The following is a 55,374-nucleotide window of genomic DNA, read 5'->3' as shown; positions in this document are numbered from 1 at the left end:
TATGCCCGGGCCATGCGCATCACCCTGCATGGCCCGGTGGGCCTGCTGGCGCTGTCCAGCGCCACCATCGACGATGGCCTGGAGGCGGCGCGCCGTTACCTGGGCTTGCGCGCCCCCTTTCTGGTGGTGGAGCGGGAACCCCTGGGCGACGGGCGCCAGGCGCTGTGTTTGCGCACAGATTTCGGCCCGGGACCGGTGCGCAGCTTCGTGATCGAGGCAATGGTGATCGGCTTCGTGCATATGCTTGAGCAACTGATGGAGGCGCCGCCGGAGGGGGCGGAAGTGCATTTCCAGGGGCCGCCGCCGGCCCATGGAGAGGCGCTGCGCAAGGCGGTGTCGGTGCCGGTGCGCTATGACCAGCCCCGCGATGCCCTGATTCTGTCCGCCGGGTTGCTGGCGGCCCGGCCGCGGCTGGCGGACCCCCAATCGGAAGCGCTGGCCCGGGAACAATGCGAGCTGGAATTCCGGCGCTGGCGGGCCAATCAGGAAGGCCCGCTGCCGGAGCGGGTGCGCGCCGCGTTGCGCGATGGGGAAGGCGCGCCGCCGGATCTGGCCGAGATGGCCGAGCGGTTGGCGGTGTCGGCCCGGACCCTGAAGCGGCATCTGCAGCAGGCCGGGCTCACCTACCGGGAACTTCAGGACGAAGTCCGCTACCGGCGGGCGCGCAAGTTGCTGAGCGACGGCACCCTAAGCATCAGTGAGGTGGCCTACGCCCTGGGCTATAACGATGTGGCCAACTTTTCCCGCGCCTTCAAGCGCTGGAGCGGCCGCACCCCCGGGGCCTACCGGGGCGGCGGCCCCGGCCAGGCCGGTTAGTGGGGGCTCAGGAGTTCATGCCTTTCAGCTTGCTCTGGATGTCCTGCCGGCGGCCCTGGTCGGCCAGCGGCCGTTGCGGGCGCGGCGGCGCCTGCAGGGCCTTGGTGAAGTAACGGCGGGCGCCGTCCTGATCACCCTGGTCGAGCAGGAAGTCGGCGTAGAAATAATTGCTGTCGATGCCGTTCGGGTTGATCTCCAGGGCGCGGGTCAGCAGTTCCCGGGCCTTGTCGTCATCGCCGAAACCGATCGGCCAGCCGGGCACCTGATAGTACAGGCTGCCCAGGGAGGTGAGCGCGGAGCCGTCCAGGCTGCGTTCATCCTGGGCCAGGGCCTGCTCGAAATCCTGGCGCGCTTTTTTCACCAGTGACAGGGCACCCAGCCCGCCCTTGGCGCCGGCCCAGGTGCTGAGCACGATGCCGTCCCAGATTTTTGCTTCCGGGCGCTCCGGGTGGGCGGCGGCGAACCGCTGGCTGCGGTCGCGCAGCGCCTCGAAGGCGTCGGCCTTCTGGTCGTCGGCGGTCTGATACTGAATCTCCGCCCAACGGGTCTGGATCGCCAGCAGCTCGTCGTCGAAGGCATCGGCCCGGGCCACCCAGGGCAGGGCCACCAGCATCACCGCCAGCAGGCGGGGCAGAACGAAACCAAAGAAGTGTTTCACGATGAAGCTCCTTGTTTAAGAAAGCGTTGAATCACGGGCAGTTGTTTACGCAGGGCCTTGTCCACCAGACGCGGCAGCAGGGCGTTGAGGCGCACGAACAGTTTTTCCGGCCAGCCCAGGAAGGTGTTGGCGGGGCGGCCGTCCAGGGCGCGCACGATGCGGCGCGCCACCGCCTCCGGGGCATCCATGCGGTTGCCCAGGGTGCGGTTCATGGCTTCCACCTGGTGGCCGTTCATGGCGGTGCGGGTGGCCCGGGGCGCCACGTAGCGCACCCGGATACGGGTGTCCGCCAGTTCCCGGCGCAGGGCTTCGGTGAAGCCGCGCAATCCGAACTTGCTGGCGCAGTAGGCGGTGTAGCCGGGGTAGCCGATGCTGCCGAAGGTGGAGCCCACGAACAGCAGGGTGCCGGTGCCCCGGCGGCGCATGCCCGGCAGCAGCTCGCGGCTGAGCACCAGGGCGCTGCGCAGGTTCACGTCCAGGGTTTCGGTGAGCGAGGCGTCGTCGTTGCCCTCCGCGTCCACGAAATGGTTCACCCCGGCGCAGTGGATCAGCCCATCCGGCAGGCCCAGCTCCGCCACCAGGTCGGTGACCCGGGCGCCCAGGTCCGGGGCGGTCAGGTCCAGCCGCACCGGCACCACCCGTTGGTGTTCGAACGGGGCGCGCCCGTGCCGTGACGCCACCAGCACCCGGTCACCCCGGTCCAGCAGCGCGCGCAGCACCTCGGCGCCGATCCCGCCGCTGGCGCCCAGCAGCAACCAGCTACGCTCAGGCGACCCGCTCATGGGCACCTCCCCGTTGCTCACCGGCGGCGGCCACCGGCACGGCGTGCAGCATGTCGCCGTAGAGCCGGTAGATCACCTTGCTGGCATGGATCACCGCCTGGCGGTCGTCGTGGTCCTCGATGCGATTGATCAGGCCGGTAAAGAACTGATAGTGGTCCTGGTCCAGGGCGCCGTGGGAATACAGGTAGCTGAACGCCTTCTTGGGCAGATGCAGGGTGTTCTGGACCTGCTCGGCCAGGGGCGTGGCCAGGGCGATGCTGGTGCCTTCCAGCACGTGCACCATGCCGAAGAACGACACCGGGTTGCCACGGGCGATGGCGTCGTACAGCCAGGCCACCATCATCTCGATGGGCAGGTCCGGCTGGCCATGGCGCACCGCGTCCACGTCCGCGCCCAGGGCCTCCAGGTCATTGAGAATCCACTCCTGGTGGCCGTACTCGTCGCGGATGTATTCCACCAGCGCCTCGCGCATCCACTCCAGCCGTGCCGGCAGGCGGGCGCCACAGGCCATCATCAACGGCACCGTGTGTTTTACGTGGTGGTAGGCCTGGCTGAGGAAATAGCGATAGCTCTCCAGGTTGAAGCGGCCTTCGGGAATCGCCGCCAGGACCGGGGCGCGCAGCAGGTGGGCGCGGGCCTGTTCGGTTTGCTGCTGCAGAGTGTCATGAAACATGGGATACCTCGGTGTGTTCGTCTTCAACGGAAATAAAAGAGGAGTCGGGATAGCGCTGGGCGATGGCGTCACGGCGGGGCCGGCCATTGGCGGTGGCCAGGCCGTTGTTCACCGTGAACGGGGCCTCGGCGATGGCGATCCGGGTGACCCGGGCATAGTCCGGCAGGCCTTCATTGACCCGGGCGATCTGCGCGCGCAGCTGGTGCGGGTCGGCGCCGGGCAGCGGCACCACCACCGCCCGCAGGCTGGCCTCGCCATCGCCCTGCACCACCAGGCCGTGCACCGTGGTGCAGACCTGAAACGCGGTCTCCACCCATTCCGGGCTCACATTGCGGCCGAAGGCGGTGATCAGCAGGTTCTTGCGGCGGCCGTGCACATACAGGAAACCGTCCGCGTCCAGGCGCCCCAGATCACCGGTGGGCCATTCGTCGCCGGCGGGCTGGTCCAGGTAGCCCTGCATCACCGCGTCGCGGACATGGATCTCGCCGTGCTCGTCCACCCGCACCCGGGCGTGGGGCAGCACCCGGCCGACGCTGCCGGGGCGGTCGGCGCCGGGCACGTTGAGCGCCACCACCGAGCCGCATTCGGACAGGCCATAACCCTCGAACACCGGTAAGCCGAGATGCCGGGCGGCGGTCAGCAGGCCCGGGTCCACCTTGCCGCCACCCACCGCGATAAAGCGCAGCGACGGCGGCGGCGCCACGCCCTGGCCGGCCATCATGGTCAGCACCCGCAACAGCTCCGGCACCAGGATCACGCTGTGCGGCCGCCATTGCTGCAGAGCGGCGGCGAAGGCGGCCGGGTCGAGCCGGGCGCTGCCGTTAAAGCCCAGGCTGGCCAGGTCCGGCAACATCACCCGGGCGCCCAGCCACAGCGGCACATACACGCCGGCCACGTTTTCCAGCAGGGTGGCCAGCGGCAGCACGCACAGATGGCGGGCGCCGGCGTGGGGCGCCAGGGCATCGGCCAGGGCGATCACCGTGCGGCGCAGGTGGTCGTCGTCCAGGCACACCCCTTTGGGCGTGCCGGTGCTGCCGGAGGTAAAGGTGATCTTGGCCGGCCCGCCGCTGGACGCCGGCGCCACGCCGGTGGCGGTCAACTGGTCGCCATCGGTGTCATAGCGATGATCCAGGCGCGCCTCGTGCATCAGATGGCGGCGTTGCTCGTCGCTGAAGAACGGCGGCACCGGCACCACCGGAATGCGCAGCTGCTGGGCGGCCAGATCGGCCACCACCCAGGCCGGGCTGTTGCCCCCGGCCAGGGCCAGGCGGCGCACGCCGGCGGCGCGCAGGCGCTCGGCCTGGCGGGCCACGCGCAGGTGCAGGGCGGAGTAGGTGATTTCCCCGTGGGCGTCTTCCAGGGCCACCGCGCGGGGCTGGTGGCGGGCGTGGGCGGCCAGGCGATCAAGCAACCACGTCATGACGCACCTCCGGATCGCCATAGCCGGGGGCCGGATGCAGCCAGCCGGCGCGGCTCAGGGTGTGGTGGCCGGGCGGCACATAGCCGGCCATGACGCGGGGATCGTGGCGATAGTAATCGCCCCAACGGGCGGCGTCGGTGCGCAGCCGTGCCGGGTCCGCCGGGGCCAGGCAAACCGGCGCCAGCCCCAGGCGCGCGAACATATTGCGCACCTGAAGGGTGGCGGTGAAGGCGATCCAGTCCACCCCCAGCGACGGCAGCAGGGCGGTAAGGGCGATGAACAGCAGCCGGCCCGCGCCGGACCCGTCGGCGGCCAGGCTGGCCACTTCCAGCAGGCGGTGGCGGGCCACCGGCGTGCCGGCCAGGGCCGACACCGCCTGTTCCAGCGGCGCATCCAGATACTGCTCCAGAAACAGCCGGTGGCCGGCGGCTGGGGTCAGGGCGGCTACCGCCCGGGGCTGGCCGAACGGATCGTTCAGCGCCATCAGGGTGGGGGCGGTAATGCGCGGGCGGGCCCCGTAGCTGGCACGGTAGCGCTGGCGCGCGAAGGCGGCGGCGTCGTGGTAGCCGGGCTCGCCGGGGCGGCAAAGTCGGGCCTCCAGCGGCACCCCCTTGAGCATCAGGGGGCGGCGCAGGCAAACAGGGTCGAAAACGGTTGGCGTCATGGCGGACTCCCGGTTCTGAGAGTCCCATTCGGCACCGCCAAGCTTAATGCTCTCTTAAAGGAAAAAAAGGCGGAAATAAAACCGCCAGACGCGCCTCGTATTAATAAACAAAATCATTTCTAATTAGAGAAAATCGTCAAGGGAACGTCATGAGCAATAGCAATAACCCGCTGGACCCGTACCAGCCCCCGCAGGCGGAAATCGCGCCGCCACCGTCTTCTCCCGCGCCGCTTTTTTATCTGGTCTCGCCGGCGAAATTCTCGCTGCTGTTCTGGAGCACCATGGGGATCTACGACGTGTATTGGCAATATAAAAACTGGGCGCTGTACCGCGAGGCGCGGGGCGGCGGCGGTTTGCCGGTGCTGCGCGCGGTGTTCAGTATTTTTTTCGCGCCGTCCTTGTTTCATCGCATCGACAGGGAGGCGCGGGCGGCGGGTGTGCCCGGTGGTTTCCAGCCATCGCTGCTGGCGGTGGTGTACGTGCTGTGCACCCTGTTTTCCAGCGTGGGCAGCAATCTGATGGATCAACCGGGCCTGCCGGGCCTGCTGCTGTGGCTGGGGAGTCTGGTGATGCTGCTGCCGATATGGTGGGCGTTGGGGCGGTGCCAGCAACGGGTCAACGCCACCCTCGGTGACCAGGATGGTGTCGCCAATAGCCGCATTACCTGGGCGAACGGGATTTGGATCGGGTTGGGCGGGCTACTGTGGCTGAGTACCCTGTGGAGCCTGGCGACGTGGGCGCGGGTGCTGTTCATGCAATGACCGGACAAGGCGCGGGGCCTTGTCCGGTGGGGCGGTGTGATATGGAGACTCGGGATCAGAACTTGTAGCCGAGGCCGACCATGTACACCCAGGGGTCCACGTCCACGTTCACCTTGGTTTCGCTGATGCTCAGGGCGGTGGGGCCCTTCACGGTGGCGTCGGTTTCAATGTCCATGTACCAGACCGAGGCGTTCACCAGCAGCTTGTCGGTGAGCATGTAGTCCACCCCGGCTTCCAGGGCCAGGCCCCAGGAGTCGTCCAGCTCCAGATCGCTGAAGCCCTGCGCCTTGCGGGTGGCGGTCAGGTCTTCCTCGAAGAAGGTGGTGTAGTTGATGCCGGCGCCCACATAGGGCTGTACGGCGGACGACGGGTCCATCGGGTAGTACTGCAGCAGCACGGTGGGCGGCAGATGCTTGATGTCGGCCAGCTTGCCGTCCAGGCCGGCGCCCAGACCCTTGACGCCAACCTCGTGTTGGAACGGGGTGGCACCCACCAGTTCCACGCCCAGCTGGTTGGACAGCATGTAGGTGAAGGTCAGGCCGAGCTGGGTGTCGCTGTCCAGGGTGGCACTGGTGCCGGGGGCGGCGGTGCCGTTGAATTTCAGATTGCCGCTGTCCTCGTGCGGATCAACGGTGGCGGCGCCCGCACGCACGATGAAAGAACCGGCTTCGTGTGCCTGGGCCGCGCCGGCGATTGCCAGAACGGAGCCGGCCATTGCCATGGTTACCGCTTTGCCCAGAGTGTGCCGTGAGAATGCCATCTTGCTGTCCCCTTTGTGGTCCTGATGTATTCCTGATTGCGATGGGGATAGCGTGCCAGTGGCACCGGCGAAAAGAATTGCCCTGGGTCAAGGCCGTGGCCATAAACGAAAAAAGGCCGGGTGCAAACCCGGCCTTGCTTCGGTCCAAGGGCGCCGATCAGCGCTTTTCGTAGGCTTCCACGGACTTGACGATTTCCTGCTTGGCGGAGGCGGCGTCTTTCCAGCCGTCGACCTTCACCCACTTGCCTTCTTCCAGATCCTTGTAGTGCTCGAAGAAGTGTTTGATCTGGGCGAGCAACTGCTTGGGCAGGTCGGTGACTTCCTGGACGTCGTCGTAGAGCTTGCTCAGCTTGGTGTGCGGCACCGCCACCACCTTGGTGTCCTTGCCGGCTTCGTCGGTCATGTCGAGCATGCCCACCGGGCGGCAACGGATCACGGAGCCGGGCACCACCGGATGGGGGGTGACCACCAGCACGTCCATGGGATCGCCGTCTTCGGACAGGGTGTTGGGGATGTAGCCGTAGTTGGCCGGGTAGAACATCGGCGTGGACATGAAGCGGTCAACGAAGATGGCGTTGCTTTCCTTGTCGATCTCATACTTGATGGGATCGGCGTTGGCCGGAATCTCGATGGCCACGTAGATGTCTTCGGGAACGTCTTTTCCGGCGGGTACCTTTGCAAAATCCATGGTCTGTCCTTCAGCGTATGGGTCAGCGGGCAGGGGACCGCGGCGGTGCCCCGTTGAATGGGCGCGGATTATAGCAATGGCGCGGCCCGCGTGGCTAATCGGCGATCCCCGGCTGGCACGAAAGTGGCAGGGACCCGTGAGAAGACGGCGCCGGGCCGGTACAATCCCGGCTTTGATGTGTACGTGAACCGCGCCACCGAGGAGTCGCCGCCCATGCCCGTCCATGAAATCACCCACCCCCTGGTCAAGCACAAGCTGGGCATCCTGCGCCAGCAGAGCCTGAGCACCCGCAGTTTCCGCCAGGTGACCGCCGAGCTGGCGGCCCTGCTGACCTACGAAGCGACCAGCGACCTGACCCTGGAAGACTACCAGGTGCAGACCTGGGCGGGCCCGGCCCCGGCCCAGCGCATCAAGGGCAAGAAGGTCACGGTGGTACCGATTCTGCGCGCCGGCATCGGCATGCTGGACGGCGTGCTGGAGCTGATTCCCAGTGCCCGGGTCAGCGTGGTGGGCGTGTACCGCAACGAGGAAACCCTGCAGCCGGTGGCCTACTTCGAGAAGCTGGCCCACGGGCTGGACGAGCGGCTGGCCCTGGTGGTGGACCCGATGCTGGCCACCGGCGGCTCCATGCTGGCCACCATCGAGATGCTGAAAAAAGCGGGCTGTAAGCAAATTCGCGCACTGGTGCTGGTGGCCGCGCCGGAAGGCGTGCGCCGGGTGGAGCAGGAGCATCCGGACGTGACCATCTACACCGCCAGCATCGACCAGGGTCTCAACGAGGACGGTTACATCATGCCGGGCCTGGGCGACGCCGGCGACAAGATCTTCGGCACCAAGTAATCGCTAACGAGGGGGCGACACCCATGGACCGCACACCGGGATTCTGGAACTGGAAAATCATCCTGATCGGCGCGCAGATGCTGTTCGTGGCCTTCGGCGCCATGGTGCTGATGCCGCTGCTCACCGGCCTGGACCCGAGCGTGGCGCTGTTCACCGCCGGCCTGGGCACGCTGCTGTTCCAGTGGATCACCGGCCGCTCGGTACCGGTGTTCCTGGCCTCGTCGTTCGTGTTCGTGGCGCCGATCAGCCACGGCATCGACCAGTGGGGCGTATCCGCCACCATGGGCGCGCTGATGTGCACCGCGCTGGTGTACGTGATCCTGGGCGCCCTGGTGAAATGGCGCGGCCCGGGCTTTCTGCACCGGCTGATGCCGCCGGTGGTCACCGGCCCGATCATCATGGTGATCGGCCTGAGCCTGGCGCCCACCGCCGTCAACTTCGCCATGGGCATGACCGGCAACGGCGCCGAGCGGCTGTTCCCCTACGGCGAGGCGCTGCTGGTATCCACCGTGGCGCTGGCCACCACCGCCCTGGTGGCGACCCTGGCCCACGGCCTGTTCCGGCTGCTGCCGATTCTGTGCGGCGTGCTGGCCGGCTACCTGGCCGCCCTGCTGCTGGGCATGGTGGACTTCACCACCGTGCAGCAGGCCGGCTGGCTGGAGGTGCCGGCGTTCGTCGCCCCCAGCTTCCACCTGCCGGCGATCCTGTTCATGATTCCGGTGGCCCTGGCGCCGGCCATCGAGCACGTGGGTGACGTGCTGGCGATCAGCAATGTCACCGGCAAGGACTACATCAAAAAGCCCGGCCTGCACCGCACCCTCACCGGCGACGGCATCGCCAGCATGGCGGCGGCGCTGTTCGGCGGCCCGCCCAACACCACCTACTCCGAGGTCACCGGCGCGGTGATGCTCACCAAGGTGTTCAACCCGGTGGTGATGACCTGGACCGCGATCTTCGCCATCGCCCTGGCCTTTATCGGCAAATTCGGCCACCTGCTGCAGAGCATTCCCACCCCGGTGATGGGCGGCATCCTGATCCTGATGTTCGGCTCCATCGCCAGCGTCGGCATGAACACCCTGATCAAGGCCCGGGTGGACCTGCACCAGCAACGCAACCTGGTGATCGTGGCGGTGACCCTGATCTTCGGCATCGGCGGCATGGTGGTGGGCAACGGCGAATTCACCCTGCAGGGCATCAGCCTGTGCGGTCTGGTGGCGGTGTTCCTTAACCAAGTGCTGCCGTCGGCCCGGGACGACGCCGACGATCTCCACGAAGAGCAGGAATACGTGGACGATTTGCTGGAGCATGCCAGGAAGAAAGAGCGTTGAGGGTTCGAAGTTAAAAGTTGAAAGTTGAAAGTTAAAACGCGGGTCGGGTCCGAGCGTGGGGCAAGGCCGTGCCCGCGTTTCAATCAGATCAAACCCGGGGTAAGGCGCTTCGGGTGCGACCTTTCAACTTTTCACTTGCAACTTTCAACCACTCTTTTCACAAATCCGCCTTGCGGACCCAGGTCTTGGCTTCCGGTTTTTGATAGTCCGCCATGCGGTCCAGCAGCCGGGCCGGGTCCGATTCCACGATCAGCATTTCGCGGTGGACCGGGCGCAGGAAGGCCTGGTCGGTGGCGTGGTCCAGGAAGGTGGTCAGGCCGTCGTAGTAGCCGTCCACATTGAGCAAGGCGCAGGGATTCTCGTGCCAGCCCAGCTGGCCCCAGGTCCAGATCTCGAACAGTTCCTCCAGGGTGCCGACGCCGCCGGGCATGGCGATAAAGCCATCGGCCAGGCCCGCCATGCGGGTCTTGCGTTCGTGCATGGAAGAGGTGACGTGCAGTTCGGTGAGCCCCGGGTGGGCGATCTCCTTATCGCGCAGGGCCTCGGGAATCACCCCGGTGGCCCGGCCGCCGGCGTCCAGCACCGCGTCCGCCACCACCCCCATGATGCCCACGCTGGCGCCGCCGTACACCAGGCCCAGGTCCCGCTTCACCATCTCCTCGGCCAGCGCCCGCGCGGCTTCGGCATAGACCGCCCGCCGCCCGGGGCTGGACCCGCAATACACACAAACACTGCGCATGTTCTTTCTCCACTGATTGGCCGTATCGGTTGGGGCGCCAAGGATGCCCCGCCGCAGAGGCGGGCGCAAACCGGAGCAGAGCCGGACATTATTCCGGGCAGGCGCTGGTGGCTGTGGAACGCAACTGATCGATGATGCCGCCGCAAATCGGAAGGCCTCTATCCGGGACGCGGAACCGTTCCGGGTGCCAACAACGATGAACCGAGGGGTAGCTCCGCAGGCTGGAGATTGCTGTAGGAGCGGCTTTAGCCGCGATCCCCTCCGGCGCCATCTTCATCGCGACTAAAGTCGCTCCTACCCGAGGGGCTTATGCGGCTCAGGGGCGCCCCGGCTGCAGCGAGACTTCCCGCCAGCGCAGGAGCGGCCGGGCGGCGTTCCGCTTCAGCCGCGATCCCCTCCGGCGCCATCTTCATCGCGACTAAAGTCGCTCCTACGGCTCGATGGGGTTGAGAGCGCTCAGCGGCGCCGGGTGCCCATGGCCCAGGCCACGGCCGCCACCGGCAGGCCCAGGCCCAGCCAGGACAGCCAGTCCATGGGGCCGTCACCGAGCAGGGCGGCCATCAGGCCGATCAGGCTGGCCAGGGCGATCAGCAGCGGCACGGCGAAAATATGGCGCAGGCGCCGGGCCGGTCGTGGGGCGCTGTTCATGGCGCGCCTCCTGTCTGCGGTGAGGCCGGCGCGGCGGTGGTGCGCGGCGCCGGCTGGCGCCGGGCCAGCCACAGGTAGAGCCCGCTGATCAGCACCACGATGGTGATCACATCCAGCACCGCCCACAGAATCTTCAGCGGCAAGCCGCCGTAATCGCCGAAATGCAGCGGCCCGGACAGGGCCAGGGTTTTGTTGTACCAGGGCATCTCGCGCAGGGCGGCGAACTGGCCGGTGCGCGCGTCCACCAATGCCGGGGTGATGATGTGCGAGGTCAGCGGCGTATTGCCGTGCAGGAACACCGCGTAGTGGAAATCCGTGGACCAGCCGCCGCCGGGGAAGGCCACGAACTGCAGGGTCTGGTCCGGCGCCGCCTGCTCCGCCTGGGCCACGGCGGCGTCCAGGGAGGCCATCTCCGCCGGGGTGGGCACGGCGGCGCCCTGGTAGCCGGCGGTCAGGTCCGCCAGGGACTGGTTCTTCCAGGTATCCAGGATCGGCGTGGCCAGGGTGTTCACCACCCCGGTCAGGCCCACCACGGTGAGCCAGGCCACGGTGACGATGCCCAGCAGGTTGTGGTAGTCCAGCCACTTCAGGCGCCGGGAACGTTTTACCCGCACGGTGCCGAAGTCCAGCTTGCGCATGAACGGCGCGTACAGCACCACCCCGGAGACGATGGCGGCGATCAGCAGAACGCCCATGAACCCGAGGAACAACATGCCGGGCAGGCCCAGGAACATGTCCGTGTGCAACTGCAGCAGGAATTCCATAACGCCGTCCTGGTGGCCGGGGACCAGGTCGCCGCTGGTGCGGTCGAAGGAGGCGAAATGCATGGCGCCGCCGGGGGCGTCCGGGGTCGGCCCGGTGGTCACGTTGACCACCGGCCGCTCGGTGTCGAAGCTCATGAACAGCGGCACTTCGCCGGGGCGGTTGTCGAGCGCCGCCCGCAGCATCCGGTCCAGGGACAGCATCGGGCCGTCCGGGTGGGCCGGTTGCCAGTGATCCGTGTCGAAGGCCGCCTCGATCTCATCGTGGAAAATCAACGGCAGGCCGGTCAGGCACAGCATCAGAATGAAGGCGGTGCAGATCAGGCTGGTCCATTTGTGGATCGCGGACCAGAGTCGCAGGGAACGTTGTGACATCGGTTGTCGCATGGAAAGACTGCCTGGGCGCCCCGGCGGACCGGGGCGCTGGGTGGTCGGTTCAGAAATCCAGGGTGGCGGACAGCATATAGGTGCGCGGCGCGCCCACGGTCAGGTAATCGGCGCCCGGGAAGCCACCCACGGAGGCCCAGTAGTCCTCGCCGGTGACGTTCTCCACCCGGGCACGCAGGGTCAGAAACTGGCTGTCGCTCAAGGCGATCAGGTAGCGGCCGCCCAGGTCCAGCCGGGTCCAGCTGTCCACCTTGCGGGTGTTGGCGGCGTCGGCGTACTGGGAGCTGGTATAAATAACCCGACCGTCCACCGCCAGATCCGGCAGCTGCGGTACCCGGTACTCAAGGTTCAAGTTGGCCTGCGTCTCGGGAGAACCGATGGCGTCGTTGCCGTCCACGTCGGTGTCCAGGTAGCTGACGCCGCCCAGCACCGTCAGGTCGCGGGTCAGGTTGCCGTAGGCCATCAGTTCCACGCCGGTGTTTTCCTGGTCGTAGAGTTCTTTGTAAACATTGCCTTCGAGACCGGCCTCCGGCTTCTCGCTGCGGTAAACCGACAGGCTGCCGCCCAGACCTCCGCCTTCATACTTGATGCCCACCTCGGTCTGCTTTGTCTCATACGGCTCCAGAGCTTCACCTGCGTTTGCTACGGGATTCCCGTTGCCATCATCGGCGGGGGCGACGTCGCCCTTCTGGAGCCCCTCGATGTAGTTGGCAAACAGCGATACCGACGGCGTCAGCTTATAGAGAAAACCCAGTGATGGTGTCAGAGCATGGTCATCGTAGTTCGCGGTACGGGCGCCGCCGCCGTAGGCATAGCTCTTGTCCTGAATATTCTGGAAACGAGCGCCAAGAGTCACGAGCAGGCGTTCATCCAGCATCGACAACTGATCCGCCAGCGCAAAGCTGCTGAACTGGGTTTTGATGGTCATTTGAGGATTGTCGAGATCGCCGCCGGTGAAAGCGTTGGCGGGCGGGCGTGACACGGTAGTCGGGTTATAAATGTTGCCCGTCACCGAAGCGGACGACATCGCATAGGCATTGTCCGATTTCAGTTCGTAGCGAGAGCCGGAAACGGTGACGGTATGACCGATGGCGCCGGTGTCGAAGTTGACTCGCAGGCCGGTTTCCCCGGTCAGCACCGAATCCTCACGGGCGGTATCGAAACGGCTGGCGGTGTAGTCGCCGTTGATATTGTTCACGGTGGGATTGGCGAAGATCGAGTTTTCCTCGCCGTGGCGGGCGCCCACCGCCAGCCAGCCGGTAATGTTGTCGGCGAAATCGTATTCGGCGCGCAGGGTGCCGAAGATGTCGTTGGAATCCGAATAGGTCCAGGACTGGCCGATGGATTCGTCCGCGTCCGGGGCGTCGCCGATGGGCACGCCGGCGGCGTAGGTGATATTGGGCTGGCCGCCGTCCACGCGGTGCTTCTGGAAGCCCAGGTCGGCGGACAGACGGAACACCTCCTCGCGGAAGTCCAGGCCGATATGGGCCATGGACAGCTCCGCTTCCTCGCCGTCCACGGCGGTGTCGCCGTCGTGGCGGGCGGCGTTGAAGCGGATGCCGAAGCGGCCGTCCTCGGAGCGCCCGGCGAAGTCCGCCGCCAGGCCGGAGTGGCCGCCGCTCTGGGTGTCCAGGGTGATCTGGTTCAGGTCGCGGTTGGGGGCGCGCTTGGGCACGATATTGACCGCGCCGCCCAGGCCGCTGCCGCCGGGGGCGGCACCGTTCAGGAAGGTGTTGGCGCCGCGAAACACCTGCACCCGCTCGATGAACTCGGAGGCCAGGTACTGGCGCGGCAGCAGGCCGTACAGGCCGTTATAGGTAATGTCGTCGGAGAACACCGGCAGACCGCGCACCAGGTACACCTGCTGGTAGTTGCCGAAGCCGCGCGCCACCCGCACCGCCGGGTCGTTGAGCAGGATGTCGCCGACGCTGGCGGCCTGCTGGTCCTCGATCAGTTGCTCGGTGTAGGTGGTGTAGCTGTAGGGGGTGTCCATCATGTCCTGGGTGCCCAGGATGCCGACCTTACCGCCCTCGGCCACCTGACCGCCGGCGAACACCTCACTGAGCCCCTGCTTGGAGGCATCGGCGCTGGATTGCACCTGCACCGCGTCCAGGTCGTAGCTGCCATCGTCGTTTTGCGCGCTGGTCTGCTGGGCCTGGGCCGTGGCGGCAAGCACGGCCAGAGTGAGGGCGGAAAGCCGGAAGGCGGTCGGTCGCATGGTGATCCCCGTGGACGGTTATTAGGCGGATTCGATGGCTGCGACTATACCTATAATGAGAATGGTTTGCATTATGTTCCGCCTTGCAAGCCCCGCCAGATCAATTGCACGCCGATCAGCGCCATGCACACGATGATCAGCCGGAAAAACGCCTTCTCGTTGACCCGGGCCTGCAGCCAGATGCCGCTGCGCACGCCGAACCAGGCCACCGGAATCAGCAGGGCGGAGGTGCCCAGGCTATGCAGGGTCAGCTCGCCGAGCCAGATAAAGGGGCCGATCTTGAGCGCGTTGATAAAGGCGAAGGTGACCACGCTGGTGGCGATAAAGGTGGCCTTGGGCAGCTGGCGGGGCAGCAGGTACAGGTTCATCGGCGGGCCGCCGGCATGGGCCAGGGTGCTGGTGAAGCCGGCGCCGCCGCCGCACAGCGCCGCCCACAGGCGGCCCGGGCGGCGGTGCACGGTGGGCTTGAACAGCATATAGGCGGCGAAGGCGATGGAGATCACGCCCAGCATCAGGCGCACCTTGTTCTCGTCCAGGCTGTCCACCGCCAGGGCGCCGACCAGGATGCCCACGGCGGCGGCGGGCACCAGCCGCTTGACCTCAGCGGCGTCATGGCGGCCCCACCAGGCGCGCAGGCTGAGCAGGTCCATGACGATCAGCAGCGGCAGCAGCAGGCCGGCGGCCTGCAGGGGGCCGATGGCCAGGGCCATCAGCGGCACCGACAGGGAGCCGAAGCCCCCGGCGAAACCGCCCTTCGAGATACCCGTGATGTAGGTGGACACCACGATCAGTGTCCACGCCAGCAGCGAGAAGTCCGGCAGCTTACACCTCGAAGTGGTCGTTGAGCTTCTTCGCCACCGGGGTCAGCTTCAGTTCGGCGAACTGCGGCAGGCCGTTCTTGTAGGGCGGGTAGGATTCGCCGCCGATCAGCGGTTCCAGGTAGGCGCGGCCGGCGGGGGTGATGCCGAAGCCGTCCTTGCTGATGTACTTGCGCGGCATCTTCTTCTCGACGTTGGCCACTTTCTTGAGCGGCGCCTCGCCGATGGTCCAGCCGTACTTCTTGGTTTTCTTGCGCTCGATGGTGGGCATCACCGCGTTCTTGCCGGCCACCGCGAATTCCACCGCCGCCCGGCCCACCGCGTAGGCCTGCTCCACGTCGGTGGCGGAGGCGATATGGCGGGCCGCCCGCTGCAGATAGTCGCTCACCGCCCAGTGGTATTTGTAGCCCAGCTCGTTCCTGACCATCTGCGCCAGTACCGGCGCCACGCCGCCCAGCTGCTTGTGGCCGAAGGCATCGGTGGAGCCGGCGTCGGCCAGGAAGGTGCCATCGGCGGTGCGCGCACCCTCGGAGACCACGATCACGCAGTAGCCCACCTTCTTGACGGTGTCGTCCACCTTCTTGAGGAAGGCTTTCTGGTCGAAGGCGATCTCGGGAAACAGGATCACATGGGGGGCGTCGTCCGGCTTGTCCTTGGCCAGGCCGGCGGCGGCGGCGATCCAGCCGGCGTGGCGGCCCATCACTTCCATCACGAACACCTTGGTGGAGGTGGCGCACATGCTGGCCACGTCCAGGGCCGCTTCCCGGCAGCTCACCGCGGTGTACTTGGCCACCGAGCCGAAGCCCGGGCTCACGTCGGTGATCGGCAGGTCGTTGTCCACGGTCTTGGGCACGTGGATGGCCTGGATCGGATAGCCCATGGTCTTGGACAGCTGGGAGATCTTCAGGCAGGTGTCGGCGGAGTCGCCGCCACCGTTATAGAAGAAGTAGCCGATATCGTGGGCCTTGAACACCTCGATCAGGCGCTCGTACTCGCGCCGGGAGGTTTCCAGATCCTTGAGTTTGTAGCGGCAGGAGCCGAAGGCGCCGCCGGGGGTGTGCTTGAGCGCGGCGATGGCGCTTTTGCTTTCCTTGGAGGTGTCGATCAGATCCTCGGTGAGGGCGCCGATGATGCCGTTGCGGCCGGCGTAGACCTTGCCGATGGTGGCCTTGTGTTCGCGGGCGGCTTCGATGACGCCGGCGGCGGAGGCGTTGATCACGGCGGTGACACCGCCGGACTGAGCGTAGAAAGCGTTTTTGCGCGCCATGGCGGACTCCTGCTGGGATTCAGGCGCGCATTCTATCCCAGCTTGGAGGCGGTTACATGTTTCGGGCCGGGAAAAGTGGAGTCCGCTGGCGGGCTTTGAAACAATACGCCGCCGATGCCAGCCGTGGACCACCCTTGATATGAATGCTCTGCTGAAACTCTTCGCCGGCCTGTGCCTGTTCCGTCGCGGGCCGGAGGACATCCCCTATATCCCGCCGCTGCTGGGCATGCTGCTGGGGCTGTGGATGGTGCTGCAACTGCTGGCCGCCACCCTGCAGGTGGGGCTGACCGTGGCACAAATGGTGGGCGCCCAGCTGATCTCCCTGGGGCTGATACTCGGCGCCAGCGCCATGATCCTGGCGTTCAAGGGGCTGCAGGCGCGCTGGCTGCAAACCGCCCTGGCCCTGATCGGCGTGGACCTGGCCCTGACCCTGGTGTCCCTGCCCCTGCTGCTGCTCGGCCACGCCGCCGGCGGCACCCCGGCGTTGGTCAACGGCCTCTATCTGCTGCTGATCAGCTGGCAACTGGCGATCCAGAGTTTCATCTTCCACCGCGCCTTCGCCGTGGGCCCGCTGCTCGGCCTGGCGCTGGCGTTCGGGTTGTTCATTCTGACGTTTTTGGTGATTGGGATGGTGATGCCGGAGGCGTTGGCGGCGGGTTGAGAGCGGTTCAAAGTTACAAGTTGAAAGTTGAAACGCAGGGGAGGTGTTGGGGGGGCTGAAGGGCCGTGCCCGCCGGTCCGCCGTGGGGATCGCGGCTGAAGCCGCTCCTACAAAACCCTGCGATACCCTGTAGGAGCGGCTTCAGCCGCGATTCTCTCTTTCAGCTACAGCCAACGTTGATCGGCCGTAGGCCGCGGTGGGGGCGTGCGGCCGCGACCTTTCAACTTTTAACTTTAAACTTTCAACTGGCCTGTTCTTGGCACGGCCTCCCCACCACGCTGCCTGGGCTTGCAGCTTGCAGCTTGCAGCCGCGACCTTTCAACTGGCCTTTGTGTCCGCCGGATCGCGGCTGAAGCCGCTCCTACAAAAACCTGGGATGCGCTGTAGGAGCGGCTTTAGCCGCGATACCCTCTTTCAGCCGCTGGTGAGGCAACGCAACGCCATGCCCGCCGCCGCCGTGCGGTTTTCCACGCCGAGCTTCCGAAAAACCTGCTCCAGGTGCTTGTTCACCGTGCGTGGGCTCAGTTCCAGAATCTGGCCGATTTCCCGGTTGGTTTTGCCCTGGGCGATCCACAGCAGTACCTGGGCTTCCCGGCGGGTGAGACGCAGTTGCTGGCGGAGCAGTTCGCTTTCTTCCTCGCCGTCCCGTTGCAGCAGCCGGAACAGGCGTTCGCCGGCGGCGGTGTCGCCCAGGTAGCGCAGGCGCAGTTCGGCGCCATCGCTGATCGCCGGGTCCAGGTCGAGGGCGGATTGGTCGCCCGGGTCCGGGCGGTGATCGAGCCAGCGGCGCACCTGGCTGGCCAGTTGTTGCAGACGCGGGGCGCGTTGGTCGCCGTGCAGGGCCAGCCGTTCCTCGGCAACCGGGGTGGCCCAGCGCCACAGGCCCTGATGGTCGGTGGCGAAGGCGGCCTGGCCGAGCCGGTCCAGGGCGGTGTGGGCGCCACGGGTGATGCGCGCGTTGTTCAGATGCACGCGGATGCGGGCGATCAGTTCGTCCGGGCGCACCGGTTTGGTCACATAGTCCACGCCGCCGGCCTCCAGGCCGCGCACCACGTCCTGGGAGTCGGTGAGGCCGGTCATGAAAATCACCGGCACCGCCGCCAGCTCCGGGTGCTGCTTGAGACGCCGGCAGGTTTCGAAGCCGTCCATGTTGGGCATCAGGGCATCCAGCAGCACCAGGTCGGGCATCATCTTTTCGGCGATGCCGAGGGCCTGTTCCCCCTCCAGGGCCACCAGGGCGGTGAGGCCGGCCTGGTCCAGGGCGTGGTGGATCATGCCCAGGGAGTCCGGGGAATCGTCCACCACCAGGATCACATCCTTTCGCGCCGCTTGGTTCATGAGTCTGGCTCCAGCAATCGCATCAGGGCTTGGAAGTCGAACCGCTCCAGGGCGGCCTTGAGGGCGCCGGCGTCCGCGTCCCCCAGCCGGCGTTGTTGTTCGGCGCGGGCGAGGGCGTCGCGCAGCCCGGCCAGATGGCCGATCTCCGCCAGGGCCAGCAGTTCGTCGCGCAGGTCTTCATCGAGCAGGGTGCGGGAGGGAATGCGCGCCGGCGGCGCCGGCGGGTCGTCCGGGTGCCGCCAGCTGAGATTGAGATGGCGGGCCAGGCTGTCCAGCAGGCCGCTCAGTTTAAAGGGTTTCACCAGGTAATCGTCGTGCACGCCGTCGGCGCCGGGGCGGTCGTGGTCGCGGGCGTTGGCGGACAGCATCACCAGCGGCCCCCGGTAGCCCTGGGCGCGCAGCCGGCGGCCGGTCTGCCAGCCGTTAAGCCCGGGCATGGAGATATCCAGCAGCACCAGGTCCGGCGGATTCTGCGCCGCCAGGGCCAGCCCGGTGGCGCCGTCCGGGGCCTCGCTCACGGGAAAACCCAGCGGCACCAGCAGGTCGCTGACCAGCCCCCGGTGGGAGGCATCGTCGTCGATCACCAGCAGACTGCGGGCGGCGCCGTGATAGCCCACCACCGGGCGCGGATCGTCGGGCTCCACCGGTGCCCCGGCGATGCTGGACAGCATCACCCAGAGACGGAACTCGCTGCCGCGTCCCGGGGCGCTGGTCACCTGCAGGTCGCCGCCCATGATGTCCACCAGCAGTTTGGTGATGGTCAGCCCCAGGCCGGTGCCGTGGACCGCCGGTACTCCCGGTTTCCGGACCCGCTCGAAGGGGCGGAAAATGCGCTGCAGGTCTTCCTCGGCGATGCCCACGCCGGTGTCGCGGATGGTGAACTCGGCCACTTGATTGCGGTAGCGCACATGCAGGGTGACGCGCCCCTGGCGGGTGAATTTGATGGCGTTGGAGAGCAGGTTGATGAGGATCTGGCGCAGGCGTTTTTCGTCGGTGGTGACCCAGTCCGGCAGGCGGCCCTGGCTCTGGAATTCGAACTCGATGCCCTTGTCCTGGGCCTGCAGGCGGAACATGGTCACCAGCTCGTCGATCAGCGAGCGCAGCCGCACCCGGTTGCGGTACAGCTCCAGCCGGCCAGCCTCGATCTTGGAAATCTCCAGCAACCCTTCGATCAGGTCCGACAGATGGCCGGTGCTGCGGCGGATGGCGGCCACCGCCTCGCGGCGGTTGGCGGGAATGTCCGGGTCGTGTTCCAGCAACTGGGCATAGCCAAAGGCGGCGTTGAGCGGCGAGCGCAGTTCATGGCTGAGGCCGGTGAGGTAGCGGCTCTTGGCCTGGTTGGCGGCTTCCGCCAGTTCCTTGGCTTTCTGCAGTTCGCGGTCGGTTCTTTCGTGGGCCTTGATCTCGGCGGTGAGCATGCGCGTTTGCCGCTGGGACTCCTCCTGGGCCACCACCCGGCTCTCGTGGGCGAGCACGAACAGCCAGGCCACCACGCCGCTGATGATCAACAGAATGGCGAATACCTTGGCCAGGGTGGTGGCCATCAGATGCCGCACGGTCTCGTTGTCCACCGGCACCTGGTAGTAGACCAGGGTGAGCAGGCCGGCCATCACCAGCGATACCAGGGTGAGCAGGCCGAGAAAATGGCCCAGCCGGGAGCGCAGCTGCTGCAGCATGCGGTCCGGCAGCACGCCGCCCAGCCAGTCGATCAGCTGTTCCTGGAACCGCGCATGGTGTTTGCAAGCGTCGTTGCAGCGCGCGTCCAGGGAGCAGCACAGCGAGCAGATCGGGCCGTTGTAGGCGGGGCAGAACGCCATGTCTTCCTCGTCGAAGCGGTGCTCGCAGATGCAGCAGGGGCGGCCGCGTACCGCGGTGGCCGGTTCCGGCCGACGGGCGATGTAGTAGCGCCCGCCGGTAAGCACGGCGATCAGCGGCGCGGTGACGAAGGCGGTGAGCAGTACCAGAAACGAAGCCAGGGCGCTGGCGGTGTCGCCCCACAGGCCGGCCCGGGCCAGCAGCCCCACGGCGGTGGCCAGCAGCATGGCGCCGAAGCCCACCGGGTTCAGGTCGTAGAGATAGGCGCGTTTGAATTCGATGTGCTTGGGGCTCAGCCCCAGGGGTTTGTTGATCACCAGGTCCGCCACCAGGGCGCCCATCCAGGCCACCGCCACCAGGGCATAGCTGCCCAGGATTGACTCGAACGCCCGGTAGATGCCGATTTCCATCAGCACCAGGGCGATCACCACATTGAACACCAGCCACACCACCCGGCCCGGGTGGCTGTGGGTGAGCCGGGAAAAGAAGTTCGACCAGGCGATGGAACCGGCGTAGGCGTTGGTGACATTGATCTTGAGCTGGGACAGCACCACGAAGATGCCGGCCAGGGCCAGCAGGGTGGCCGGGTGGGCGGTGATATGGCTGAACGCCACCAGGTACATGTACATGGGTTCCTGGGCCTGGCTCTGGGGCAGGCCATGGGAAAACGCCAGCACCGCCAGGAACGAACCGAACAGCGCCTTGAGCGCGCCCATCACCACCCAGCCCGGGCCGCCGGCCAGCATCGCCAGCCACCAGCGGCGTTTCCGGCCCGGGGCCGGTTCCGGCATGAAGCGCAGAAAATCCACCTGCTCGCCGATCTGCGCCACCAGCGAAAACAGCACCGTGGCGGTGGCGCCGAACATCAGCAGATTGAAGCCGCCTTCGCCGGTGTCCAGGCCCGGAAAACCGGCCCAGCGCTCCAGGGACACCGGGTCCTGAAACAGAATGAACACGAACGGGGTCAGCTGCAGCATCAGCCACAGCGGCTGGGTCCACACCTGAAAGCGGCTGATATAGGTGATGCCGTGGGTAACCAGGGGGATGGCCACCAGGGAACTGACCACATAACCCAGGCTCAGCGGCAGGCCGAACATCACCTCCAGGGCCAGCGCCATGATCGCCGCTTCCAGGGCGAAAAAGATAAAGGTGAAGGAGGCATAGATCAGGGAGGTGAGGGTGGAGCCCAGATAGCCGAAGCCGGCGCCCCTAGTGAGCAGGTCGATGTCGACGCCGTCGCGGGCGGCGTAATAGCTCACCGGCAGGCCAAGCAGAAACAGCACCGTCATTACCGCGACGATGGCCCAGACCGCGTTGGCAAAGCCGTAGTTGAGGGTGGCGGCGCCGCCGATGGCCTCCAGGGCCAGGAACGAAATCGCCCCCAGGGCGGTGGCCGCCACCCGGCCGGCGGACCAGCGCCGGGCCGCCTTGCCGGTAAAGCGCAGCGCGAAGTCTTCCAGGGTCTGGTTGGCGACCCATTGGTTGTAGTTGCGTCGCACCCGGAAGATGCGCTGCTCAATGGCCATGGATTCCGTTGTCCGAAAAGCGTCCTAGTAGGACCTTTTCACACTACTTGCATCACGCCTGCTGGATGTCATTTTGGTCTCCAGCTAGGCGGAGGGAGCGCGGTTTGGTCATTCCAAATAAGCGACCGACAACGACGCTGGAGGCCAAAAGGGCGCCAGCCCTTCGGGTTGTGGCTAAAAACCCACCCCTCCGCGTTACTCGTCGTTCATTTGGAGCCACCAAACTTCTCTCCTCGTGCCTTGATGGGTGGGTTTTTAGCCACAACAGGCGTAATGCAAGTAGTGTGAAAAGGTCCCAAGAACGCGAAGCACGAATCGTGCCTGAATCATTATTGGCGGGCCCCCGACCCGTGTCCGCGAGCTTAGAACGGCCCGGTCGGACCGGGAATGCGTCAAATGACGTAGGCCCATGGCGTATTCGGCGAATGGGCGCGCCGGGGCCGGATTTCCATACTCGTCAGTGAACAGTCATCCGCTGAACAAGCCATACGCTGACGAGGGGAACAACATGAAGCAACGGAATCATCACACGCCGGCCCGGGGGCGCCGCCTGCTGGCGGGACTGGCCGCGCTGCCGGCACTGATGGCACTGGCATCGCCGGTGACCGCCGCACCGGCCACCGCCGAGGTCAACACCACCGGCCTGGCGGTCACCGACGACACCGTCAAGGTGGGCATCCTGCACTCCATTACCGGCACCATGGCGATCAGTGAGATCGGTTCGGTGCAGGCCGAGAAACTGGCCATCAAACAGATCAACGAAAGCGGTGGCGTGCTCGGGCGCCAGATCGAGTACGTCCAGGAGGACGGCGCCAGCGACTGGCCCACCTTCGCCGAGAAAACCCGCAAGCTGCTGCGCCAGGACAAGGTGGCGGCGATCTTCGGTTGCTGGACCTCGGCATCGCGCAAGGCGGTGCTGCCGGTGATGGAACAGTTCAACGGTATGCTCTACTACCCGACCTTCTATGAAGGTCTGGAGCAATCACCGAACGTGATCTACACCGGCCAGGAGGCCACCCAGCAGATCCTCGCCGGCATCGACTGGGCGGTGAAGGAGAAGGGCGCCAAGACCTTCTACCTGCTCGGCTCGGATTACATCTGGCCGCGTACCTCCAACAAAATCGCCCGCATCCATATCGAGAAAAAGGGCCTGAAGGTGGTGGGCGAGGAGTATTACCCGCTCGGTCACACCCAGTTCAACTCGGTGATCAACAAGATCAAGCTGCGCAAGCCGGATGTGATCTTCGCTTCCGTGGTGGGCGGTTCCAACGTGGCTTTCTATAAGCAGATGAAAGCCGCCGGCGTGGACTTCACCAAGGAAAGCCCGCTGCTGCTCACCATCTCCGTCACCGAGGATGAGATTCGCGGTATCGGCGGCGAGAACGTGGACGGTATCTATGCCTCCATGAAGTACTTCCAGAGCCTGGACAACGCCAACAATCAGGAATTCGTGGCCGCCTTCAAGGACGCCTACGGCGACGACATGGTGATCGGTGACGTGACCCAGGCCGCCTATCTGGGCCCTTGGCTGTGGAAGATGGCGGTGGAGAAAGCCGGTTCCTTCGACATCGACAAGATCCGCGAAGCCTCCCCGGGCATCGAGTTCAAGAAGGCGCCGGAAGGTTATGTGCGCATCCACGAGAATCACCACCTGTGGTCGAAAACCCGCATCGGCCGGGCCCAGCCCAACGGCCAGTACGAGGTGGTCTATGAAACCAAGGAGCTGATGGAGCCGGACCCGTTCCCCGAAGGCTACAAATAACCGTCCGTACCCGGCGCCCGCCCATTGGGGCGCCGGGCTTTTTCCTGACCACAGGGGAACCTTGCCATGTTCGCTGATTATTCTTCGACGGAATTGCTGTCCATCTTTGCCATGCAGGGCTTCGCCGGCCTGTCTCTGTTTTCCGTGTTCGTGCTCATGGCAATGGGGCTGGCGATCATCTTCGGCCAGATGGGCGTGATCAATATGGCCCACGGGGAATTCATGATCCTCGGTGCCTATACCACCTATCTGACCTCCCAGTTTTTTCAGACCTATATGCCCGGCCTGTTCGCCGGCTACTTCTTTGTCGCCATGGTGCTGGCGTTTTTGATTTCCGGTGCCCTGGGGGCCTTTGTTGAATGGGCGATGGTGCGCCATCTGTACCGCCGGCCCCTGGACACCCTGCTCGCCACCTGGGGGCTGAGCCTGATCATGCAGCAGGCCTACCGTTCCATTTTCGGCGCCCGGGAAGTGGGCGTGGAACTGCCGGACTGGATGATGGGTGCCTTCCAGGTCAGTGACCTGGTGCAGCTGCCGGTGAACGGCCTGTTCGTGATGATCATCGCGCTCTCCATCGCCCTGGCCGTGTACCTGCTGATGTTCCGCTCCGGCTGGGGCCGCAAGGTGCGGGCGGTGGTGCAGAACCGGCCCATGGCGGAAGCGGTGGGCATCAACACCGCCGGCGTGGACCGCGCCACCTTCGCCCTGGGCTGTGGCATCGCCGGGGTGGCCGGCAGTGCCTTCACCATGATCGGCTCCACCGGGCCGTCCTCCGGCCAGGCCTATATCGTCGACACCTTCCTGGTGGTGGTGTTCGGCGGCGCCCAGAGCCTGATCGGCACCATCGTGTCCGCGTTCAGCATCTCCCAGGCCCAGTCCACCATGGAGTTTTTCCTGAGCGGTTCCATGGCCAAGGTGCTCACGCTGCTCACCGTGGTGATCATTCTGATGCTGCGCCCGGAAGGGCTGATGGCCCTCAAGATTCGTCGCTAGGAGTCCACCGTGAAAACTTCGTCTCCCCTGAAATGGTTGCTGTCCCGGGAAGGACTCTATTATCTGGCGCTGGCCCTGCTGCTGGCGGTGATTCTGCCGCTGGCCCTGGACCCGTTCCGTCTCAATATGGTGGGTAAGTATCTCACCTACGCCTTCGTCGCCATCGGCCTGGTGATGTGCTGGGGCAAGGCCGGCATTCTCAGCCTGGGGCAGGGGGTGTTCTTCGGCCTGGGCGGCTATTGCATGGCCATGTTCCTGAAGCTGGAAGCGTCCACGCCGGAGGCCACCGCCCACCAGTCCACGCCGGGTATTCCCGACTTCATGGACTGGAACCAGGTCACCGAGCTGCCCTGGTTCTGGCAACCCTTCCACAGTTTCTCGTTTACGCTGATGGCGGTGTTGCTGGTACCGGGACTGCTGGCGTTCATTATCGGCGTGGCCATGTTCAAGCGCCGGGTCAGTGGCGTGTACTTCGCCATTATCACCCAGGCCATCGCCTCCATTCTCACCATCCTGATCATCGGCCAGCAGGGCTACACCGGCGGCGTCAACGGCATCACCGACCTGCAGACCTTGATGGGCTGGAGCATCCGCACCGACGAAGCCAAGACCACCTTGTATTTCGTGGCCGTGGCGGTGTTGTTCCTGTGCCTGCTGGTGGCCCGCTGGGTGGACCACAGCAAGTTCGGCCGCATTCTGCTGGCCATGCGCGACCAGGAAAACCGGGTGCGCTTCTCCGGCTACGACGTGGCCGCGTTCAAGATTTTTATCTTCTGTCTGGCGGCCATGTTCGCCGGCATCGGCGGCGCCCTGTTCACCCTGCAGGTGGGCTTTATGTCGCCGTCGTTCGTGGGCATCGTGCCGTCCATCGAGATGGTGGTGTTCTGTGCTCTTGGCGGCCGCTATTCGCTGCTCGGCGGAGTCTATGGCGCGCTGCTGGTGAACGCCGCCAAGAGCGGTTTCTCGGAGTCGTTTCCGGAGCTGTGGCCCTATGCCATGGGCGCCCTGTTCATCGGTGTGGTGCTGGCCTTCCCCAACGGCCTGGCCGGTTTGTACCGGCGCTACGTGATGCCGCTGGAAGACCGTCTGTTGCGGGGTAAAAAAACGCCTGCCGCCGCGCCCAAGGAAACCACCGCCCGCCGCGATGACGAGGCGCTGCCCGATCACCTGAGCGTGGAGAAACCCTGATGAACAAAGACGACTTCCTGCTTTCTGTGGAAGGGCTCACCGTGTCCTTCGACGGCTTCAAGGCGGTGGACGACCTGTCCTTCTATCTGGAGCCCCAGGAGATCCGCGTGATCATCGGCCCCAATGGCGCCGGCAAGACCACGGTGCTGGATCTGATCTGCGGAAAGACCCGCGCCACCGCCGGCTCGATCCGCTTTCGCGGCAAGGAGCTGACCAAGATGAAGGAGCACCAGATCGTCCATGCCGGGGTGGGGCGCAAGTTCCAGAACCCGTCGGTGTTCGAGGATCTGACCGTGTTCGAGAACCTGGAAGTGTCCTATCCCATGGGGCACACGGTGATGGGCTCGCTGGCCTTCAAGCGGGACGCCGCGGTGATCGAGGCGGTGGAAAGCGTGGCGCATACCATTTTTCTGCAGGACCTGCTGGCGGAGCCGGCGGGGCTGCTCAGCCACGGCCAGAAGCAGTGGCTGGAAATCGGCATGCTGCTGATCCAGAAGCCGGCCCTGTTGATGCTGGACGAACCGGTGGCCGGCATGTCGGTGGCGGAGCGCAAGAAAACCGCCGACCTGCTGCGGGTGATCACCCGCGACCACACGGTGCTGGTGATTGAACACGATATGCAGTTCGTCGGTGATATCGCCGACCGGGTCACGGTGATGCACCAGGGCAAGGTTCTGTCCGAGGGCTCCATCGACCACGTCAAGAACGACCCCAGGGTCATCGAAGTCTATCTGGGCCACTGACGCCCTGGAGGAACACATGCTGAGCGTCGATCATCATTCCGTCGCCTACGGGCAGAGCACCATTATCCGCGACCTGAACCTAGGCATCGGCGAAAACGAAATCGTTGCGGTGGTGGGCCGCAACGGCATGGGCAAGACCACGCTGATGAAATCCCTGGTCGGCATGACCCCCAGCCGGGGCGGGCGGGTGGCGCTGAACGACACCGACCTGACGGCCATGAAAAGCTACCAGCGGGTGCGCGCCGGGCTGGGCTTCGTGCCCCAGGGGCGGATGATCTTTCCCACCCTGACGGTGCGCGAAAACATCGAAACCGGCCTGGCGGCGGTGGGCGAAAAGAAAGTGCCCCGGGATCTCTACGAATTGTTCCCGGTGCTGGAAGAAATGCAGCACCGGCGCGGCGGCAACCTGTCCGGCGGCCAGCAGCAGCAACTGGCCATCGCCCGGGCCCTGGCCACCCGGCCCAAGGTGTTGCTGCTGGACGAACCCACCGAAGGCATCCAGCCCTCCATTATCCAGGACATGGCGCGCACCCTGAAACGCATCCGTGATGAACGGGGCCTGTCGATCATGGTGTCCGAGCAGGTCCTCAGTTTCGTCATGGACGTGGCCGACCGCATTCTGGTGATCGAGAAAGGCGAGATTGTCCACGAGGAAGCGGGCGAGGGTGCCAACCAGGAAAAAATCGCGGGCTACCTGTCCGTTTAAACCGCAAGCCGAGGAGCCATTTTTATGCGACACGGAGACATTTCCAGCAGCCCGGACACGGTGGGCGTGGCCGTGGTCAATTACAAGATGCCGCGCCTGCACAGCCGCGCCGAGGTGCTCGATAACGCCCGCGCCATCGCCGACATGATCAAGGGCATGAAGCAGGGCCTGCCGGGCATGGACCTGGTGATCTTTCCCGAATACAGCACCATGGGCATCATGTACGACCCGGATGAAATGATGGATACCGCCGCCACCGTGCCCGGTGACGAAACCGCCATCTTTTCCGCCGCCTGCCGCGAAGCCAATACCTGGGGCGTGTTCTCGCTCACCGGGGAACGGCACGAGGAACACCCGAAAAAAGCGCCCTACAACACCCTGGTGCTGATCAACAACCACGGCGAGGTGGTGCAGAAATACCGCAAGTGCATTCCCTGGTGCCCCATCGAAGGCTGGTATCCCGGCGACACCACCTATGTCACCGAAGGCCCCAAGGGCATGAAGATCAGCCTGATTATCTGCGACGACGGCAATTACCCGGAGATCTGGCGGGACTGCGCCATGAAGGGGGCCGAGCTGATCGTGCGCTGCCAGGGCTACATGTACCCGGCCAAGGACCAGCAGGTGATGATGGCCAAGAGCATGGCCTGGGCCAACAACTGCTACGTGGCGGTGGCCAACGCCACCGGTTTCGACGGTGTGTATTCCTACTTCGGCCACTCGGCGATCATCGGCTTCGACGGCCGCACCCTGGGTGAATGCGGCGAGGAAGAAATGGGCATTCAATACGCCCAGCTTTCCGTCAGCCAGATCCGCGACGCCCGCGCCAACGATCAGTCCCAGAACCATTTGTTCAAACTGCTGCACCGGGGCTACTCCGGCGTGCACGCCTCCGGCGACGGCGACAAAGGCATCGCCGATTGTCCGTTCGAGTTCTACCGCACCTGGGTGATGGACGCGCAAAAAGCCCAGCAAAACGTGGAAGCCATGACCCGTACCACGGTGGGGGTGGCCGACTGCCCGGTGGGCGAACTGCCGGTGGAGGGTAAGGAAAAAACCGCTTGAGGTGCTTTCCTCCATGATGCCGTTTATCAACGATCGCCTGGAAAGGAACCAGGAACTGCTTGACCAGCAACGCCGCGCCGCCCGACCGGAACGGGCGGCGCGCTTTCTGTTCGAGCCGGACCGGGTAATGGCCCTGCTGCGGGCCCGCCTGGTGGGGCAGGACCCGGTGCTGGAGGCCCTGGAAGATATGCTGTGGGTGCTCAAGGCGGATCTGGGCGACCCCCAGCGGCCCCTGGCGGTGCAGCTGTTTGTCGGCCCCACCGGCGTCGGCAAAACGGAAACCGCCCGGCTGCTCGCCGAGGCCATCCACGGCCACGCGGACGCCCTGTGCCGCATCGATATGAACACCCTGGCCCAGGAACACTACGCCGCCGCGCTTACCGGCGCGCCGCCGGGCTACGTGGGCAGCAAGGAAGGCCACACCCTGTTTGACGCGGACGCCATCCAGGGCAGTTACAGCAAGCCCGGCATCGTGCTGTTCGACGAACTGGAAAAGGCGGACACGGAAGTGATCCGCACCCTGCTCAATGTGCTGGAACGGGGCCGCCTGACCCTGTCCGGCGGCACCCGGAGCCTGGACTTCCGCAACAGCGTGATCCTGATGACCAGCAATATCGGCGCCGCCGACGCCGCCGCCCACCGGCGGCGGCAAAAGCGCGGTTGGCGAAGCTGGTTCGGCGACGGCGAGTCCGGCGCCCAACAAAAAGTGGAACAGGCCCTGCGGCAGCGCTTCGACCCGGAATTTCTCAACCGCATCGACCGTATCCATCACTTCCAGACCCTGGATGAAAGCCGCCTGGACGCCCTGCTGGACATTGAACTGGACAAGCTCCAGCAACGCCTGGCCCGCCGCGACGCGGACCTGACCCTGGACAACAGCGCCCGCGCCTGGCTGCAACAACATCACGACCCGGCCTACGGCGCCCGCCACCTGGCCCGCCGCCTGCGCACCCACCTGGAACCACCCCTGGCCCGGGCCCTGCTAGAATACCCGGACCACACCCGCTTCCACGCCACCCTCCACCAGAACCGCCTCCACATCACCCCGGAATAACCCCAAAACCCCCAAACCTGTTTGCCCTGTAGGAGCGACTTCAGTCGCGATAAACGGCGGTGCCATCGTCATCGCGGCTGAAGCCGCTCCTACAACAACCCCCAACCCACACAGCTCCGCGCCCTGGATAAAAAAACCACATCAATTTTTTCGCTAAAGCGCGATGAACCTCAAAAAAAACCCCGAAAAACAATACGTCATCCAACGTAGCCCCCTTGGCCCTTTCACCAATGCCCGCAATCGTCCATGATCGTTAATCTAACAACGAAAACAGGCTCGCCAATCGGAGAGGCACCATGGCTGATACCATCATCAAGATCGACCTGAACAAATCCCCCTACGACAACGAAGGCGTCCACAACCGCTGGCACCCGGACATTCCCATGGCCGCCATGGTGAAACCCGGCGAGGACTTTATCCTCGAATGCCACGACTGGACCGGTGGCCAGATCGAAAACAACGACAACGCCGAGGACGTGCGCGACGTGGACCTGACCCAGGTGCACTTCCTCACCGGCCCGGTGGGCGTGGAAGGGGCGGAACCCGGCGATCTGCTGGTGGTGGATATCCTTGATATCGGCGCCTTCGACGAAAGCCAATGGGGCTTTAACGGCTTTTTCTCCAAACAAAACGGTGGCGGTTTTCTGACCGAACATTTCCCGGAAGCACAGAAAACCATCTGGGATTTCAACGGCATGTTCACCAAATCCCGGCACATCCCCGGCGTGGAATTCGCCGGCATGATTCACCCGGGCCTGATCGGCTGTCTGCCGTCCAAGGAAATGCTCAAGGAATGGAACGACCGGGAAAAAGCGCTCTACGACACCGAGCCGGATCGGGTGCCGGGCCTGGTTAACCTGCCGTTCGCCGACACCGCCCATATGGGCAAGCTGAAAGGCAGTGAAAAAGACGCCGCCGCCGCCGAAGGCGCGCGTACCGTGCCGCCCCGGGAACACGGCGGTAACTGCGACATCAAGGATCTGTCCCGGGGCTCCCAGGTGTATTTCCCGGTGTATGTGAAAGACGCGGGCCTGTCCGTGGGCGACCTGCACTTCAGCCAGGGCGACGGCGAGATCACCTTCTGCGGCGCCATCGAAATGGCCGGCTGGATTCACCTGCGCGTGAACCTGATCAAGGGTGGCATGGAGAAGTACGCCATCAAGAACCCGATCTTCAAGCCCAGCCCCATGGCGCCCAAGTACGACGACTACCTGATCTTCGAAGGCATCTCCGTGGACGAGCAGGGCAAGCAGCACTACCTGGACGTGCACATCGCCTACCGCCAGGCCTGCCTCAACGCCATCGAATACCTGAAGAAATTCGGCTACACCGGCGCCCAGGCCTACTCGCTGCTGGGCTGCGCCCCGGTGCAGGGGCATATCAGCGGCGTGGTGGACGTGCCCAACGCCTGCGCCACCCTGTGGCTGCCCACGGATATCTTCGACTTCGACCTGAAACCGGGACCGGATGGCCCGCAACACAGCGTCGCCGGCAGCACCGACGTGCCGCTGGCCAAGGATAAATAGGGGAGGATCGGACTATGCCGCTGTACGACTACAAGTGCACCGAGCACGGCCTGTTCCACCAGCTGGTGGAAGTGGCGGACGCGGGTGAAACCCGCGCCTGCCCCACCTGCGGCACCTTGTCCGCCCGGGTGATCCTGGTGGCGCCCACGGTGCTGGACATGGCGCCGGAACGACGCGCGGCCTTCGCCCGCAACGAACGGGCCGCCCACGAACCGCGCCGGGGTAACCATCACTCGGAAAAGGAACAGGGCTGCTGCCACCACGCCAAGGCCAACCCGAAGGTGTTCTACACCGCCGACGGAAAGAAGATGTTTCCCTCGGCCCGGCCCTGGATGATCAGTCACTGAGCAGTTGAAAGTTACAAGTTACAAGTTAAAAGTTGAAAGGCGCGGGCTCGGCCTGGCCGAACCGCTAGGCCTTGCCCGCGTTTTAACTTTCAACTTTAAACTTTCAACTCATCTTTAAAACAACACCATGCCCAGACTTTCGGCGATGCAGGCCGGTTTCTCGCTGCCTTCCAGCTCGATGGTCACCTCATTGCACAGCAGATAGCGGCCTTCGCCTTTCTGTTGCACGGATTTCATTAGGAAGCGTCCGCGTACCCGCGCGCCGGACGGCACCGGGGCCAGAAAACGGCAGCTGTTGAGGCCGTAGTTGATGCCCGCCTTGACCCCTTCGATGGTGTAGATCTGGTCCTTGAACATGGGAATCAGCGACAGGGTCAGATAGCCGTGGGCGATGGTGCCCCCGAACGGTGACTCCTTCGCCGCCCGCTCCGCGTCCACATGAATCCACTGGAAATCACCGGTGGCCTCGGCGAACTGATTGATCCGCTCCTGGCTGATGGTCATCCAATCGGTGACGCCCAGTTCCTTACCCACCCAGGCGTTCAGTTCCTCGGGGCTGGTTATTGTCAGCATGGTTTGTCCCTCAAACGATTCAAAAGGGGGTAGCTTCGGGCTTCCGGCGGCGGGCCGCAAGGGGAGGGATGTCGGGCAGGGGGGCGGCGAAGTTGAAAGTTCAAAGTTAAAAGTTGAAAGGCGCGGCAGGAGGAGGATGCGACGGAGAGGTCGTGCCCGCGCCCTGCGCGCAGTGACAAGCTGCAAGCGACAGATCGGCCAACGGCCGCGTGCAAACCCCACAGGCCAGGTCCTTTCAACTTTTAACTTTGAACCGGCCCTTACCCGCACCGTCCCGCGCCACAAACCGAGCGTCAGCCGCTTGCCGTCCCGTCCACCCCCTGTATCCTTCCCCCTGTATCCTGAACCGTCTTTAAACGAGGCCCCCATGCACATTCACATTCTCGGTATCTGCGGCACCTTCATGGGGTCGTTGGCGTTGCTGGCGCGGGCCAAGGGCCATCGGGTCACCGGGTCGGACCAGAACGTGTATCCGCCGATGAGCGATCAGCTGGCGGCCGCCGGCATTGAGCTGATCGAGGGCTATGATCCGGCCCAGCTGGAGCCGGCGCCGGATCTGGTGGTGGTGGGCAACGCCCTGAGCCGGGGCAATCCGGCGGTGGAGTATTTGCTGGACCGGGGGCTGCCGTACACCTCCGGGGCGCAGATGCTGGCCGAGGTGGTGCTGCCCGGGCGCTGGGTGCTGGCGGTGGCCGGCACCCATGGCAAGACCACCACCAGCTCCATGCTGGCCTGGATTCTGGAGCACGCCGGGCTGGCGCCGGGCTATCTGATCGGTGGCGTGCCGGGCAATTTCGGCGTTTCCGCCCGGCTCGGCGACACGCCGTTTTTCGTGGTGGAAGCGGACGAGTACGACACCGCCTTCTTCGACAAGCGCAGCAAGTTCGTCCACTACCGGCCGCGCACCGCCATTCTCAATAATCTGGAGTTCGATCATGCGGACATCTTCGCCGATCTGGGCGCCATCCAGACCCAGTTCCACCATCTGATCCGCACCATCCCGTCCCAGGGGCGGATTATCCTGCCCGCCGGCGAGGCGGCCCTGGAAGAGACTCTGGAAAAGGGCTGCTGGAGCGAGGTGGAACGCTTCGCCGAGGGCGGCGAGCCGGGCTACCGGCTGGAGCACGCCGACGGCGGCGTGTTCACGGTGCTGGAGAACGGCCGCGAGGCGGGCCGGGTGGACTGGGAGCTGACCGGCCGCCATAACGTCAACAACGCCATGGCGGCGCTGCTGGCGGCCCGCCATGTGGGCGTGACCCTGGCGGACGGCGCCGCCGCCCTGTGCGAGTTCCGGGGCGTCAAGCGACGCATGGAGCTGCGTGGCGAGATCGGCGGCGTGCGCGTCTACGACGACTTCGCCCACCATCCCACCGCCATCGCCACCACTCTGGAAGGGCTGCGCCGCAAGGTGGGTGATGAGCGGGTGCTGGCGGTGATCGAGCCCCGTTCCAACACCATGCGCCTGGGCCGCCACCGGGATGCCCTGGCGGCCAGCACCGCCGACGCCGACCGGGTGATCTGGTATCAGCCGCCGGGGCTGGACTGGTCCCTGGACCCGGTGGTGGCGGACTCGCCGGTGCCGGCCTCGGTGAGCCGGGATCTGGAGGAACTGGTGGCCACGGTGGCCGCCGAACCGGGGCCGTTGCACGTGGTGATCATGAGTAACGGTGGTTTCGGCGGGGTGCATGAGAAGGTGCTGGCGGCGCTGCGCGAGAAGGAGAGTAGGGGGTAAAACCGGGATACAGGATTCAGGATGCAGGATACAGGGGGCTGGCCCTTCACCCTGTATCCTGCATCCTGTATCGCGCCCGCAAGGGCGCTACAAAGTGTAATGAATCGGCACGGTCACCGAGATCGGCTCGCCGGCCAGTTCCGGGGGCGGTTCCGGGAAGCGCAGCCGGCGCACCAGCTCCAGGGACTGCTGGTCCAGGATGCGGCTGTCCGAACTGCCTTTCAGGGTCACGTCCAGCGCCCGGCCATCGCTGTTCAGCCGGAAGCTCACTTCCACCACGCCCTGCTGGCGGCGCATGCGCGCCCGGGCCGGGTATTCCTTGTTGTACTCAATGGTGTCGCGGACCTTGGCCAGGTAGCGGTTGAGCAGATTGTCGTGGTTGCCACTGCGGTGCACGCCCTTGCCCGGGTCGCCGGCCCGGCCTTTCTGGCCCTGGGGCTGCTGCTGGCCGGACGCGGTGCGGGTCTGGTCATCCACCTGGTCCGCCGGTGCCGCCGGCTGTGGCGTGGGGGCGGGCTCCGGCCGGGGCGCCGGTTCGGGCTCCGGTTCCGGTTTGGGCTCCGGCTTGGGTTTGGGCTTGGGCTTCGGTTCCGGCTTTGGCTCCGGTTTGGGCTTCGGCTTCGGTTTTGGCTTGGGTTTGGGTTCCGGCTTGGGCTCGGGCTTCGGCTCCGGTTTCGGTGCCGCCTTGGGCTCCGGCGCCGTGCTCACCGTATTCTGGGTGGGTTTCGGGGCCAGGCTCAGGGTGACCGCCTGCTCCACCCCGGGTTTGGCGGGGCGGCCGCCGGCCAGCGTCATGCTCTCGATGCCCACCAGAAAGGCGGCATGGGCCAGCAGGGCCAGGGTCCAGGCAAGAATCAGGCGCGGTTTACGACTCACGGGGCGCTCTCACTCCGGGTAACCAAACGAACTTCCTCGACACCGGCGTCGCGCAGCAGCTCCAGGCTGTGGCGCAGGCTTTTCAGGGGCGTGCCGGCGTCCGCCAGCAGCCGCACCGGGTCCTGTTGCTCGGCGGCTTCACTTTGTTGACGGATCAGCGCCGCCTCGGCGCGCTTACGGTCGCCCCGCGCCTGGTAATCGCGGACCAGTTCGGTGACCTGGCCGGCGTCCAGGGGCTGGCCGTCGTGCAGCAGGCGGCCTTCGGCGTCGAGCACCAGCATCAGCTGTTCCAGGTCTTCCTCGGTGTTGGCGCTGGCGCTGTCCGGCGCGGTGGCATCGCCTTCCGGGCGCGGTGCCAGCTGGCCGGCCACCATGAAGAAGATCAGCAGCAGGAACACCACATTGATCAGTGGCAGCACCGGCTCCAGGGGCGGCCGGCGGCCGCTGTCCGGGCACTCCAGGTTCATGGCATCAGCTCCAGCTGCACGTCCTTGATGCCGGCGGCGCGCACCGCGTCCAGGGTGGCCAGGGCGGCCTGCAGCGGCGCCTCCGGCTCACCGGTGATCAGCACCGTGCGTCCCGGCTGCAGATGCTCGGCCAGTTCGCCTATCGCGTATTGGTGGTCGCCGATCGCCACCCGGCCGTCCGCTTCCACGGTCAGGGTCAGCCAGTCCTTATCCTGCTGGTCGGCGCTTTCCTCGGCGGGCAGCACATTCACCGGCAGGTCCTTCCAGTCGCCGAAGCGGCTGGCCAGCATGAAGAACACCAGCAGGATAAACACCACATCGATCAGCGGCGTCAGGCTGATGCTCGGCGAACGGTGACGTTCGGGCTCCAGATGCATGGTTCAGCCGGCCACCGCCTGACGACGGGGGGCTTCCGCCTGGCGCGGGGCCGTCGGCGCCGCTTCCCGGTCGCCGCTGTCGCGGATCTGCACCTTGAGACGGGCCAGCCGGTCCTGCAGTTTTTCCCGGCACAGTTCGATGGTGCGGTCCGCCCAGTGGAAGGCGGCCAGGGCCGGAATCGCCACGGTAAGACCGGCGGCGGTGGTGATCAGAGCTTCCCAGATGCCGCCGGAAAGGATCGACGGGTCCACCTGGGAGCCGGCGGTCTCCAGCGCCTGGAAGGCGCCGATCATGCCGAACACGGTGCCCAGCAGGCCCACCAGCGGGGCCAGGGCGCTGATCACTTCCAGGGCGCGCAGCCCGCCGCGCATTTCTTCCAGGGCCTCACGGCCCCGGCGCAGGCTGTCTTCTTCCCAGCTGGCCGGGTCCATGGTCCGGTTTTCCCAGGCGCTCAGGATCACCCGGTCGATGGGCGCGTTGCCCGGCGAGGTCGGCTCCGGGGTGCGGCCGCTGGCCAGGCTTTCCAGCAGGGCATCGGCCTTTTTGCTGGATACCGGGCGCAGCCGCGCGAATTGCAGAATCTTGGCGATCAGGGTGGCGAGGCCCACCACCGACATCAGCGCGAGCACCCACATGGCGGCGCCGCCGGCGACGAACCAGTCGGGAAGTTGGAATTGCAGGAAAGAGGTCATGTCCGGGCTCCTGTAGACGGGCGGCCGTCGCCATCGGGATCGGATGGTCGGAACAGGACTGGGCCGCCAGAGAGCCGGGAGTCTAGCACTTGCAATACTGAATGCAAGTCATTCCTATTTGCACCCTGGCTGGGCAGGGGTGCCCCCGAGAACGGTCGGTGACCGTTTTCGGGGCACGGCGATCACTGTTGCATCAGGGTGTAGTTGAATTCGGACTGGATGCGTTGGCCTTCGGCGTTGAGCAGTTCCACCGCGTTGGTGGCGTTCTGCAGGAAACGCACTTGCTCGTCCGGCTGCTCCGGGTTGAGCACGAACACCGGGTAATCGCGGCCGTCCACATCGGTGCGTTGCACCGCCCAGTTGCCCCGGTCGTTGTCCGCGTCCATACCGCGGTCGACGCCCAGGTATTCCTGGTTGAGTTCGTAGCGGGTGGCCTTGCCATCCTGGTCGCGGTAGAGGGTGAGGGTGGTTTTGATGCCGGGGCAGTCGGCGCAGGGCAGCACGCCTTGATAAACGGTGCTGCTGGCCTTCGGGTCCATGGGCTGGCTCTGGCAGGCCGCCAGCGCCAGCGTGCCGGCCAGACCGAGGGCATAGAATGCTTTTTTCATGTTTGTCTCCCTGACAACGAGTCGGACTGTCCTATATGGACAGCTGTCAGTATAGACAACAGAACGTGACCGATTTCACGGCTTTAACAGAGTTTAACGACGTGGCCCGGTTTCAGGATCCCCGGCGGCGTGCCAGGTAGCGTTGCACGCCTTCGGAAATCAAGAAGCCCAGTGCCAGGGCAATCAAGAAGTACAGTAGGATCATAGTTCCCCGCAACGGTCGCAAAGCCGACCACATCCCATTCGAATCATGGACTTACAGCAGCATAGGCCGGTCACTGGTGTTGCAACAGTGAATTACTGTTAGTGCTTTGTAGTTATTGGGCAGCGCAAATCCGGCCAGAAGTCGAGCATAAACGGGGGCGACGACGGCGTCAGAACCGTCTGATCAGTTTTTGATCTGTGTCACAAATTGCATTGGGCGCCGGGGAGCGGCGCCCGAAGGAGGTCAGCCGCCCAGCAATTGCAGCGGGCCGCCGCGCTCGATGGCGCGCTGGTAGGCGGGCAGGGCTTCCACTTTCTGGATGAAATCCCGGATGTGGGGCAGGTTATCCAGGTTGGCGCGGCTGGCGGCGGCTTGCAGCGGAAAGCTCATCTGCACATCGGCGGCGCTCATCTGCTCACCGGCGAACCAGGGATGGCGGGACAGGTGTTCCTCCACCAGGGCCAGCTGGTCCTGGATGCGCGGTTGCAGGAACTGGTCGTTCATCTTGCCGCTGATCTTGCGGGCGATGGGCTTGGCGAAGAACGGCATCGGCGAGGTGGCCACCCGGCCGAACACCAGCTTCATCACCAGCAGTGGCATCAGCGAGCCTTCCGCGAAGTGCATCCAGTAGATGTAGTCCAGCCATTGCGGCGTGTCGGTGGCCGGCTTGAGGCGGCCGTCGCCGTAGCGTTCCACCAGGTATTCGAGGATGGCGCCGGACTCGGCCATCACCACCGAGCCGTCGCTGATCACCGGCGCCTTGCCGAGCCGGTGCACCCGCCGCAGGCTTTCCGGGGCCAGGCTGGTGCGCGGGTCCCGTTTGTAGTGTTCGATTTCGTAGGGCAGTTCCAATTCCTCAAGCAGCCAGAGAATACGCTGCGAACGCGAGTGTTCCAGATGGTGAACGATGATCATGGTGGCTCCCGACCGGAATAAGTAGAAAACCCGGCGAGCATAGCATTCCCCCGGGTGTGCGCCACGTCACGAACGCCACCGGCGATTGACCCGGGCCCTGCCCCAGATCAAAACCGGGGCAACCTGAAGGCGCACACTGGGAAGACCATCGCAACCACCGTTACAGGGAGGTCAGCAGCGCGCCATGAAAGCCACCGATCATTCCGCACAGGAACACACCTTTACCCCGGAACCGGACGCCAGTGCCCGGCACTGGTGCCACCGGCCCGGTGATACCCAGCCGGAGCCGGACATGGTGGGCCCCTATGCCCGCCACCGGCCGCTGCCTCCGGAGGGCATCGAGCAGCGCCACGCCTATATCGTCGGCGGCGGTATCGCCGGCCTGGCCGCCGCTTTCTATCTGATCCGCGATGGCCATATGCCCGCCGCCAATATCACCATCCTTGAGGACCAGGAGGTGGAAGGCGGCTCCCTGGACGGCGCCGGCAACCCGGAAGAGGGTTACCTGATACGCGGTGGCCGGGAAATGAACGGCCACTACGACAATTTCTGGGACCTGTTCCAGGACGTGCCGGCGCTGGAGCTGCCCGAGGGCTACAGCGTGCTCGATGAATACCGGCTGCTGAACGACGCCGACCCCAACTATTCCAAGGCCCGCCTGCTGCACCATCGCGGCCGCATCAAGGACTTCTCCACCTTCGAGCTGAGCCGCTCCCAGCAATGGGAACTGGTGCGCCTGCTGCTGCGCCGCAAGGACGAACTGGACGACGTTACCGTGGAGCAGTTCTTCAGCCCCGGTTTTCTGGAGTCCAACTTCTGGACCTTCTGGCGCACCATGTTCGCGTTCCAGAACTGGCACAGCGTGCTGGAAATGAAGCTCTATATGCACCGTTTCCTGGATGCCATCGACGGCCTTAACGATATGTCCGCCCTGGTGTTCCCCAAGTACAACCAGTACGACAGCTTCGTGCGCCCCCTGGCCGGGATGCTGCGCGAGCAGGGCGTGCATTTTCGCCTTGATACCCGGGTCCACGACATGGCGCTGGAAGGCGAGGGCGACACCAAGACGGTGCGCGCCTTGCTGTGCCACACCGCCGAGGGCGAGGCCCGGCTGGAGGTGGCGGCGGACGATCTGGTGCTGGCGCTTACCGGCTCGATGACCGAGGGCACCGCCTACGGCGACATGGATACCGTGCCGGAGCCCCGGCGCGGCCGCACCGAGCCCGGCGAGCACAGCGCCTGGACCCTGTGGCGCAACCTGGCGGCCAAATCGCCGGTGTTCGGCCGGCCGGACAAGTTCTACGGCGACACCGACCGTTCCAGCTGGGAATCCGCCACCCTGACCTGCGCGCCCTCGCCGCTGGTGGACAAGCTCAAGGAACTGTCGGTGAACGACCCCTATTCCGGGCGCACCGCCACCGGCGGCATTATCACCATCACCGATTCCGCCTGGCTGATCAGCTTCACCTGCAACCGCCAGCCCCATTTCCCGGAGCAGCCCGACGACCTGCTGGTGCTGTGGGTCTATGCCCTGCACATGACCCCGGACGGCGACTATGTGAAGAAACCCATGCCGGCGTGCACCGGCCGGGAGATTCTCACCGAGCTGTGCTACCACCTGGACCTGCTTGATGACCTGGACGCGGTGCTGGCCAGCACCAAGGTGCGTACCGCTCTGATGCCCTACATCACCGCCGAGTTCATGCCCCGGGCCGCCGGAGACCGGCCCCGGGTGGTGCCGGAAGGCTGCACCAACCTGGGCCTGCTCGGCCAGTTCGTGGAAACCCCCAACGATGTGGTGTTCACCATGGAAAGTTCGGTGCGCACCGCCCGGGTGGCGGTGTACCGTCTGCTGGGCCTGAACAAGGCGGTGCCGGACATCAGCCCCACCCAATACGACATCCGCAACCTGCTCAAGGCCGCCCGGGCCCTCAACAACGGCCAGCCCTTCCCCGGGGAACGGCTGCTGCACCGCCTGCTGGACCGCACCTACTTCGCCCCGGTGCTGCCGCCGCTGCCCGCCGATGATGAAGAACCGGTCCAAGGAACCGCCAACCCCTTCGACGCCGAGCTCAGCGCCCTGGCCGACCGGGGCGGCGAAGCCCTCAAGGACGCCCGCGCCTGGTTCGCCCGCCTGCGCGACTCCCTGCGCAAGGACCAGCCCTGACCGGCAGTAGGAGCGACTTCAGTCGCGATCAAAGGTGGGTGCCATCCCCATCGCGGCTGAAGCCGCTCCTACCCCTCCATCAGCGCACCGGCCCGGAATCCGTAGGAGCGACTTCAGTCGCGATCAAAGAGCGGGTGCCGTCCCCATCGCGGCTGAAGCCGCTCCTACCCCTCCATCAGCGCACCGGCCCGGAACCTGTAGGAGCGACTTCAGTCGCGATCAAAGGCGGTTGCCGTCCCCATCGCGGCTAAAGCCGCTCCTACACCTCCACCAGCGCACCGGGGTGGAAGTTGTAGGAGCGACTTCAGTCGCGATCAAAGGTGGGTGGCATCCCCATCGCGGCTAAAGCCGCTCCTACACCTCCATCAGGGCACCGTGCCGGAATCCGTAGGAGCGACTTCAGTCGCGATCAAAGGTGGGTGCCGCCCCCATCGCGGCTGAAGCCGCTCCTACCCCTCCACCAGGGCACCGGGGTGGAACCTGTAGGAGCGACTTCAGTCGCGATCAAGGGTGGGTGCCGCTCCCATCGCGGCTGAAGCCGCTCCTACACCTCCATCAGGGCAGCGGGGTGGAATTGGTAGGAGCGACTTCAGTCGCGATCAAAGGTGGGTGCCGTCCGCATCGCGGCTGAAGCCGCTCCTACACCTCCACCAGGGCAGCGGGGTGGAATTTGTAGGAGCGACTTCAGTCGCGATCAGGGGCGGGTGCAGCCCCCATCGCGGTTGCGTCCGGGTTCCGGGAAGGGCGGCGGGTTTAACCGCCCGGCGTTGGCGCTTCGGCGTCGCGGCGGGATACCGCGGTGGCGCTTTCCGCCGGCAGGCCGTGCACCGCTTCCAGCACTTCGTCGAGCACCGCCTGGCTTTTCCAGGCCGCCGGGGTGTTGACGATGGCGGACACCGCCCAGGTGGTGTTGTCGCGGTCGCGGGTAAAGCCGGCCACCGCCCGCACGTCGGTGAGCGAGCCGGTTTTGATATGGCCTTCGCCGCGCAGGCCGGTGTCGCGCAGCCGGTTGTGCATGGTGCCGTCCATGGCCACCAGCGGCAGGGAGGCAATCAGTTCGGCGGCGAACGGGCTGCGCCAGGCCTGCTGCAGCATTTTGATCTGTTCCATGGGGCTGATGCGCGCCTGCCGGGACAGGCCGGCGCCGTTGTCCAGCACCACCTGATCCGGGTTCATGCCTTTCAGCGCCATCCATTCGCGCACCGCCCGCTGGGCGGCGGCCAGGTCGTCGCTGTCACCGGCCAGCCGGTGCTCGGCGCCGATGGTCAGGAACAGCTGCCGGGCCATCACGTTGCTGCTCCACTTGTTGATGTCGCGGACCATGGTGACCAGATCCGGGGATGAGGTGGTGGCCAGCAGGTCCACGCCCCGGGGCAGCCGGTCGAAGCGGGTGGCGCCATGGATTTCGCCGCCCAGTTGCCGCCACAGGCCGCGCAGCAGGGCGGCGGTGTAGTCGCCCTGGTCCAGCAGCGACAGGTAACGGTCGGCCCGGCAGCCCTCCGGGATGGCGCCCTTGAGGGTAACCACCCGGTCGCCCCGCTCATCCACGCCATGGGTGATCTTGAGGCTGCGCCCGGAGGGGCAGTAGCGGCTTTTGGACAGGGTCAGCTGGTTGTCCAGGGTGAGGCCGTCGGTGACCGGCTCCACCCAGGCCTGCACCCGGTCGGCGCGGCCCATCATCTGGATATGAAACAGGTTCAGGTTGGTGAGCAGGGCGTGGGGCTGCACCAGAAAGGGGGCGTTGGGGTTGTCGCCGTCGTCATCGAAGTGCGGCAGCCCGCCCTTGGGCAGTTTGAAATAGCTGTCGTCGAGCACCAGGTCGCCGTTCACCTGACGGATGCCGTAGGCGCGCAGGTCGCGCAGCAGTTTCCACAGCCGTTCCTCGGTGAGTTTGGGGTCGCCGGCGCCGACGAAGATCAGATCGCCGTCCAGCACATCACCGTTCAGCTCGCCGTTGGTGTACACCCGGGTGTGCCATTTGAAGGTGGGGCCGAGCAGTTCCAGGGCCGCGTAGGTGGTCAGCAGCTTCATGGTGGAGCCCGGGTTCATCACCCGGTCCGCATTGACGAAGCGGGACTGGCCGGGGCCGTCCAGGGGCACCGCCGCCAGCGCCAGGGCGTCGTCCGGCAGTTCCAGTTCCTTGAGCCGGGATTGGATCGCCAGCGGCCAGTCCGGGCTGGACGCGGTGGCCGGCCGTTCTTCCGCCGGCCCGGCCACCGGCACGGTGACCATCATCACCAGCAACAACATCAACGGCACCGGAAATCGCGCGACAAGCCCCATATACTGCATGCTCTTCTGTTTAGGTTAGGGCCTGTTCACCCTACTTCCATTACGCCTGCTGGATGTCATTTTGGTCTCCAGCTAGGCGGAGGGAGCGCGGTTTGGTCATTCCAAATAAGCGACCGACAACGACGCTGGAGGCCAAAAGGGCGCCAGCCCTTCGGGTTGTGGCTAAAAACCCACCCCTCCGCGTTACTCGTCGTTCATTTGGCGCCACCAAACTTCTCTCCTCGTGCCTTGATGGGTGGGTTTTTAGCCACAACAGGCGTAATGGAAGTAGGGTGAACAGGCCCTGGCGTGCTAATAGCGTAGAGGAAAAGCGGCAGCCGGTCAGGAGGCCGCGGGTACTGGAATTGTAAATTCTGCGTCGTGATATAGTGGCCCGCCATGCCGCCAGGGCCGAGTTTTCATGTCCATCTTGCTGATCAATCTGCGTCGGGTGCCGGACCAGGAACGGGACCAGGTGTGTGCCTTGCTGGATGAGCACGGCATCGAGTACTTCCTGACGCCGCCCAGTGTCTGGGGCGTCTCCGCCGGGGGGTTGTGGCTGCGCCACGATGAGGACCGGGAGCGGGCGCGGCCGCTGCTGGCGGAGTATCAGCAACGCCGGTATCAGCAGGAACGGGCGGCCTTCGAGCAGGCCCATCGGGAGGGGGAAGTGACCACGGTGACGCGCAATCTGCGCCGCCATCCGCTGCGTACCCTGGCGTTTCTGGTGGCCACGGTGGCGGTGTTGCTGCTGGCGGTGGTGCCGTTTTTGACCTTTGGTTGATCGGGGCTGAAGCGGTACGCCGCCCGGCCGCTCCTGCCGGGTGCCGATACGCTGGCGGGGATCGCGGCTGAAGCCGCTCCTACAGGGGCCGATACGCCATTGTAGGAGCGGCTTTAGCCGCGATCCCCACCGCCGCATGCCCCTCCCGTAGGAGCGGCTTTAGCCGCGATCAGGCCTGGTGGCCCAGGTTATCCGGGTCGCCCACGTCGATGCCCTTGTGCTGCAGGTCCGCGTGGTAGGAGCTGCGCACCATGGGGCCGGAGGCCACCGAGGTGAAGCCCATCTTGCGGCCTTCGTCGGCGAACATTCTGAATTCGTCCGGGTGCACGTAGCGCTCCACCGGCGCGTGGAATTTGCTGGGCTGCAGGTACTGGCCGATGGTGATCATGTCCACGTCGTGGTCGCGCAGGTCGCGCAGGGTTTCCAGCACCTGATCGTTGGTTTCACCCAGGCCGACCATGATGCCGGATTTGGTGGGCACCTGCGGCACCCGCTGGCCAAACTGCTGGAGCAGCTTCAGGGAGTGCTCGTAGCGGGCGCCGGGGCGGGCTTTCTTGTACAGGTGCGGCACGGTCTCGATGTTGTGGTTGAACACGTCCGGCGGGGTGGCCTGGAGAATATCCAGGGCGTCTTCCAGGCAGGGCCGGAAGTCCGGGGTCAGAATCTCGATCTTGGTGCCCGGGCTTTTTTCGTGGACCGCCTCGATGCAGTCGGCGAAGTGGCGGGCGCCGCCGTCGGGCAGGTCGTCCCGGTCCACGGAGGTGATCACCACGTATTTGAGGCCCAGGTCGGCCACCGATTCCGCCAGATGCAGCGGTTCGTTCGGGTCCAGGCCGTTGGGGCGGCCAAAGCCCACGTCGCAGAACGAGCAGCGGCGGGTGCAGATGTCGCCCATGATCATGAAGGTGGCGGTGCCGCCGCCGAAGCATTCCGGCAGGTTGGGGCAGGCCGCTTCCTCGCACACGGTGTGCAGCTTCTGCCGGCGCAGCATTGATTTGATGCGCTGGATCTCGCCGTTGGCGGGGACCCGCACGCGAATCCAGTCGGGTTTGCGCTCGCGCACCGGGGCGCTTTCATTGATCAGCGGGATAGTGCGGACCTTATCGGCGCCGCGCAGCTTGTCGCCGACTTGAACCTTCGCTTTCGCCGGGCGTTTGGCCTGGGCTTCGCTCATGGAGATGTCTCTCTCGCGGTTGGGTGCCTTTTGGGCGCCTGTTTCGTCATTCGGGGCGCAGGCCCCGGCGGCACAGGGATGTGCCGTTCGCCGGCCCTTGGCCGGCAGGGCTGGCGGGAATCATGGAGGATTTCCGTCAGCCTGGCAGAGAATTGTACCAGTCCGGCGGAGGCGCTGTCCGGGGGGTAAGGCCCAGCCGGCCCGCCAGAATCGTTACCAGATCCTGCTCCACGGTGGCCCGGTCCGGGTCCAGGCCCTCGGCGGCCAGGCTGGTCATCGGCTGGCCGGCATAGCCGCAGGGGTTGATGCGCCGCCAGGGCGCCGGGTCGTCCAGCCGGTTCAGGGCCAGCCCGTGGTAGCTGCCGCTGCGGCGGATACGCAGCCCCAGCGAGGCGATCTTGGCGCCGTTCACGTATACGCCGGGGGCGTCCGGCCGGCTGACCGCGTCCAGGCCCCGCTGGCGCAGGTAGTCCACCACGCTGTCCTCCAGGGCGGTGACCACGGCGCGGGCGCCGATGCCCAGGCGCTGCACGTCCACCATCAGATAGACCACGGTCTGGCCCGGGCCGTGGTAGGTGACCTGGCCGCCCCGGTCGCTGCGCACCACCGGAATGTCACCGGGGGCCAGCACATGCTCGGGTTTGCCGGCCTGGCCCAGGGTGTACACCGGCGGGTGCTCCAGCACCCAGAATTCGTCCACGGTGCTGGCGTCGCGCTGCCCGGTGAAGGCGCGCATGGCCTCCCAGCAGGGCGGGTAATCGACGCTTGGCAGGCGGCGGACCAGAACGTCCATCACAGGGTGATCTTGACGTGGGGGCTGGCGTCCAGGTCGCGGTAGATGCTTTCCACCTGCTCCTTGTTGTGCACGGTGATATTGGCGGTGATCGACACGAAGGTGCCCTTGGTGCTGGGCTTGCTGCTCAGGTTCAGTGAGCGGTCGAAGTCGCCGAGATGGGTTTCCAGCACCGTCACCACCACTTCTTCCAGCGGCGCGTCGGCGGCGCCCATCACTTTCAATTGCATGACGTGCGGGAAATCCCACAGTTCTTCGCGGATGGCCATGGCGGTGTCCTCGGGGTGGCGGCGGCTAGTTCAGGCCGCACAAATGACGTTTGAACCCTATATAGTGATTCGCCAGGGTTTTCCAAGTGTCGCCGGGGCTGCCGTCGCCCACCGGCTGCCCGTCCAGCCGGGTCACCGGCAGCACATCGCGGGTGGAGCTGGACAGCCAGATTTCATCGGCGTCGGCCAGTTCGGCGGCTTGCAGGGGACGCTCCCGCACCGGCAGACCGTGCTCCTGGCACAGTTCGATCACCAGGTCACGGGTGATGCCGCCCAGCAGATGGTGGCTGAGCGGCGGCGTATGGATGGCGCCGTCGCGGACCAGGAACACATTGCTGGCGGCGCCCTCGGTGACCTGGCCCTGGCGGATCAGGATCGCCTCGGCGGCGCCGGCGTCCAGCGCCTGCTGGCGCAGCAGCAGATTGGCCAGCAACGACACCGACTTGATGTCGCAGCGGCCCCAGCGGATATCGTCCAGGGTAATGGCGGCCACGCCGGCGGTGCGCGCCGGCTGGTCCGCCGCCGGCACCGGCACCGGCAGCGGCGAGGTGGTCATGAACACGGTGGGCGCCACCGGCGGCTCGGGAAAGCCGTGGTCGCGGGTGGCGCCCACGCCCCGGGTGATCTGCAGGTACAGGGACAGGTGGCCGCCGCCGTTGCGGGCCACCAGTTCCTGGCACAGACGGCGCCAGCCGGCGCCGTCATGGGGGTCGTTCAGGCGCACTTCGCGCAGCGAGCGGGCCAGCCGTTGCAGGTGTTCGTCGAGCCGGAACGGTACGCCGTTGAACACCGGGATCACCTCATAGACCCCGTCGCCCAGCAGAAACCCGCGATCCATCGGCGAGATCCGTGCCTGGTCGGCGTCGACGAAGTCTCCGTTCAGGTAAACCGTGCCCATGGCGCCCCTGCTAGCTGAACAGACCCTTGAAGAACAGCACGATATGGTCCCAGATGCGGGCGAAGAAACCGGCCTGGTCCACCGACTCCAGGGCCACCAGCGGGCGCTGCACCAGCTGCTCGTCGCCGAGCCGCACGGTCAGGGTGCCGTATTGCTGGCCTTTCTGGATCGGCGCGCGCAGTTCCGGCTGGATCGACATTTCCGCCTTGAGCTGGTCGCGGCTGCCCTTGGGAATGGTCAGCGCCAGCGGCTCTTCCAGGCCCAGACGGACCTGATCGGCCTGGCCCAGCCACACCTTCGGGGTGTCCAGCACGTCGCCGGCGCCGTAGCCCTCGTAGGTTTCATAGAAGCGGAAGCCGTAGCTGAGCAGCTTCTGGGATTCCCGCGCCCGGGCGGTCTCGGAATCGGTGCCCATGACCACCGAAATCAGACGCATGCCGCCCTGCTTGGCGGAGGACACCAGGCAATAGCCGGCTTCCTCGGTGTGGCCGGTTTTCAGGCCGTCCACGGATTCGTCCCGCCACAGCAGCAGGTTGCGGTTGGGCTGGGTGATGCCGTTGTAGGTAAATTCCTTCTCCGCGTAGATGTCGTAGTGTTCCGGGTAGTCGCGGATGATGGCGCGGGCCAGCCAGGCCAGGTCGTGGGCGGTGGTGTAGTGGTTCTCCGCCGGCCAGCCGGTGGCGTTGACGAAATGGGTGTGCTCCATGCCCAGTTGGCGGGCCTGGTTGTTCATCAGGTCGGCGAAGGCGTCCTCGGAGCCGGCCACGTACTCCGCCAGGGCCACGCTGGCGTCGTTACCGGATTGCACGATCACGCCCTTGAGCAGTTCGATCAGCGGCACCTGGGTGCCTTCCTTGACGAACATCCGCGAGCCGCCCATGCGCCAGGCCTTGACGCTGATCGGCACCATGTCCTGCTCGTGGATATTGCCGGCCTGGATCTCCTTCTCCACCAGGTAGGCGGTCATCATCTTGGTAAGACTGGCCGGCGGCAGTTCCTTGTTGGCGTCGTGCTCGACCAGCACCTGACCACTCTTGGCGTCCAGCAGCAGATAGCTGCGCGCTTCCACCTGGGGCGGCCGGGGAATCATGGTTTCGGCCCGCGCCAGCAGCGGCGCGGCGGCCAGCATGGTGCACAGCAGCAGCCAGAACGCGGAATAACGGGAAGAACGGGTTTGCATCATCATCGGGGCCTTTGAGTGTTTTTCGCTTCCGGACGGATCAGGGTTTCACGGGGATCGGCTTGCCGAAGCCGGCCGCGGTCACGGAGTGACGGGCGCGGTCGCGGTCCTCGTTGCTGGCGAACGGGCCCAGCCATACCCGGTACAGTTTGCCGGCGCCGGGCTGGCGCACGCTGACCGGCAGACGCAGTTGCTCGCGCAGCCGTTTCTCCAGGGCGCGGGCGCCGTCCAGGGCCTGGAAGGCGCCGGCCTGCAGATAGAGGTCGCCGTTGGCGCTGTTCGCGGTGGTCCGGTCGTCCGCCGGCGGCGGGCTGTCCACGGCGGCGCGCACCGCGGTGGGCACGCGGCCGTCGCTTTTGTTGGGGGTGGGGTCCTTGCTGGCGGTCAGCGCCTCCACCCGCACCCGGCCGGTGCCGTTCTGTTCGATGCCCAGGCGCACGGCGGCGGCCCAGGACAGATCGATGATGCGGTCGGAGTGGAACGGGCCCCGGTCATTGACGCGCACCACCAGGCTCTTGCCGTTGTCCAGGTTGGTGACCCGGGCATAGGTGGGCAGCGGCAGGGTGCGGTGGGCGGCGGTGAACCGGTACATGTCGAAGGCTTCGCCGCTGGAGGTGCGGTAGCCATGGAACTTGCGCCCGTACCAGGACGCCAGGCCCTCCTCGTGGTAACCCTCGGCGGTGGGCAGCACCTGGTAGGTCTTGCCCCACACCGTGTAGGTGTCCGGGTTGCCGTAGGCGCTGCGCGGTTCCACCTTGGGCACCGGCTCCGGCTGGCTGCTGACATCGCGGCGCTGGTCCGGGCCGGCGTCCACGCTGTGCTTGTAGCGGTCGGAGCCGGGGGCGCCGGAGGCCGACCGGTCCGGCTGGGCGGACGCCGGCGGCGCGCCGGTGCCCGGGCCCGGCGCGGTGGCACAGGCGCCCAGCGCCAGGCTGACGGCCAGGATCAGTAACGGTCGCATCACGGTTGGGCGTCCTTCAGGGCGTCGGCGATACGATGGGAAAGCTGCAACACGGCCATGGCATAAAGTTCGCTGTGGTTGTAGCGGGTGATCACATAGAAATTGTCGGTGGCCAGCCAGAATTCGTGGCCGTCCTCGCCGGTCAGGTCGAGCACCGCCACCGGCTGGGTGCCGGGCAGGCCGTTCTCCGACAGGTCGAAGCAGTATTGGCTAGTCAGCGTATCATCGCCGCAGGAGAGTGCCACTACGCCGTTTTTCCGGGCCTGGTCCAGGGTGAAGGACGGCTTGTAGCCGGCCTCGGCCATTTTCACGTAGCCGTCGCCGTCCACCCGGGCGCGGGCGGCCACCGGCAGACCGGGCTGCCAGCGGTGCTGTTTGAAGTAGTTGGCCACGCTGCCGATGGCGTCCTCCGGGCTGTTCACCAGGTCGATCACGCCGTCGCCGTCGAAGTCCACCGCGTAGGCTTCATAGCTGGTGGGGATAAACTGCGGGAAGCCCATGGCGCCGGCGTAGGAGCCGGTGATGGTGCCGGCGTCGATGTGCGCGTCGCGCTCCATCTTGAACAGGGCCACCAGCTGCTTGCGGAAGAAGGCGCCCCGGGGCGGGTAGTCGAAACCCAGGGTGGTGAGGGCGTCGAGCACCCGGTAGTTGCCCTTGTGGCGGCCGTAGCGGGTTTCCACGCCGATAATCGCCAGGATGATCTCCCGGGGAATCTGGTACTCACGCTCGGCCCGGTCCAGGGCCTCGGCGTGCTCCGCCGCGAACGCCACGCCCTGGCGCACCCGGTCCTCCTGCAGGAAGATGCGGCTGTACTTCGCCCAGGTCAGGGTCCGTTCCGCCGGCCGGGCAATGGCTTCGAGAATGCTGTCCTTGCGCTTGGCGTCGGCCAGCAGCGCGCGTACCCGGTCCTCATCGAGACCGCTTTCGCGCACCGCCTTGAGGACCTCCTTGGCCTCCGGGTGCTCGGCGTAATTGGAGGTTTCGGCCCAAGCGGGAGCGGGACCGGCCAGGACGGCACAGGCGGCGAACAACAGCCCGGTTTTTTTCACGTGGTTCTCCTTGGAAGTCCTTGTCAGTAACTCATCAGTCGGCGATGGGTATGCATGGACATGAGCATGCCGAAACTGGCCATCAGGGTGACGATGGATGTGCCGCCATAGCTGACCAGCGGCAAGGGTACCCCCACCACCGGTAAGAGTCCGGACACCATGCCGACGTTCACAAAAATATAAATAAAAAACGTCATCGTCAGTGACGCGGCGAGCAGGCGCGAGAATGTCTCCTGGGCCTGCCAGCTGATAAAGAAACCGCGCCCGACGATCACCAGATAGACGATCATCAGCAGCACGAAGCCGGCCAGCCCGAACTCCTCGCCGAGCACGGCGAGAATGAAGTCGGTGGAGGATTCCGGCAGAAAATCCAGGTGCGACTGGGTGCCGTCCAGCCAGCCCTTGCCGGTGACGCCGCCGGAGCCGATGGCGGTTTTCGACTGGATAATGTTCCAGCCGGCGCCGCGCGGGTCCGCCTCCGGGTTCAGGAAGGTGTCCACCCGGCTGCGCTGGTAGTCATGCAGCACGAAGAAATACATCAACGGCGCGGCCACCAGCAACACCACCACCGCCAGGCCGATCAGACGCCAGGACAGGCCGGCCACGAACAGCACCACCAGGCCGGCGGCGGCGATCAGAATCGAGGTCCCCAGGTCCGGCTGCACCGCGATCAGCACCACCGGCAGGAAAATCAGCGCCAGGGCGATCAGCACGTCCAGCAGCCGGGGTGGCAGGTTCCGCTCGCTGAAGAACCAGGCGACCATGGCCGGCACCGCCAGCTTCATGATCTCCGCCGGCTGGAAACGGCCGATGCCGGGGATGTGCAGCCAGCGGGCGGCGCCCTTGGCCTCGAAGCCGATCACCACCACCAGGATCAGCATCACCACGCCGATGGCGTAGATCAGCGGCGCCCAGAACCGGTAGCTGCGCGGCGGTATCTGCGCCACCACCACCATCAGGGCGGCGCCGGCGCCGAAGCGCACCGCCTGGCGGGCCACCAGGTCCAGGCTGCCGCCGCCGGCGCTGTACAGCACCGTCAGGCCGCCCAGGGCCAGCAGCATCAACGCCGCCAGCAGCGGCGCATCCAGGTGCAGGCGCGCGCTCAGGCCGTTGCCGAGGATGGCGCCGCCCTGGCCGGGCATCTGCCGAAGATATTCGCGTACGCTCATGGCACCGTTCCTCCCGGCGTGGGGACGCGTGGCAGCGGCGCCGGCACGTCCAGTTCCCCTTGATCATTGAGCAGCCAGGCGTCCATCACCTGGCGCGCCACCGGGCCGGCGGTGGAGCCGCCGTGGCGGCCGTTTTCCACCAGCACCGCCACGGCGATGGCCGGGTGATCCACCGGCGCGAAGCTGATCAGCAGGGCATGGTCGAGCAGGCGCTCGGCCAGCTCGTCCTCGTTGTAGGTTTCCTCCTGGCCCACCGAGAACACCTGGGAGGTGCCGCTCTTGGCGCCCATCCGGTAGGGGGCGCCCTTGGCCATCACCCGGGCGGTGCCGTGGTCGCCGTGCACCACCTCTTCCATGGCGTGCTCCATGCGCGACCAGTCGCGCTCATTGTTGAGCACGATATCCGGCCGGGGCGGCGGCCGCAGTTCGTCGGCGGCCAGGGTCGGCGTCACCTGCTTGCCATGGTGGGCGAGGATGGCGGTGGCGGTGGCCAGTTGCAACGGCGTGGTCAGCACGAACCCCTGGCCGATGCTGGCGTTGATGGTGTCGCCGTGGAACCAGGGCTTGCCCCGGGCGGCGCGCTTCCATTCCTTGGAGGGCAGCAGGCCGGCGGACTCATTGAGCAGGTCGATGCCGGTGGGCTGGCCCAGGGAGAAGTCGGACAGGAAGTCGTGCATGCGGGCGATGCCCAGCTTGAAGCCCAGGTCGTAGAAGTAGGTGTCGCAGGACTCCACCACCGCCTTGGTCATGTCCACCCAGCCGTGCCCCCAGCGCTTCCAGTCCCGGTAGCGGTGCGGGTTGTCCTCCAGCTGGTAGTAGCCCGGATCAAAAATGGTGCGCTGCCAGTCGGTGACCCCGGCATCCAGGCCGGCCAGGCCGATAAACGGCTTCACCGTGGAGCCCGGCGGGTAGCGGCCCTGCAGGGCCCGGTTGAACAGCGGGTTGTCGTGGTCTTCCCGGTAGCGGGCGTAATCCTGGTGGGAGATGCCGTTGACGAACAGATTGGGCTCGAACCCCGGGCGGCTGACAAAGGCCAGCACGCTGCCGTCCCGGGGGTCGATGGCCACCACCGCGCCACGGCGGTCACCGAGGGCGTCGTAGGCGGCCTGCTGCACCTTCATATCCAGGGTCAGGCGCAGGTTCTGGCCGGGTTCCGGCGGCTGCTCCTCCAGCACCCGCAGAATCCGGCCCCGGGCATTGGTCTCCACCTGGCGGTAGCCGACCTTGCCGTGCAGGCGCTGCTCGTAATAGCGCTCGATGCCGGTGCGCCCGTAGTAATGGGTGCCGGCATAGTTGGACTGCTCGGTGAGGGTCATGGCGTCCAGGTCCTCCACGTTGAGCCGGTTCACATAGCCGAGCACGTGGGAGAACAGCTTGCCGTGGGGATAATGGCGCACCAGGTTGGCCGCCACCCGCACGCCGGGCAGGCGGTGCTGGTTGACGGTAAGGCGGGCGATTTCCTCTTCGCTGAGGCGGCCGCGCAGGGGAATCGGGTCCCAGGGCCGGCGCGGGCTGGCCAGGCGCCGGTGGAAGCGCTCCAGGTCGTCCGGCGCCAGTGCCACCAGCTCACCGATGCGGGTCAGGGTGGCTTCCAGGTCCGGCACCTGCTCGATGATCAGCTCCACCGCGAAGTCCGGCCGGTTGGCGGCCAGGATCTCGCCGTTGCGGTCGGTGATCAGCCCCCGGGGCGGCGGCACCGCCTGGGTCTGCACCCGGTTTTCGTCGCTCAGGGTGGTATAGCGGCTGTGCTGGGAGATCTGCAGCCAGGCCATGCGCCCCACCAGCACCAGCGACAGGGCGACCACCAGAAAGGCGGCCACCAGCAGGCGGAAGCTGAAGATCCGCTGCTCGTGATGATGGTCCTTGAGGGTCAGTGGTCGGCGCATTCGGCCCCGTTGTTCGAATCGTTAGCGGTGATAAGGATGGCCGGTCAGCAGTGTCCAGCCCCGGTACAGCTGCTCGGCCAGCAGCACCCGCACCAGCGGGTGCGGCAGGGTCAGCGCCGACAGGGACCAGCGCTCGTGGGCGGCGGCGGAGACCCGCGGGCACAGCCCGTCCGGGCCGCCCACCAGCAGAATCAGATCCTGGCCCAGGTCGCGCAGGGTGGCCAGCTTCTCGCTCAAGGCCGGCGTATCCAGGGCGCGGCCGGTGACTTCCAGGGCCACCCGGTGGGCGCCGGGGTACTTCTCCAGGCGTTTTTCCAGCGCCTCGCCCTCGGCCCGCACCAGCGCGCCGGTGTCGCCCCTGGAACGTTTAGGCAACGGAATTTCCTCAAGTTCCAGACGCATGTCCGGCGGCAGCCGTTTCTGGTACTCCTGGAACCCCTGGTTGACCCAGGCGGGCATTTTGGTGCCGATGGCGAGGATGTGAATGCGCAAGGCGTGGCTCCCGATAACACGATGGACCGGCGATAGCGCGAAGCGGCGGCGCCGGGCGCCGCCTCACTGGTCGCGCTGGTCCCGGTCCGGGTGGTGGTCCGGGGTTTTCCACAGCCGCTCCAGGTCGTAGAACTCGCGGGTGGCGGGCAGCATCAGATGCACGATCACGTCGCCCAGATCCACCAGGATCCATTCCGCGCCGCGTTCGCCTTCGGTGCCCAGGGGCGAGTAGCCGGCCTGCTTGGCCTTTTCCATCACGTTGTCGGCCATCGCCTTGACGTGGCGGCTGGAGGTGCCGCTGGCGATCACCATGTCATCGGCCACGCTGGTCATGGCGCGCACGTCCAGGCTGGCTACGTTCTTGGCTTTCATTTCTTCCAGGGCGTCGAGCACCAGATCCAGCAAAGGGGGTTGGGAACTCATGGGGCCTCGTTGAGTGCGTGCACAGGGTTGTCGGCGGCGTTGCCGCGATGAACGGACTGATTATACAGCCCATGGCGATGGATATGGGCGCGCACCGCCGGGGTCAGCAGCGGACTGTCGCCGTGGGCGCGCAGGGTTTCCCGAATATCGCTGGCGGCCACGTCCAGCACCGGCCGGGCCAGCATCAGCCGGCGGCCGGCGGGGCGGGCGCGCAGCAGGCGACCAGGGGCGCGGGGAAAAGCCCGCTGCACCCGCAGCGGCGCCGGCGCCGCGCCGGGGCGCGGCACCACCGCCAGATGGCAGAGGGCGGCGTATTCCCGCCAGCGGTGCCAGCGGTCCAGCTGGGCGAAGCTGTCGGCGCCAACCACGAACACCAGCGGGCGCCGGCCGATCAGGCGCCGGAAATGCTTCAGGGTGTTGAGGGTGAAGGAGGGCGCGCCGCCGCGCTCGCGCAGTTCCCAGTCGTCGGCGATCAGCTGCGGGTGGCCGGCGCAGGCCTGGCGCACCATGGCCAGGCGCTGGGCGCCACTGGCCTGGGGCTGGGGCCGGTGCGGCGGCACCGCGTTGGGCAGCAGATGCACCGGCGCGTTGCCCAGCGCCCGCGACACCGCCAGGGCGGCGTGCACATGGGCCCGGTGGATCGGGTCGAAGGTGCCGCCGAACAGGATCAAGGGTTTCAGAGCCGGCACGCGCTATTGCCGCACGTGGCCGTCGCCGAACACCACCCACTTCTGGCTGGTCAGCCCTTCCAGGCCCACCGGGCCGCGGGCGTGCAGCTTGTCGGTGGAAATACCGATCTCGGCGCCCAGACCGTATTCGAAGCCGTCGGCGAAGCGGGTGGAGGCGTTCACCATCACCGAGCTGGAGTCCACCTCCGCCAGGAAGCGGCGGGCGTGGCTGTAGTTCTCGGTGATAATGGACTCGGTGTGGCCGGAGCTGTAGCGATGGATGTGGTCCATGGCCTGATCCAGATCGTCCACCATGCGAATCGCCAGCACCGGCGCCAGGTATTCCTCTTCCCAGTCCGCCTCGGTGGCTTCCGCCACCTGGTCGCCGAGCAGTTTGCGCACCCGCTCGCAGCCGCGCAGTTCCACGCCGGCCTGGCGGTACTGGTCGGCCAGTTCCGGTAGCACCCGCTCGGCGATGCCGGCGTGCACCAGCAGGGTTTCCAGGGTGTTGCAGGTGCCGTAGCGCTGGGTCTTGGCGTTGTAGGCCACCTTCAGCGCCTTGGCCGGGTCGGCGTCGGCGTCGATATAGACGTGGCAGTTGCCGTCCAGATGCTTGATCACCGGCACCCGGGCCTCGGCGCTGATGCGCTCGATCAGGCCCTTGCCGCCCCGGGGCACGATCACATCCACGAACTCGGGATGGCTGATCAGCTCGCCCACGGCGGCCCGGTCGGTGGTCTCGATCACCTGCACCGCGGTATCCGGCAGGCCGGCCTCGCGCAGGCCGGCGCGCAGGCACTCGGCGATCGCCTGGTTGGAATCGATGGCCTCGGAGCCGCCCCGCAGAATGGCCGCGTTGCCGGACTTCAGGCACAGGGCGGCGGCGTCGATGGTCACGTTGGGGCGGGACTCATAGATGATGCCGATCACGCCCAGGGGCACGCGCATCTTGCCCACCTGGATGCCGCTGGGGCGGAAATTCAGGTCGGTGATGGCGCCCACCGGATCGGCCAGGGCGACCACCTGCTCCAGCCCCTCGACCATGCCGTCGAAGCGCGCCGGGGTCAGTTCCAGACGGTCCAGCAGCGCCGGCTCCAGGCCATTGTCCCGGCCCCGCGCCAGATCACGCTGGTTGGCATCGAGAATGGCACTGCGATGGGCACGCAGCGCGGCGGCGATGGCGCCGAGCGCGGCGTTCTTCTCGCCGGAGGTGGCCCGGGCCATGGCCCGGGAGGCAGCGCGGGCCTGCCGGCCCACGTCGGCCATGTACTGCTGGATATTCATGTGACACGCCTGTCGGGAAACGAAAAGGCGCATTATACGGGGTTCCGGGTGGCCCGCGAAACAACCCCGGTGCGCTGAGGAAAAGGTTCATCGCGTTTTAGCGTGAAGTCGATGCTGGACGCCTTTAGCCGGGACGCGGATCTGTGTGGGTGCCTTCCGGGATCGCTCAAGCCGTCCATGGGCGCTCCCGTTTTTGGCATCCCTGCCAAAAAGGGTCCCGGAAGGCACCCACACAGCTCCGCTTCGAGGTAGCGAAACCGTTACGGGTACCAACAACGATGAACCAGGGTGGGTATAGGCGGCGGCTTCGTAGAGCCCATCTTTGAGTAGGAGCGGCTGGGCGGCACTCCGCTTCAGCCGCGATCCCCCTCGGGTGCCATCGTCATCGCGACTAAAGTCGCTCCTACCAAGGGGCCCGGAAGGGCGTCGCGCCCCGGCTGGAGGGAAAATTCCCGCTAAACCGCGATGAACCGAAAAAACCGGCGTGGGGAATCAGGGCGCCTGCGCC

The 55,374-nt window shown here is 66.0% G+C and carries 54 protein-coding genes (2 of these 54 cut by a window edge); 17 read left to right on the top strand and 37 right to left on the bottom strand.

Annotated elements, in window-relative coordinates; translation table 11 throughout:
* A protein-coding gene (locus FGS76_RS12190; protein WP_138772914.1) for an AraC family transcriptional regulator crosses the window boundary here: on the top strand, positions 1-816 show its 3' portion. 231 nt of this gene lie to the left of the window's left edge; the window shows 816 of its 1,047 coding nt (coding positions 232-1,047); its start codon lies off the left edge, out of view; its stop codon occupies positions 814-816.
* A 7-nt stretch (positions 817-823) separates the two neighbouring features.
* Here FGS76_RS12190 and FGS76_RS12185 read toward each other — a convergent pair whose 3' ends face one another.
* The 5 genes from FGS76_RS12185 to FGS76_RS12165 are packed head-to-tail and all read right to left on the bottom strand — an operon-like array spanning position 824 to position 5,013.
* A complete protein-coding gene (locus tag FGS76_RS12185) occupies positions 824-1,474 on the bottom strand; it encodes a tetratricopeptide repeat protein (RefSeq protein ID WP_240692525.1) in 651 nt (216 codons plus the stop codon).
* The gene (locus FGS76_RS12180; RefSeq protein ID WP_138772913.1) at positions 1,471-2,256 is read right to left on the bottom strand and encodes an SDR family oxidoreductase; all 786 of its coding nucleotides are present in this window, start codon (positions 2,254-2,256) and stop codon (positions 1,471-1,473) included. The genes FGS76_RS12185 and FGS76_RS12180 overlap by 4 nt, the downstream gene beginning before the upstream one ends.
* On the bottom strand, positions 2,240-2,929 hold the full coding sequence (locus FGS76_RS12175; RefSeq protein WP_138772912.1) for an iron-containing redox enzyme family protein: 690 nt from the start codon (positions 2,927-2,929) through the stop codon (positions 2,240-2,242). The genes FGS76_RS12180 and FGS76_RS12175 overlap by 17 nt, the downstream gene beginning before the upstream one ends.
* Positions 2,919-4,349, bottom strand: coding sequence for an AMP-binding protein (locus FGS76_RS12170; RefSeq protein WP_138772911.1), 1,431 nt, complete (start codon positions 4,347-4,349; stop codon positions 2,919-2,921). The genes FGS76_RS12175 and FGS76_RS12170 overlap by 11 nt, the downstream gene beginning before the upstream one ends.
* Entirely contained in the window at positions 4,333-5,013 is a 681-nt protein-coding gene (locus FGS76_RS12165) for a thermostable hemolysin (RefSeq protein ID WP_138772910.1), read from the bottom strand. Before FGS76_RS12165 ends, FGS76_RS12170 begins: the two co-directional genes overlap by 17 nt.
* Before the next feature lie 149 nt (positions 5,014-5,162).
* Here FGS76_RS12165 and FGS76_RS12160 point away from each other — a divergent pair, with 149 nt between their 5' ends.
* Positions 5,163-5,774, top strand: coding sequence for a hypothetical protein (locus tag FGS76_RS12160; protein ID WP_138772909.1), 612 nt, complete (start codon positions 5,163-5,165; stop codon positions 5,772-5,774).
* A gap of 55 nt (positions 5,775-5,829) precedes the next feature.
* On the opposite strand, the gene FGS76_RS12155 is transcribed toward FGS76_RS12160, so the two are convergent.
* The gene (locus FGS76_RS12155) at positions 5,830-6,534 is read right to left on the bottom strand and encodes an OmpW/AlkL family protein (RefSeq protein ID WP_276607931.1); all 705 of its coding nucleotides are present in this window, start codon (positions 6,532-6,534) and stop codon (positions 5,830-5,832) included.
* 157 nt (positions 6,535-6,691) lie between these two features.
* Positions 6,692-7,222, bottom strand: coding sequence for an inorganic diphosphatase (gene ppa, locus FGS76_RS12150; RefSeq protein ID WP_138772908.1), 531 nt, complete (start codon positions 7,220-7,222; stop codon positions 6,692-6,694).
* 213 nt (positions 7,223-7,435) lie between these two features.
* Here ppa and upp point away from each other — a divergent pair, with 213 nt between their 5' ends.
* Both upp and FGS76_RS12140 read left to right on the top strand, forming a co-directional pair.
* Complete coding sequence (gene upp / locus FGS76_RS12145) at positions 7,436-8,062, top strand: uracil phosphoribosyltransferase (RefSeq protein WP_138772907.1); 627 nt, start codon at positions 7,436-7,438, stop codon at positions 8,060-8,062.
* Positions 8,063-8,085: 23 nt separating this feature from the next.
* Positions 8,086-9,390: a uracil-xanthine permease family protein gene (locus FGS76_RS12140; protein ID WP_138772906.1), complete on the top strand. Its 1,305-nt coding sequence runs from the start codon at positions 8,086-8,088 to the stop codon at positions 9,388-9,390.
* Between the two features lie 157 nt (positions 9,391-9,547).
* Here the strand turns inward: FGS76_RS12140 and FGS76_RS12135 are convergent, their stop codons facing one another.
* The 6 genes from FGS76_RS12135 to FGS76_RS12110 all read right to left on the bottom strand — a co-directional run bounded on the left by FGS76_RS12135 (position 9,548) and on the right by FGS76_RS12110 (position 16,228).
* On the bottom strand, positions 9,548-10,129 hold the full coding sequence (locus tag FGS76_RS12135; RefSeq protein ID WP_138772905.1) for an LOG family protein: 582 nt from the start codon (positions 10,127-10,129) through the stop codon (positions 9,548-9,550).
* A 456-nt stretch (positions 10,130-10,585) separates the two neighbouring features.
* The gene (locus FGS76_RS12130) at positions 10,586-10,777 is read right to left on the bottom strand and encodes a hypothetical protein (protein ID WP_138772904.1); all 192 of its coding nucleotides are present in this window, start codon (positions 10,775-10,777) and stop codon (positions 10,586-10,588) included.
* On the bottom strand, positions 10,774-11,913 hold the full coding sequence (locus tag FGS76_RS12125) for a PepSY-associated TM helix domain-containing protein (protein WP_138772903.1): 1,140 nt from the start codon (positions 11,911-11,913) through the stop codon (positions 10,774-10,776). Before FGS76_RS12125 ends, FGS76_RS12130 begins: the two co-directional genes overlap by 4 nt.
* Positions 11,914-11,974: 61 nt before the next feature.
* Complete coding sequence (locus FGS76_RS12120) at positions 11,975-14,143, bottom strand: TonB-dependent receptor (RefSeq protein ID WP_138772902.1); 2,169 nt, start codon at positions 14,141-14,143, stop codon at positions 11,975-11,977.
* Positions 14,144-14,214: 71 nt separating this feature from the next.
* Positions 14,215-14,928: a sulfite exporter TauE/SafE family protein gene (locus tag FGS76_RS12115; RefSeq protein ID WP_240692524.1), complete on the bottom strand. Its 714-nt coding sequence runs from the start codon at positions 14,926-14,928 to the stop codon at positions 14,215-14,217.
* A gap of 37 nt (positions 14,929-14,965) precedes the next feature.
* Positions 14,966-16,228, bottom strand: a complete 1,263-nt coding sequence (locus tag FGS76_RS12110; protein ID WP_138772900.1) for a 6-phosphofructokinase — start codon at positions 16,226-16,228, stop codon at positions 14,966-14,968.
* 139 nt (positions 16,229-16,367) lie between these two features.
* Between FGS76_RS12110 and FGS76_RS12105 the strand changes: the two genes are divergently transcribed.
* Complete coding sequence (locus FGS76_RS12105) at positions 16,368-16,889, top strand: hypothetical protein (RefSeq protein ID WP_138772899.1); 522 nt, start codon at positions 16,368-16,370, stop codon at positions 16,887-16,889.
* Between the two features lie 414 nt (positions 16,890-17,303).
* Here the strand turns inward: FGS76_RS12105 and FGS76_RS12100 are convergent, their stop codons facing one another.
* Complete coding sequence (locus FGS76_RS12100) at positions 17,304-18,227, bottom strand: response regulator transcription factor (RefSeq protein WP_138772898.1); 924 nt, start codon at positions 18,225-18,227, stop codon at positions 17,304-17,306.
* Positions 18,224-21,568 (bottom strand): hybrid sensor histidine kinase/response regulator, encoded by a 3,345-nt coding sequence (locus tag FGS76_RS12095; protein ID WP_138772897.1) that lies wholly within the window; start codon positions 21,566-21,568, stop codon positions 18,224-18,226. The genes FGS76_RS12100 and FGS76_RS12095 overlap by 4 nt, the downstream gene beginning before the upstream one ends.
* Positions 21,569-22,076: 508 nt before the next feature.
* Here FGS76_RS12095 and urtA point away from each other — a divergent pair.
* From urtA to FGS76_RS12050, 9 genes are all read left to right on the top strand, one after another.
* Positions 22,077-23,330, top strand: coding sequence for an urea ABC transporter substrate-binding protein (urtA, locus tag FGS76_RS12090; RefSeq protein ID WP_138772896.1), 1,254 nt, complete (start codon positions 22,077-22,079; stop codon positions 23,328-23,330).
* A 66-nt stretch (positions 23,331-23,396) separates the two neighbouring features.
* Entirely contained in the window at positions 23,397-24,323 is a 927-nt protein-coding gene (urtB, locus tag FGS76_RS12085) for an urea ABC transporter permease subunit UrtB (protein ID WP_138772895.1), read from the top strand.
* 9 nt (positions 24,324-24,332) lie between these two features.
* A complete protein-coding gene (gene urtC, locus FGS76_RS12080) occupies positions 24,333-25,511 on the top strand; it encodes an urea ABC transporter permease subunit UrtC (protein WP_138772894.1) in 1,179 nt (392 codons plus the stop codon).
* The gene (gene urtD / locus FGS76_RS12075) at positions 25,511-26,254 is read left to right on the top strand and encodes an urea ABC transporter ATP-binding protein UrtD (protein WP_138772893.1); all 744 of its coding nucleotides are present in this window, start codon (positions 25,511-25,513) and stop codon (positions 26,252-26,254) included. The genes urtC and urtD overlap by 1 nt, the downstream gene beginning before the upstream one ends.
* Before the next feature lie 16 nt (positions 26,255-26,270).
* On the top strand, positions 26,271-26,960 hold the full coding sequence (gene urtE, locus FGS76_RS12070) for an urea ABC transporter ATP-binding subunit UrtE (RefSeq protein ID WP_138772892.1): 690 nt from the start codon (positions 26,271-26,273) through the stop codon (positions 26,958-26,960).
* Positions 26,961-26,984: 24 nt separating this feature from the next.
* Positions 26,985-28,025: an aliphatic amidase gene (locus FGS76_RS12065; RefSeq protein ID WP_138772891.1), complete on the top strand. Its 1,041-nt coding sequence runs from the start codon at positions 26,985-26,987 to the stop codon at positions 28,023-28,025.
* 13 nt (positions 28,026-28,038) lie between these two features.
* Positions 28,039-29,079: an AAA family ATPase gene (locus FGS76_RS12060; protein WP_240692523.1), complete on the top strand. Its 1,041-nt coding sequence runs from the start codon at positions 28,039-28,041 to the stop codon at positions 29,077-29,079.
* A 296-nt stretch (positions 29,080-29,375) separates the two neighbouring features.
* Positions 29,376-30,605, top strand: coding sequence for a formamidase (fmdA, locus tag FGS76_RS12055; protein WP_138772890.1), 1,230 nt, complete (start codon positions 29,376-29,378; stop codon positions 30,603-30,605).
* Positions 30,606-30,619: 14 nt separating this feature from the next.
* Positions 30,620-30,952 (top strand): FmdB family zinc ribbon protein, encoded by a 333-nt coding sequence (locus FGS76_RS12050; protein WP_138772889.1) that lies wholly within the window; start codon positions 30,620-30,622, stop codon positions 30,950-30,952.
* A 114-nt stretch (positions 30,953-31,066) separates the two neighbouring features.
* Here the strand turns inward: FGS76_RS12050 and FGS76_RS12045 are convergent, their stop codons facing one another.
* Complete coding sequence (locus FGS76_RS12045) at positions 31,067-31,525, bottom strand: MaoC family dehydratase (RefSeq protein WP_138772888.1); 459 nt, start codon at positions 31,523-31,525, stop codon at positions 31,067-31,069.
* Between the two features lie 367 nt (positions 31,526-31,892).
* Between FGS76_RS12045 and mpl the strand changes: the two genes are divergently transcribed.
* A complete protein-coding gene (mpl, locus tag FGS76_RS12040) occupies positions 31,893-33,257 on the top strand; it encodes a UDP-N-acetylmuramate:L-alanyl-gamma-D-glutamyl-meso-diaminopimelate ligase (RefSeq protein WP_138772887.1) in 1,365 nt (454 codons plus the stop codon).
* Between the two features lie 87 nt (positions 33,258-33,344).
* On the opposite strand, the gene FGS76_RS12035 is transcribed toward mpl, so the two are convergent.
* The 6 genes from FGS76_RS12035 to FGS76_RS12010 form a co-directional block, all read right to left on the bottom strand.
* On the bottom strand, positions 33,345-34,133 hold the full coding sequence (locus tag FGS76_RS12035; RefSeq protein ID WP_138772886.1) for an energy transducer TonB: 789 nt from the start codon (positions 34,131-34,133) through the stop codon (positions 33,345-33,347).
* Entirely contained in the window at positions 34,130-34,600 is a 471-nt protein-coding gene (locus FGS76_RS12030) for an ExbD/TolR family protein (protein ID WP_138772885.1), read from the bottom strand. The genes FGS76_RS12035 and FGS76_RS12030 overlap by 4 nt, the downstream gene beginning before the upstream one ends.
* A complete protein-coding gene (locus FGS76_RS12025; protein WP_138772884.1) occupies positions 34,597-34,977 on the bottom strand; it encodes an ExbD/TolR family protein in 381 nt (126 codons plus the stop codon). The genes FGS76_RS12030 and FGS76_RS12025 overlap by 4 nt, the downstream gene beginning before the upstream one ends.
* A 3-nt stretch (positions 34,978-34,980) precedes the next feature.
* Complete coding sequence (locus FGS76_RS12020; protein ID WP_138772883.1) at positions 34,981-35,670, bottom strand: MotA/TolQ/ExbB proton channel family protein; 690 nt, start codon at positions 35,668-35,670, stop codon at positions 34,981-34,983.
* A gap of 182 nt (positions 35,671-35,852) precedes the next feature.
* The gene (locus FGS76_RS12015) at positions 35,853-36,278 is read right to left on the bottom strand and encodes a copper resistance protein NlpE (protein ID WP_138772882.1); all 426 of its coding nucleotides are present in this window, start codon (positions 36,276-36,278) and stop codon (positions 35,853-35,855) included.
* A gap of 448 nt (positions 36,279-36,726) precedes the next feature.
* Positions 36,727-37,398 (bottom strand): glutathione S-transferase, encoded by a 672-nt coding sequence (locus tag FGS76_RS12010; protein WP_138772881.1) that lies wholly within the window; start codon positions 37,396-37,398, stop codon positions 36,727-36,729.
* A 184-nt stretch (positions 37,399-37,582) separates the two neighbouring features.
* Here FGS76_RS12010 and FGS76_RS12005 point away from each other — a divergent pair, with 184 nt between their 5' ends.
* On the top strand, positions 37,583-39,565 hold the full coding sequence (locus FGS76_RS12005; protein WP_138772880.1) for an oleate hydratase: 1,983 nt from the start codon (positions 37,583-37,585) through the stop codon (positions 39,563-39,565).
* A 753-nt stretch (positions 39,566-40,318) separates the two neighbouring features.
* On the opposite strand, the gene dacB is transcribed toward FGS76_RS12005, so the two are convergent.
* The gene (gene dacB / locus FGS76_RS12000) at positions 40,319-41,848 is read right to left on the bottom strand and encodes a D-alanyl-D-alanine carboxypeptidase/D-alanyl-D-alanine endopeptidase (protein WP_240692522.1); all 1,530 of its coding nucleotides are present in this window, start codon (positions 41,846-41,848) and stop codon (positions 40,319-40,321) included.
* A gap of 409 nt (positions 41,849-42,257) precedes the next feature.
* Between dacB and FGS76_RS11995 the strand changes: the two genes are divergently transcribed.
* On the top strand, positions 42,258-42,620 hold the full coding sequence (locus FGS76_RS11995; RefSeq protein ID WP_138772879.1) for a DUF6164 family protein: 363 nt from the start codon (positions 42,258-42,260) through the stop codon (positions 42,618-42,620).
* Between the two features lie 169 nt (positions 42,621-42,789).
* Here FGS76_RS11995 and lipA read toward each other — a convergent pair whose 3' ends face one another.
* From lipA to FGS76_RS11925, 14 genes are all read right to left on the bottom strand, one after another.
* Complete coding sequence (gene lipA / locus FGS76_RS11990) at positions 42,790-43,794, bottom strand: lipoyl synthase (protein WP_138772878.1); 1,005 nt, start codon at positions 43,792-43,794, stop codon at positions 42,790-42,792.
* A gap of 136 nt (positions 43,795-43,930) precedes the next feature.
* Positions 43,931-44,587: a lipoyl(octanoyl) transferase LipB gene (gene lipB / locus FGS76_RS11985; protein ID WP_138772877.1), complete on the bottom strand. Its 657-nt coding sequence runs from the start codon at positions 44,585-44,587 to the stop codon at positions 43,931-43,933.
* Positions 44,587-44,856, bottom strand: a complete 270-nt coding sequence (locus tag FGS76_RS11980; protein WP_138772876.1) for a YbeD family protein — start codon at positions 44,854-44,856, stop codon at positions 44,587-44,589. Before FGS76_RS11980 ends, lipB begins: the two co-directional genes overlap by 1 nt.
* A gap of 25 nt (positions 44,857-44,881) precedes the next feature.
* Complete coding sequence (locus FGS76_RS11975) at positions 44,882-45,754, bottom strand: D-amino acid aminotransferase (protein WP_138772875.1); 873 nt, start codon at positions 45,752-45,754, stop codon at positions 44,882-44,884.
* Positions 45,755-45,764: 10 nt separating this feature from the next.
* Entirely contained in the window at positions 45,765-46,934 is a 1,170-nt protein-coding gene (locus tag FGS76_RS11970; RefSeq protein ID WP_138772935.1) for a D-alanyl-D-alanine carboxypeptidase family protein, read from the bottom strand.
* 40 nt (positions 46,935-46,974) lie between these two features.
* Positions 46,975-47,895, bottom strand: a complete 921-nt coding sequence (locus FGS76_RS11965) for a septal ring lytic transglycosylase RlpA family protein (RefSeq protein WP_138772934.1) — start codon at positions 47,893-47,895, stop codon at positions 46,975-46,977.
* On the bottom strand, positions 47,895-48,944 hold the full coding sequence (gene mltB, locus FGS76_RS11960) for a lytic murein transglycosylase B (RefSeq protein WP_240692521.1): 1,050 nt from the start codon (positions 48,942-48,944) through the stop codon (positions 47,895-47,897). Before mltB ends, FGS76_RS11965 begins: the two co-directional genes overlap by 1 nt.
* 23 nt (positions 48,945-48,967) lie before the next feature.
* Positions 48,968-50,113, bottom strand: coding sequence for a rod shape-determining protein RodA (rodA, locus tag FGS76_RS11955; RefSeq protein WP_138772874.1), 1,146 nt, complete (start codon positions 50,111-50,113; stop codon positions 48,968-48,970).
* The gene (gene mrdA, locus FGS76_RS11950; RefSeq protein WP_138772873.1) at positions 50,110-51,999 is read right to left on the bottom strand and encodes a penicillin-binding protein 2; all 1,890 of its coding nucleotides are present in this window, start codon (positions 51,997-51,999) and stop codon (positions 50,110-50,112) included. Before mrdA ends, rodA begins: the two co-directional genes overlap by 4 nt.
* 21 nt (positions 52,000-52,020) lie before the next feature.
* Positions 52,021-52,491 (bottom strand): 23S rRNA (pseudouridine(1915)-N(3))-methyltransferase RlmH, encoded by a 471-nt coding sequence (gene rlmH / locus FGS76_RS11945; RefSeq protein WP_138772872.1) that lies wholly within the window; start codon positions 52,489-52,491, stop codon positions 52,021-52,023.
* Between the two features lie 63 nt (positions 52,492-52,554).
* Complete coding sequence (rsfS, locus tag FGS76_RS11940) at positions 52,555-52,914, bottom strand: ribosome silencing factor (protein ID WP_138772871.1); 360 nt, start codon at positions 52,912-52,914, stop codon at positions 52,555-52,557.
* A complete protein-coding gene (gene nadD / locus FGS76_RS11935; RefSeq protein WP_138772870.1) occupies positions 52,911-53,603 on the bottom strand; it encodes a nicotinate-nucleotide adenylyltransferase in 693 nt (230 codons plus the stop codon). The genes rsfS and nadD overlap by 4 nt, the downstream gene beginning before the upstream one ends.
* Before the next feature lie 3 nt (positions 53,604-53,606).
* Entirely contained in the window at positions 53,607-54,866 is a 1,260-nt protein-coding gene (locus FGS76_RS11930) for a glutamate-5-semialdehyde dehydrogenase (RefSeq protein WP_138772869.1), read from the bottom strand.
* 492 nt (positions 54,867-55,358) lie between these two features.
* On the bottom strand, positions 55,359-55,374 hold the 3' end of the coding sequence (locus FGS76_RS11925) for a class I SAM-dependent methyltransferase (protein WP_138772868.1). Its footprint extends 836 nt past the window's final position; the window shows 16 of its 852 coding nt (coding positions 837-852); its start codon lies beyond the right edge, outside the window — the gene reads right to left on this strand; the stop codon is at positions 55,359-55,361.

The sequence above is a fragment of the Alloalcanivorax gelatiniphagus genome (assembly GCF_005938655.1).
GTDB classification, from domain to species: domain Bacteria; phylum Pseudomonadota; class Gammaproteobacteria; order Pseudomonadales; family Alcanivoracaceae; genus Alloalcanivorax; species Alloalcanivorax gelatiniphagus.
Note: the sequence above shows the minus strand (reverse complement) of the source record. Positions and strands in the feature narration are given on the sequence as shown.

What these genes read in the sequence shown, in the direction of transcription:
- FGS76_RS11970 (WP_138772935.1), bottom strand. Translation starts at nt 46,934, where the DNA reads ATGCAAACCCGTTCTTCCCGTTATTCCGCGTTCTGGCTGCTGCTGTGC.
- upp (WP_138772907.1), top strand. Translation starts at nt 7,436, where the DNA reads ATGCCCGTCCATGAAATCACCCACCCCCTGGTCAAGCACAAGCTGGGC.
- FGS76_RS12005 (WP_138772880.1), top strand. Translation starts at nt 37,583, where the DNA reads ATGAAAGCCACCGATCATTCCGCACAGGAACACACCTTTACCCCGGAA.
- fmdA (WP_138772890.1), top strand. Translation starts at nt 29,376, where the DNA reads ATGGCTGATACCATCATCAAGATCGACCTGAACAAATCCCCCTACGAC.
- FGS76_RS12095 (WP_138772897.1), bottom strand. Translation starts at nt 21,568, where the DNA reads ATGGCCATTGAGCAGCGCATCTTCCGGGTGCGACGCAACTACAACCAA.
- FGS76_RS12125 (WP_138772903.1), bottom strand. Translation starts at nt 11,913, where the DNA reads ATGTCACAACGTTCCCTGCGACTCTGGTCCGCGATCCACAAATGGACC.
- FGS76_RS12140 (WP_138772906.1), top strand. Translation starts at nt 8,086, where the DNA reads ATGGACCGCACACCGGGATTCTGGAACTGGAAAATCATCCTGATCGGC.
- FGS76_RS11975 (WP_138772875.1), bottom strand. Translation starts at nt 45,754, where the DNA reads ATGGGCACGGTTTACCTGAACGGAGACTTCGTCGACGCCGACCAGGCA.
- urtE (WP_138772892.1), top strand. Translation starts at nt 26,271, where the DNA reads ATGCTGAGCGTCGATCATCATTCCGTCGCCTACGGGCAGAGCACCATT.
- FGS76_RS12170 (WP_138772911.1), bottom strand. Translation starts at nt 4,349, where the DNA reads ATGACGTGGTTGCTTGATCGCCTGGCCGCCCACGCCCGCCACCAGCCC.
- FGS76_RS12180 (WP_138772913.1), bottom strand. Translation starts at nt 2,256, where the DNA reads ATGAGCGGGTCGCCTGAGCGTAGCTGGTTGCTGCTGGGCGCCAGCGGC.
- FGS76_RS12020 (WP_138772883.1), bottom strand. Translation starts at nt 35,670, where the DNA reads ATGACCTCTTTCCTGCAATTCCAACTTCCCGACTGGTTCGTCGCCGGC.
- urtB (WP_138772895.1), top strand. Translation starts at nt 23,397, where the DNA reads ATGTTCGCTGATTATTCTTCGACGGAATTGCTGTCCATCTTTGCCATG.
- FGS76_RS12010 (WP_138772881.1), bottom strand. Translation starts at nt 37,398, where the DNA reads ATGATCATCGTTCACCATCTGGAACACTCGCGTTCGCAGCGTATTCTC.
- mpl (WP_138772887.1), top strand. Translation starts at nt 31,893, where the DNA reads ATGCACATTCACATTCTCGGTATCTGCGGCACCTTCATGGGGTCGTTG.
- FGS76_RS12175 (WP_138772912.1), bottom strand. Translation starts at nt 2,929, where the DNA reads ATGTTTCATGACACTCTGCAGCAGCAAACCGAACAGGCCCGCGCCCAC.
- FGS76_RS12060 (WP_240692523.1), top strand. Translation starts at nt 28,039, where the DNA reads ATGATGCCGTTTATCAACGATCGCCTGGAAAGGAACCAGGAACTGCTT.
- FGS76_RS11965 (WP_138772934.1), bottom strand. Translation starts at nt 47,895, where the DNA reads ATGCGACCGTTACTGATCCTGGCCGTCAGCCTGGCGCTGGGCGCCTGT.
- FGS76_RS12110 (WP_138772900.1), bottom strand. Translation starts at nt 16,228, where the DNA reads ATGGCGCGCAAAAACGCTTTCTACGCTCAGTCCGGCGGTGTCACCGCC.
- FGS76_RS12030 (WP_138772885.1), bottom strand. Translation starts at nt 34,600, where the DNA reads ATGAACCTGGAGTGCCCGGACAGCGGCCGCCGGCCGCCCCTGGAGCCG.
- FGS76_RS11930 (WP_138772869.1), bottom strand. Translation starts at nt 54,866, where the DNA reads ATGAATATCCAGCAGTACATGGCCGACGTGGGCCGGCAGGCCCGCGCT.
- rodA (WP_138772874.1), bottom strand. Translation starts at nt 50,113, where the DNA reads ATGAGCGTACGCGAATATCTTCGGCAGATGCCCGGCCAGGGCGGCGCC.
- dacB (WP_240692522.1), bottom strand. Translation starts at nt 41,848, where the DNA reads ATGGGGCTTGTCGCGCGATTTCCGGTGCCGTTGATGTTGTTGCTGGTG.
- FGS76_RS12100 (WP_138772898.1), bottom strand. Translation starts at nt 18,227, where the DNA reads ATGAACCAAGCGGCGCGAAAGGATGTGATCCTGGTGGTGGACGATTCC.
- FGS76_RS12105 (WP_138772899.1), top strand. Translation starts at nt 16,368, where the DNA reads ATGAATGCTCTGCTGAAACTCTTCGCCGGCCTGTGCCTGTTCCGTCGC.
- urtD (WP_138772893.1), top strand. Translation starts at nt 25,511, where the DNA reads ATGAACAAAGACGACTTCCTGCTTTCTGTGGAAGGGCTCACCGTGTCC.
- FGS76_RS12160 (WP_138772909.1), top strand. Translation starts at nt 5,163, where the DNA reads ATGAGCAATAGCAATAACCCGCTGGACCCGTACCAGCCCCCGCAGGCG.
- FGS76_RS12130 (WP_138772904.1), bottom strand. Translation starts at nt 10,777, where the DNA reads ATGAACAGCGCCCCACGACCGGCCCGGCGCCTGCGCCATATTTTCGCC.
- FGS76_RS12120 (WP_138772902.1), bottom strand. Translation starts at nt 14,143, where the DNA reads ATGCGACCGACCGCCTTCCGGCTTTCCGCCCTCACTCTGGCCGTGCTT.
- FGS76_RS12065 (WP_138772891.1), top strand. Translation starts at nt 26,985, where the DNA reads ATGCGACACGGAGACATTTCCAGCAGCCCGGACACGGTGGGCGTGGCC.
- FGS76_RS12025 (WP_138772884.1), bottom strand. Translation starts at nt 34,977, where the DNA reads ATGCATCTGGAGCCCGAACGTCACCGTTCGCCGAGCATCAGCCTGACG.
- mrdA (WP_138772873.1), bottom strand. Translation starts at nt 51,999, where the DNA reads ATGCGCCGACCACTGACCCTCAAGGACCATCATCACGAGCAGCGGATC.
- rsfS (WP_138772871.1), bottom strand. Translation starts at nt 52,914, where the DNA reads ATGAGTTCCCAACCCCCTTTGCTGGATCTGGTGCTCGACGCCCTGGAA.
- FGS76_RS11995 (WP_138772879.1), top strand. Translation starts at nt 42,258, where the DNA reads ATGTCCATCTTGCTGATCAATCTGCGTCGGGTGCCGGACCAGGAACGG.
- lipA (WP_138772878.1), bottom strand. Translation starts at nt 43,794, where the DNA reads ATGAGCGAAGCCCAGGCCAAACGCCCGGCGAAAGCGAAGGTTCAAGTC.
- urtA (WP_138772896.1), top strand. Translation starts at nt 22,077, where the DNA reads ATGAAGCAACGGAATCATCACACGCCGGCCCGGGGGCGCCGCCTGCTG.
- FGS76_RS12135 (WP_138772905.1), bottom strand. Translation starts at nt 10,129, where the DNA reads ATGCGCAGTGTTTGTGTGTATTGCGGGTCCAGCCCCGGGCGGCGGGCG.
- ppa (WP_138772908.1), bottom strand. Translation starts at nt 7,222, where the DNA reads ATGGATTTTGCAAAGGTACCCGCCGGAAAAGACGTTCCCGAAGACATC.
- FGS76_RS11980 (WP_138772876.1), bottom strand. Translation starts at nt 44,856, where the DNA reads ATGGCCATCCGCGAAGAACTGTGGGATTTCCCGCACGTCATGCAATTG.
- FGS76_RS12165 (WP_138772910.1), bottom strand. Translation starts at nt 5,013, where the DNA reads ATGACGCCAACCGTTTTCGACCCTGTTTGCCTGCGCCGCCCCCTGATG.
- lipB (WP_138772877.1), bottom strand. Translation starts at nt 44,587, where the DNA reads ATGGACGTTCTGGTCCGCCGCCTGCCAAGCGTCGATTACCCGCCCTGC.
- FGS76_RS12015 (WP_138772882.1), bottom strand. Translation starts at nt 36,278, where the DNA reads ATGAAAAAAGCATTCTATGCCCTCGGTCTGGCCGGCACGCTGGCGCTG.
- FGS76_RS12045 (WP_138772888.1), bottom strand. Translation starts at nt 31,525, where the DNA reads ATGCTGACAATAACCAGCCCCGAGGAACTGAACGCCTGGGTGGGTAAG.
- FGS76_RS12050 (WP_138772889.1), top strand. Translation starts at nt 30,620, where the DNA reads ATGCCGCTGTACGACTACAAGTGCACCGAGCACGGCCTGTTCCACCAG.
- FGS76_RS12155 (WP_276607931.1), bottom strand. Translation starts at nt 6,534, where the DNA reads ATGGCATTCTCACGGCACACTCTGGGCAAAGCGGTAACCATGGCAATG.